The sequence below is a fragment of the uncultured Aliivibrio sp. genome, assembly GCF_946479765.1.
Lineage (GTDB): Bacteria > Pseudomonadota > Gammaproteobacteria > Enterobacterales > Vibrionaceae > Aliivibrio.
In genome coordinates this window covers 1-57671 of the sequence record NZ_CAMLHO010000015.1, presented here as the reverse complement: position 1 = coordinate 57671, position 57671 = coordinate 1, and the positions used below count along the sequence as shown (strand labels likewise).

General features: G+C 39.5%; 52 protein-coding genes and 2 pseudogenes (1 of these 54 running past the window's edge). 14 read left to right on the top strand and 40 right to left on the bottom strand.

Annotation, left to right across the window (positions count from 1 at the left end; translation table 11 throughout):
• Positions 1-88 carry the 3' portion of a hypothetical protein gene (locus Q1K78_RS07875; RefSeq protein WP_300176434.1) on the top strand. 83 nt of this gene lie to the left of the window's left edge, so 88 of the gene's 171 nt are visible here — the last part of the coding sequence; its start codon lies off the left edge, out of view; it ends in the stop codon at positions 86-88.
• Positions 89-116: 28 nt separating this feature from the next.
• Here the strand turns inward: Q1K78_RS07875 and Q1K78_RS07870 are convergent, their stop codons facing one another.
• Positions 117-2003, bottom strand: coding sequence for a methyl-accepting chemotaxis protein (locus Q1K78_RS07870; RefSeq protein ID WP_300176431.1), 1887 nt, complete (start codon positions 2001-2003; stop codon positions 117-119).
• 225 nt (positions 2004-2228) lie between these two features.
• Here Q1K78_RS07870 and Q1K78_RS07865 point away from each other — a divergent pair.
• A pseudogene (locus Q1K78_RS07865) lies at positions 2229-2336 on the top strand (EamA family transporter); the annotation flags it as partial.
• Positions 2337-2429: 93 nt separating this feature from the next.
• The gene (locus Q1K78_RS07860; RefSeq protein ID WP_300176428.1) at positions 2430-3512 is read left to right on the top strand and encodes an AI-2E family transporter; all 1083 of its coding nucleotides are present in this window, start codon (positions 2430-2432) and stop codon (positions 3510-3512) included.
• A 77-nt stretch (positions 3513-3589) separates the two neighbouring features.
• Here Q1K78_RS07860 and Q1K78_RS07855 read toward each other — a convergent pair whose 3' ends face one another.
• Positions 3590-4447, bottom strand: coding sequence for a PA4780 family RIO1-like protein kinase (locus tag Q1K78_RS07855; RefSeq protein ID WP_300176424.1), 858 nt, complete (start codon positions 4445-4447; stop codon positions 3590-3592).
• 314 nt (positions 4448-4761) lie between these two features.
• Here Q1K78_RS07855 and pepE point away from each other — a divergent pair, with 314 nt between their 5' ends.
• Entirely contained in the window at positions 4762-5499 is a 738-nt protein-coding gene (gene pepE / locus Q1K78_RS07850) for a dipeptidase PepE (RefSeq protein WP_012552222.1), read from the top strand.
• Between the two features lie 68 nt (positions 5500-5567).
• On the opposite strand, the gene Q1K78_RS07845 is transcribed toward pepE, so the two are convergent.
• Positions 5568-6674, bottom strand: a complete 1107-nt coding sequence (locus Q1K78_RS07845) for an FAD-dependent oxidoreductase (protein ID WP_300176416.1) — start codon at positions 6672-6674, stop codon at positions 5568-5570.
• 12 nt (positions 6675-6686) lie between these two features.
• Complete coding sequence (locus Q1K78_RS07840) at positions 6687-7358, bottom strand: cupin domain-containing protein (protein WP_300176413.1); 672 nt, start codon at positions 7356-7358, stop codon at positions 6687-6689.
• A gap of 128 nt (positions 7359-7486) precedes the next feature.
• Between Q1K78_RS07840 and Q1K78_RS07835 the strand changes: the two genes are divergently transcribed.
• Complete coding sequence (locus tag Q1K78_RS07835; RefSeq protein ID WP_300176411.1) at positions 7487-8383, top strand: LysR substrate-binding domain-containing protein; 897 nt, start codon at positions 7487-7489, stop codon at positions 8381-8383.
• 149 nt (positions 8384-8532) lie between these two features.
• Here Q1K78_RS07835 and Q1K78_RS07830 read toward each other — a convergent pair whose 3' ends face one another.
• From Q1K78_RS07830 to Q1K78_RS07765, 14 genes are all read right to left on the bottom strand, one after another.
• Positions 8533-9006, bottom strand: a complete 474-nt coding sequence (locus Q1K78_RS07830; protein WP_065609880.1) for a MarR family transcriptional regulator — start codon at positions 9004-9006, stop codon at positions 8533-8535.
• Positions 9007-9272: 266 nt separating this feature from the next.
• Positions 9273-10460 (bottom strand): choline ABC transporter ATP-binding protein, encoded by a 1188-nt coding sequence (gene choV / locus Q1K78_RS07825; protein ID WP_300176406.1) that lies wholly within the window; start codon positions 10458-10460, stop codon positions 9273-9275.
• A 2-nt stretch (positions 10461-10462) separates the two neighbouring features.
• Positions 10463-11305: a choline ABC transporter permease subunit gene (choW, locus tag Q1K78_RS07820; protein WP_045104423.1), complete on the bottom strand. Its 843-nt coding sequence runs from the start codon at positions 11303-11305 to the stop codon at positions 10463-10465.
• A gap of 45 nt (positions 11306-11350) precedes the next feature.
• Positions 11351-12292: a choline ABC transporter substrate-binding protein gene (locus Q1K78_RS07815; protein ID WP_300176398.1), complete on the bottom strand. Its 942-nt coding sequence runs from the start codon at positions 12290-12292 to the stop codon at positions 11351-11353.
• A 77-nt stretch (positions 12293-12369) separates the two neighbouring features.
• Positions 12370-14070, bottom strand: a complete 1701-nt coding sequence (betA, locus tag Q1K78_RS07810; protein WP_300176395.1) for a choline dehydrogenase — start codon at positions 14068-14070, stop codon at positions 12370-12372.
• Between the two features lie 59 nt (positions 14071-14129).
• The gene (betB, locus tag Q1K78_RS07805) at positions 14130-15590 is read right to left on the bottom strand and encodes a betaine-aldehyde dehydrogenase (protein ID WP_300176392.1); all 1461 of its coding nucleotides are present in this window, start codon (positions 15588-15590) and stop codon (positions 14130-14132) included.
• 23 nt (positions 15591-15613) lie between these two features.
• Positions 15614-16222, bottom strand: coding sequence for a transcriptional regulator BetI (gene betI / locus Q1K78_RS07800; RefSeq protein WP_300176389.1), 609 nt, complete (start codon positions 16220-16222; stop codon positions 15614-15616).
• A 249-nt stretch (positions 16223-16471) separates the two neighbouring features.
• The gene (locus Q1K78_RS07795; protein ID WP_300176386.1) at positions 16472-17167 is read right to left on the bottom strand and encodes a response regulator transcription factor; all 696 of its coding nucleotides are present in this window, start codon (positions 17165-17167) and stop codon (positions 16472-16474) included.
• Positions 17168-17262: 95 nt separating this feature from the next.
• Complete coding sequence (locus Q1K78_RS07790) at positions 17263-18144, bottom strand: hypothetical protein (RefSeq protein ID WP_300176384.1); 882 nt, start codon at positions 18142-18144, stop codon at positions 17263-17265.
• Positions 18134-20518, bottom strand: a complete 2385-nt coding sequence (locus Q1K78_RS07785; protein ID WP_300176529.1) for a fimbria/pilus outer membrane usher protein — start codon at positions 20516-20518, stop codon at positions 18134-18136. The genes Q1K78_RS07790 and Q1K78_RS07785 overlap by 11 nt, the downstream gene beginning before the upstream one ends.
• A 91-nt stretch (positions 20519-20609) precedes the next feature.
• On the bottom strand, positions 20610-21296 hold the full coding sequence (locus Q1K78_RS07780; RefSeq protein WP_300176381.1) for a molecular chaperone: 687 nt from the start codon (positions 21294-21296) through the stop codon (positions 20610-20612).
• A gap of 2 nt (positions 21297-21298) precedes the next feature.
• Positions 21299-22024, bottom strand: a complete 726-nt coding sequence (locus tag Q1K78_RS07775; RefSeq protein ID WP_300176378.1) for a molecular chaperone — start codon at positions 22022-22024, stop codon at positions 21299-21301.
• A gap of 80 nt (positions 22025-22104) precedes the next feature.
• The gene (locus tag Q1K78_RS07770) at positions 22105-22608 is read right to left on the bottom strand and encodes a hypothetical protein (protein WP_300176375.1); all 504 of its coding nucleotides are present in this window, start codon (positions 22606-22608) and stop codon (positions 22105-22107) included.
• Between the two features lie 77 nt (positions 22609-22685).
• Positions 22686-23195 carry a hypothetical protein gene (locus Q1K78_RS07765; RefSeq protein WP_366899674.1) on the bottom strand — a complete coding sequence of 170 codons (510 nt, stop codon included), beginning with the start codon at positions 23193-23195 and terminating at the stop codon, positions 22686-22688.
• Between the two features lie 575 nt (positions 23196-23770).
• Between Q1K78_RS07765 and Q1K78_RS07760 the strand changes: the two genes are divergently transcribed.
• Positions 23771-25633, top strand: a complete 1863-nt coding sequence (locus tag Q1K78_RS07760; protein WP_300176369.1) for a PhoX family phosphatase — start codon at positions 23771-23773, stop codon at positions 25631-25633.
• Between the two features lie 83 nt (positions 25634-25716).
• On the opposite strand, the gene Q1K78_RS07755 is transcribed toward Q1K78_RS07760, so the two are convergent.
• From Q1K78_RS07755 to hdfR, 3 genes are all read right to left on the bottom strand, one after another.
• Positions 25717-26109, bottom strand: a complete 393-nt coding sequence (locus tag Q1K78_RS07755; protein ID WP_300176367.1) for a hypothetical protein — start codon at positions 26107-26109, stop codon at positions 25717-25719.
• Between the two features lie 121 nt (positions 26110-26230).
• Positions 26231-27580, bottom strand: a complete 1350-nt coding sequence (locus Q1K78_RS07750) for a magnesium transporter (protein ID WP_300176365.1) — start codon at positions 27578-27580, stop codon at positions 26231-26233.
• A 163-nt stretch (positions 27581-27743) separates the two neighbouring features.
• A complete protein-coding gene (gene hdfR / locus Q1K78_RS07745) occupies positions 27744-28604 on the bottom strand; it encodes an HTH-type transcriptional regulator HdfR (protein ID WP_300176363.1) in 861 nt (286 codons plus the stop codon).
• 130 nt (positions 28605-28734) lie between these two features.
• Between hdfR and Q1K78_RS07740 the strand changes: the two genes are divergently transcribed.
• Positions 28735-29061: a DUF413 domain-containing protein gene (locus tag Q1K78_RS07740; RefSeq protein WP_300176360.1), complete on the top strand. Its 327-nt coding sequence runs from the start codon at positions 28735-28737 to the stop codon at positions 29059-29061.
• An 84-nt stretch (positions 29062-29145) separates the two neighbouring features.
• Here Q1K78_RS07740 and tesA read toward each other — a convergent pair whose 3' ends face one another.
• Positions 29146-29763: a multifunctional acyl-CoA thioesterase I/protease I/lysophospholipase L1 gene (gene tesA / locus Q1K78_RS07735; RefSeq protein ID WP_300176357.1), complete on the bottom strand. Its 618-nt coding sequence runs from the start codon at positions 29761-29763 to the stop codon at positions 29146-29148.
• A gap of 159 nt (positions 29764-29922) precedes the next feature.
• On the opposite strand from tesA, the gene Q1K78_RS07730 reads away from it, so the two are divergent.
• The 6 genes from Q1K78_RS07730 to Q1K78_RS07705 all read left to right on the top strand — a co-directional run bounded on the left by Q1K78_RS07730 (position 29923) and on the right by Q1K78_RS07705 (position 36268).
• Complete coding sequence (locus Q1K78_RS07730; protein ID WP_122032236.1) at positions 29923-30600, top strand: ABC transporter ATP-binding protein; 678 nt, start codon at positions 29923-29925, stop codon at positions 30598-30600.
• Between the two features lies 1 nt (position 30601).
• Positions 30602-33079 carry an FtsX-like permease family protein gene (locus tag Q1K78_RS07725; RefSeq protein ID WP_300176353.1) on the top strand — a complete coding sequence of 826 codons (2478 nt, stop codon included), beginning with the start codon at positions 30602-30604 and terminating at the stop codon, positions 33077-33079.
• A gap of 391 nt (positions 33080-33470) precedes the next feature.
• Complete coding sequence (locus tag Q1K78_RS07720) at positions 33471-33842, top strand: NirD/YgiW/YdeI family stress tolerance protein (RefSeq protein WP_300176351.1); 372 nt, start codon at positions 33471-33473, stop codon at positions 33840-33842.
• A 94-nt stretch (positions 33843-33936) separates the two neighbouring features.
• The gene (locus Q1K78_RS07715; protein WP_300176349.1) at positions 33937-34374 is read left to right on the top strand and encodes a cytochrome b562; all 438 of its coding nucleotides are present in this window, start codon (positions 33937-33939) and stop codon (positions 34372-34374) included.
• Positions 34375-34606: 232 nt separating this feature from the next.
• On the top strand, positions 34607-35317 hold the full coding sequence (locus tag Q1K78_RS07710) for an SDR family NAD(P)-dependent oxidoreductase (RefSeq protein ID WP_300176346.1): 711 nt from the start codon (positions 34607-34609) through the stop codon (positions 35315-35317).
• A gap of 69 nt (positions 35318-35386) precedes the next feature.
• Complete coding sequence (locus Q1K78_RS07705) at positions 35387-36268, top strand: LysR family transcriptional regulator (protein ID WP_300176343.1); 882 nt, start codon at positions 35387-35389, stop codon at positions 36266-36268.
• A 119-nt stretch (positions 36269-36387) separates the two neighbouring features.
• Here Q1K78_RS07705 and Q1K78_RS07700 read toward each other — a convergent pair whose 3' ends face one another.
• The 18 genes from Q1K78_RS07700 to Q1K78_RS07615 form a co-directional block, all read right to left on the bottom strand.
• On the bottom strand, positions 36388-36615 hold the full coding sequence (locus tag Q1K78_RS07700) for a glutaredoxin family protein (protein ID WP_300176340.1): 228 nt from the start codon (positions 36613-36615) through the stop codon (positions 36388-36390).
• A 41-nt stretch (positions 36616-36656) separates the two neighbouring features.
• Entirely contained in the window at positions 36657-37205 is a 549-nt protein-coding gene (locus Q1K78_RS07695) for a DUF1415 domain-containing protein (RefSeq protein ID WP_300176338.1), read from the bottom strand.
• A gap of 96 nt (positions 37206-37301) precedes the next feature.
• Positions 37302-39194, bottom strand: a complete 1893-nt coding sequence (locus Q1K78_RS07690; protein WP_300176336.1) for an EAL domain-containing protein — start codon at positions 39192-39194, stop codon at positions 37302-37304.
• Positions 39195-39355: 161 nt separating this feature from the next.
• Positions 39356-40000: a sugar transferase gene (locus Q1K78_RS07685; RefSeq protein WP_300176333.1), complete on the bottom strand. Its 645-nt coding sequence runs from the start codon at positions 39998-40000 to the stop codon at positions 39356-39358.
• 14 nt (positions 40001-40014) lie between these two features.
• Entirely contained in the window at positions 40015-41196 is a 1182-nt protein-coding gene (locus Q1K78_RS07680; RefSeq protein WP_300176330.1) for a glycosyltransferase family 2 protein, read from the bottom strand.
• On the bottom strand, positions 41193-42281 hold the full coding sequence (locus Q1K78_RS07675) for a glycosyltransferase (RefSeq protein ID WP_300176328.1): 1089 nt from the start codon (positions 42279-42281) through the stop codon (positions 41193-41195). The genes Q1K78_RS07680 and Q1K78_RS07675 overlap by 4 nt, the downstream gene beginning before the upstream one ends.
• Before the next feature lie 122 nt (positions 42282-42403).
• The gene (locus tag Q1K78_RS07670) at positions 42404-43903 is read right to left on the bottom strand and encodes a chain-length determining protein (protein WP_300176325.1); all 1500 of its coding nucleotides are present in this window, start codon (positions 43901-43903) and stop codon (positions 42404-42406) included.
• Complete coding sequence (locus Q1K78_RS07665; protein ID WP_300176322.1) at positions 43900-45045, bottom strand: glycosyltransferase; 1146 nt, start codon at positions 45043-45045, stop codon at positions 43900-43902. Before Q1K78_RS07665 ends, Q1K78_RS07670 begins: the two co-directional genes overlap by 4 nt.
• On the bottom strand, positions 45035-45790 hold the full coding sequence (locus Q1K78_RS07660) for an acyltransferase (RefSeq protein WP_300176319.1): 756 nt from the start codon (positions 45788-45790) through the stop codon (positions 45035-45037). The genes Q1K78_RS07665 and Q1K78_RS07660 overlap by 11 nt, the downstream gene beginning before the upstream one ends.
• A 146-nt stretch (positions 45791-45936) precedes the next feature.
• Positions 45937-47331 (bottom strand): O-antigen ligase family protein, encoded by a 1395-nt coding sequence (locus Q1K78_RS07655; protein WP_300176314.1) that lies wholly within the window; start codon positions 47329-47331, stop codon positions 45937-45939.
• Between the two features lie 283 nt (positions 47332-47614).
• The gene (locus tag Q1K78_RS07650; protein WP_300176312.1) at positions 47615-48643 is read right to left on the bottom strand and encodes a glycosyltransferase family 4 protein; all 1029 of its coding nucleotides are present in this window, start codon (positions 48641-48643) and stop codon (positions 47615-47617) included.
• Positions 48624-50108 (bottom strand): sigma-54 dependent transcriptional regulator, encoded by a 1485-nt coding sequence (locus Q1K78_RS07645; RefSeq protein ID WP_300176309.1) that lies wholly within the window; start codon positions 50106-50108, stop codon positions 48624-48626. Before Q1K78_RS07645 ends, Q1K78_RS07650 begins: the two co-directional genes overlap by 20 nt.
• 58 nt (positions 50109-50166) lie before the next feature.
• A complete protein-coding gene (locus Q1K78_RS07640) occupies positions 50167-50550 on the bottom strand; it encodes an Hpt domain-containing protein (RefSeq protein ID WP_300176306.1) in 384 nt (127 codons plus the stop codon).
• A gap of 25 nt (positions 50551-50575) precedes the next feature.
• Positions 50576-52105, bottom strand: coding sequence for a SpoIIE family protein phosphatase (locus Q1K78_RS07635; RefSeq protein WP_300176303.1), 1530 nt, complete (start codon positions 52103-52105; stop codon positions 50576-50578).
• On the bottom strand, positions 52105-52812 hold the full coding sequence (locus Q1K78_RS07630) for a CpsD/CapB family tyrosine-protein kinase (protein WP_300176299.1): 708 nt from the start codon (positions 52810-52812) through the stop codon (positions 52105-52107). The genes Q1K78_RS07635 and Q1K78_RS07630 overlap by 1 nt, the downstream gene beginning before the upstream one ends.
• On the bottom strand, positions 52812-54923 hold the full coding sequence (locus Q1K78_RS07625) for an SLBB domain-containing protein (RefSeq protein WP_300176296.1): 2112 nt from the start codon (positions 54921-54923) through the stop codon (positions 52812-52814). Before Q1K78_RS07625 ends, Q1K78_RS07630 begins: the two co-directional genes overlap by 1 nt.
• Before the next feature lie 14 nt (positions 54924-54937).
• The gene (locus Q1K78_RS07620; protein WP_300176293.1) at positions 54938-55765 is read right to left on the bottom strand and encodes an OmpA family protein; all 828 of its coding nucleotides are present in this window, start codon (positions 55763-55765) and stop codon (positions 54938-54940) included.
• A gap of 46 nt (positions 55766-55811) precedes the next feature.
• On the bottom strand, positions 55812-56129 hold the full coding sequence (locus Q1K78_RS07615) for an STAS domain-containing protein (protein ID WP_300176290.1): 318 nt from the start codon (positions 56127-56129) through the stop codon (positions 55812-55814).
• Between the two features lie 397 nt (positions 56130-56526).
• Here Q1K78_RS07615 and Q1K78_RS07610 point away from each other — a divergent pair.
• Positions 56527-57618: pseudogene (locus tag Q1K78_RS07610) on the top strand (LruC domain-containing protein); the annotation flags it as partial.
• Positions 57619-57671 lie beyond the last annotated feature (53 nt).

The window sequence follows — 57671 nt, the reverse complement described above, 5'->3', positions numbered from 1 at the left end:
TCCTGAGTGTGAAGAATCGCTACGTTATCTGATAGATGAAGGGACGTATTTAGGCCCTCAACATAAAACGGTAGAAGTGGTGAGTTAAACATCACTCCTACCATTTAGGGCGGTTATTATGAAAGCTTAAAGGTAGCGACTTTTTCACTTAAATTAGCGGCTTGCTCTTTGAGAGAATGGGATTGAGCTAAACTATCAGTTGAATCGATAACAAGTAGGTCTGTGACATCTTTAATGGATGTGACATTTTGAGTTATCTCGCCAGTTACGTGGGTTTGCTCTTCAGCGGCTGTCGCAATTTGAGTCGCCATGTCGCTGATTAAAGTCACTGATGAGCTAATTTCTTCTAGTGCCAGTGCTGCTCTATCTGCATCTTCTACTGAACTATTTGCCAACTTAGAGCTACTTTGCATTAAGTTAACTGCGCGACTTGTCGTTTGTTGAAGGATATCAATCGTCGATTTAATCTCTTCTGTTGAAGTATGAGTGCGTTGTGATAATACTCGAACTTCGTCAGCAACAACGGCAAAGCCACGCCCTTGCTCTCCTGCTCGTGCGGCTTCAATCGCGGCATTCAGTGCTAATAAATTCGTTTGTTCAGCGATACCTTGAATCGTTGCCAATACAGTATTGATCTCTTGAGAGTGCTGCTGAAGCTCACTGATTACCATGCTTGCTTCATTGACTTCATTTGCTAGGTTATTGATTGATGCTTTTGTTTCAATAACAAGAGAGCGACCTTTGTGAGTACTGCTTGATGAGTTTTGAGCAGCTTCTGCGGTTTGCTCAGCATGAGAGGCTATTTCACGAGTGGCTGATGCCATTTCAGTTACCGCAGTGGCAACCATTGTGATTTCTTGTTGTTGAAGATTAAGTTCTTTAACTGAATTGTTTGCTCGGTTAGTACTTTGCTCTGAACCTTCTGTTAATTGTTGAGATTGTAGACGAACATGCTGAATAAGCTGTTGTAAGCTTTCAACAAAAATATTGAAGTTGTTGGCAAGCTCACCAACTTCGTCTTTATTTTCAACATGAATTCGTTGCGTTAAATCACCACTGCCATTGGCTATTTGAGCTAGCGCTTGAGATACATTATTCAGTGGACGAAATAGAATATTACATAGTAGGTTGAATAATAACGTACAAATAATGACAACAATTGTTGTTACCAGCATCTGACCTGATATGGCATCAAATAGAGGGGCAACTAGCGAATCATAATTAATTATGCTCACTGTAATTAAACTTGTGTCATCAATTTTTTGAGCATATATAATGTATTTCTCACCATCTAATTCAATAGATATGTCAGAGTTACTATTTGTTGCCTGTTGAATCGTTGAAAAATCTAAGCCTAAAGTAGAGACTGATTTATTTAATAGCTTTGTATTTGGATGAGTAAAAATATTGCCTTTATTATTCGCAATAAACATAAACCCTTCACCAGGAATAATGACTTTTTTCATGCTGTTTAGGATATCGGTGATCTCAACATCGGCGCCAAGAACCACTTGCTGACCATGAAGATTTAACGCTTTTCCTAAAGAAACAACATTTGCCCCTGTTGCTGCGGCAACGGTTGGATTATCCATAAATACTTTTGAAGGTGCGGCAACAGCGTTTGTGTACCAACCCCATTTTCTTGGATCATCATTACCAGGTGGAAGGATCACACTATTTGCATTAGCTTGAGAACCATCCGGGTAAGCAAGGAATACATTATCAAATTTTGCAGAATCACGAACTTGTTTTAAATGAACAGCAATGGCATCAGCATTTGCTTCTTGAGGCAGTGAGGTTAATGCGCGTTCTTTAGATAAAATCCAATCGGTCACGTATTGATTGTACGAAGCTGTCGTACTTTCTAAACGTTGTGTTACTTCAGTATCTAAACGCCCTAAAGAGGCATTAAATGATAGGGCTTCAACTAATACTCCTCCGAGTATAATTGCAGCACTAGCTGATATAGCTAGTTTGTTTTTAAGTGATAAATTTTTTAACATGTGAGTTCCATCTTTTTAGTTACGTAGTGATGATTTGGTGAATAGTGATATTCAAACTTTGTAATAATAAATTTAAGATCCAAAATGAATCATGTCATAAATATTACATTGAAGATAATAATAGGAATGAAATAAGTATTTGACTTGTATATCTATCAAGCATTCTCCGTGCCATTTATATTATGAATATAATTTTTATTTAAATGGTAAAGTAGCGCTGCTGCTTTTTTTATTGCAATGGCATTAGCGCTATGGGGTAAGTACGCAGTCAGTGATGAAGATGCTATAGTGATGACAAGCAGTGCAGCTGTTGATCTATTGCTAACAGGCATGAATGCTGGTGGTTTACCAAAGAGAAGAATTGATTTTTTGATTTTTGTACACCTAAATAAGTAAAACTCTCCCTTTTTGTAACAAGGAACGTTCATGAAACTAGATCATAATTTTTCTAATCAAGCGATTGATGCCTTTATCAAAATTAGTGCCATTTCGGTTCTGGTTTTATGGTGCTTGTCTATATTAAAACCTTTCCTCTTATTGATGGTATGGGGCGGTATTATCGCTACCGCCTTATACCCAATAGTGGCCTTTTTTAATAGAAAAACCAGACTGAGTGAGAGTAAGATCAGTATTATTTTAACCATTATCGGTGTTTTACTGTTATTGGTTCCATTGGTTGCTCTATCTACAGGGATTTACACGAGTGGAACTGAATTGTTTTTAGGCTATCAAGATGGAACGATAGCGATCCCTAAGCCAAAAGCAAGTATGCAAGACTGGCCGATTATTGGAAACGAAGTCTATTCCTTTATGTCATTAGCCTCGTCAAATCTTGAAAGCCTGTTATTTAAATACAGTGCTGAAGTGAAAGTCGTTGCCAGTAAAGCGGCTTCAATTGTCGGTTCGTTGGGCGGTGGTTTTATTCAATTTATTGTATCGACTATTATTGCCGGTGTTTTTATGTCTCATGCAGCGAAGTGCGAGCAAGCCTTTATTTTAGTTTCAAACCGCTTAACTGGATCTCATGGTGAAGCGTTAACGAAACTGTCGACTAAAACAATAAGAAGCGTGGTTCAAGGGGTAATAGGGGTTGCCGTCATACAGACCACATTAGCAGGGTTAGGTATGGCTGTGATTGGTATTCCTACGCCAGCGTTGGGTTTGTTGATTTTCTTAGTGCTTGTATTTGCGATTATTCAACTGCCGCCAATTTTAATACTGCTACCTGTTATTTTTTATGTGTTCAGTGTTGATACGACAGCGCCTGCGGTTCTGTTCTCAATTTGGTGTGTGTTGGTAAGCAGCAGCGATGCATTTTTAAAACCGATATTATTAAGCCGAGGCTCTCATATACCTATGATCGTTATTTTGCTAGGCGCTTTAGGTGGTATGGCGATGTCAGGTATTGTTGGTTTATTTGTAGGGGCAGTGATACTGAGTTTAACGTATCAGTTATTTACCGTTTGGTTAAATAATGAAGCTGAAGAAAATGTAGAACAGGATGCTTAAAGTTTTTTTGGGAGGGAATGATATTGGCAGATAATCCATCATCTGCCAATAAAAGCATTGAGTATGTAGCTTATCAGTTAATCGAACTCTTGATCTTCAAGTTGACGCTCTTTACGTAAGCGAGCTTCTTCCATCACAGCGTTAATTTCAGCCATTAATCCATCAACATCGGCATCTTCGCCATCATCAATAAATACGCCTGTTAGTACTGTATGCGGCGTTAATTCACCAACTTCATATAGAGCCCACATTTCTTTGGCATATTCAGTACCAAGCAGCTCAGGAGCATATTGGCCATAGTATGTGGTCATATTGTTGACATCACGCTCTAACATCCATTTAGCGTTATTATTTGCTGATGCATCAACGGCTTGAGGTAAATCGATAATGACAGGGCCAAGATGATCAACTAACACGTTAAATTCAGATAAATCACCGTGTATGATGCCGACGCATAGCATACGAGTGACGTATTGGATCATTAAATCGTGATCGCGTAATGCTTGTTCTTTACTTAATGAAATATCGTTAAGACGAGGGGCTACAGAGCCTTCATCATCAGTGACGAGTTCCATCAATAATACACCATCAAAACAACCATAAGGTTGTGGTACTCGAACTCCAGCAGCTGACAGTTTATACAGTGCATCAATTTCAGCGTTTTGCCATACTTTCTCTTGTTCGTCTCGGCCGAATTTTGAGCCTTTCTCCATCGCACGTGCTCGACGGCTATTTTTTACTTTTCGGCCTTCGCGATAGGCAACGGCTTGTTTAAAGCTACGTTGCTCAATTTCTTTATAAACTTTGGCACATTTAATATCGTCGCCACTACGGACGATGTAGACATCCGCTTCTTTGCCACTCATTAATTGGGTTTGAACTTCATCTATTAAACCATCTTCAACTAATGGCAGTAATCTGTTTGGTATTTTCATTGCACCTTCAATATGAGTGTAGGTAACGTCGCAAAGTGTGACGTGATTTTTTATAATACGTAATATAAAGGGCATTATGCCTATATTCTGCTTTGTCACAAGTTTTGGTGATAAGTTATTTTCTGTCTTGTATGTGATGAAGCCGAGATTTCTTTTAATTTAGGCTTAATTTATAGACTACAGATACGATCTAACACAAGTTTTAACGCTGTTATTTCTGATATGGTTTTTACATCTTTCGTAATTCTATCACTTATTTTACTTGAATTGGATAGAAGTAAACAGTGATGTTAAATAGACATAAGGCAGTACCAATGGATATTTTATTATTAAGTAACGGCAAAATTTCTGGTAACAACTACGTAATGGAATTTGCGAGTGAAGCAATTGTTGAGCAAATTCAACGTACTAAAGCAAAGAATTTAGTACTTATCCCTTACGCGGTAATTCGTTCTAGCCACGATGACCGTGTTGCTTTGGTTCAACAGACGTTTGATCACTTAGGTCTAGATTGTAAAGTAACGGGTCTGCACCGTTCAGAAGACCCTGTAAAAACGATTCAAGAAGCCGATGGGATTTTGGTGAGTGGCGGTAATACATGGGTATTAAATAAAACATTGCATGATTTAGGGCTTGTTGGTCCAATAAGAAAAGCCGTATTGGATAAGGGTATCCCATACATTGGTTGGAGTGCGGGCACAAACATTGGTTGCCCAACGATCCGTACGACGAATGATATGCCAATTATCACAGGGGCGATTCTTCCTTCGCTAAACTTAGTGCCATTTCAAATTAATCCGCACTATTTAGAAGCGTCTGTTGAAGGGCACTTTGGTGAAACGCGTGATGAACGTATTCAAGAATTTTTAGAAATCAATAAACACGAACCGGTTGTTGGGATCCCTGAAGGCACATGGCTGCATATTCTTGACGGTAAGTTAAGCTACCATACTGCCAATGAGAAATCGTTGAAGTTATTCTCGTATGGTAAAGATCCTGTGTATTACAGTGCAGAAGATGATGTTCAATTCTTAATGGAACACAGCTGTTAATTTATGTTTGTCGTAAAGCGATAGATTAAGAGGAGGCCAAGTTACTCGATAACTTGGCCTTTTTATTTTTAATCTAGATTGAGTTCTGCAATAACCACATCAGCGGCCTCTAATGCGCCTTCTAAATAGCCCCCATTATCTTGCGCTGCCTCTGTTCCTGCAAAGTACCAATGTAAGTTGCTTAAGGCCTTAGTTGATGAAGATAAGCCATAACGAGGATGAGCTGTCGGTGCTTGATGATCGTCAAGGGTGGCAGTATGAATTTCTTGGCTCCAATCAATTAGCTTTATATCAATCGGGTGACTGGCTTTCTCACCAAAAATTCGAGTCAATTGTTCTACTGCGGCTTGTTTTATTATTGCCTCTCCTGCTTTCTTACGAGTTGCAGCATCGACACCGACAAAGCCAAATAAAGCGCCAACGCCATCAAACGTACTGGCATCATGGATTTCGACTAATGGCCCTATGCGGCTGCTGGCAGAGCCTGATAATCCCTCTTCTCTCCAGAAAGGCGTGTCATAAATAGCAAAAAACTTTGCGTGTGCCGCCATCCATGTTGTTGTAGAGCTAAAATGTTGCGTTGTTTCTGTCGGCAAGCTTGGTGTGAAAGCAACACGGTCAGCTAAGAGGCGTAACGGCATGGCAAAAATCACATGAGCCGTTTCAATCGTCTCTGGTTGACTGTTGTGCATCAAAATAACAGAAGAGTGATTGTTTTCTTGAGATCTCACATGAGTCACCGTGCTATTTAGTTGCACTCGATGAGAAGGTAAAGAGGCGAGTAGCGCATCAACAACACTTTGCATACCGCCCGCAATTCTCATGGAGGTAGGAGATTGCTCAAACCCAGAGTCATAACGTATTGGTGCGCTGTTTTGTTGGTTCTCGAGTAAATAATCGCCTTGAGAGTACTGTGGGAAAATAGGCAACATTAAGTCATCGATAAGTTGCGTAATACGTGGATGCATTTGTGGCCAAAACCAAGATGGCCCCATGTCAACGCTATCTAACGGAGATAATATCGTTGATGAAGATAAAATAGGCGACGATAAAATTCTGCCTCCAATGCGATCTCTCGCTTCAATGACTCGATACTCTTTTCCCATTTTTTCAAGTTGATGTGCCATGTATAATCCACTTAAACCGGCACCAACAATCAGATACTCTGTTTTCATTTTATCTCTCGCTTATGCTTGAATTTGGTGTAAGTGGTGGCCTGTTTTTATCCAGACTGTACAGTCGTTCTGCCCGATGGTTGCTTGCAATGAGTCGCCAATAGGCAAGCGAAGCCAGTCAAATTTTTCATAGCTGATGTTCTCATAGGTAAATGATCCATCAATGACCAGTATTTCTATTCCACCTTGGTTTTCAAGTTCAATGGTCTGATTGGCTTGCCATTGCTCAAGGCGAACTACCTCATGTTTAAAGGTGTGTAATAGTTGAAATTGAACCCCATGACGTGTCGAGTCGTTGTTAAAAGGCTGAGTTTGGGTATCAATATGAACGGGTGTGTTGTCACCGTCTTGGTATTGCCCTAGCTTGACTAAAATCATGCAGCCATCTTTCACAACCGGAGCGTGTGACGTTCCTACTGGGTTGCGCATGTAAGTACCAACAGGGTAGTTACCATGCTCGTCTGCAAAAATCCCTTCTAATACTAAAAACTCTTCGCCGCCAGTATGAACATGAGAAGAAAAATAACTGTCAGATTCATAACGTACTAAAGAGGTAGCTGTTGCGATCTCACCACCATCACGCTCTAACATCTTACGAGTCACCTCTTTAATAGGGGATGGGATCCATGTTGATGCCGTGAAAAAAGCATTCGCTTGTAGTGATAAGTCAGTATGTAGTTTCATGATAAACCTGCGTGAATGGCGAATAATTAAATCTATTGTGTTATTTTTTTCTAGGTGTAACAAACCAGAACTCCTATACTTTCGCTAAAGATTTTCTTTAATGTTAAGAGTTGAGGTTAAGGTTAGAAATGAAAATAAATCATCTAAATGGCTTGAAAGCGTTTGAAGCCTCTGCTCGTCACTTGAGCTTTTCTTTAGCGGCAAAAGAATTGAATGTCACGCCTGCTGCCATTGGCCAACAAGTGAAGTTGTTAGAAGAATGGTTAGGGATCCCTTTGTTTGAAAGGCGTTCCTCTGGGGTGTCACGGTTAGTATTAACCAAAGAAGCCTTGCTGGGGTTACCTGAAATCACTCGTGGTTTTGAGCATTTATCTCAAGGGTTAGCTTTATTAAAGCCAGCAGAAGTGAATACTATTTTAACCGTGGCGGTCAGCCCTGCGTTTGCCGCGAAATGGTTATTAATGCGCATTGATGACTTCCAAACATTACATCCTGAATGGGATCTGAGATTAGATACCAATATTAGAACCGTTGATTACCTTGCTGAGAGCATTGATATTGGTGTTCGCTATGGTAAAGGGGAGTGGGAAGGGCTAGATAAAATCTTGTTAATGACCGAGTCTGTTTTTCCGGTTTGTTCTCCTGAGCTGTTAAAGAAAGGATTGAATAGCGTGGGTTCATTGGTTGATTTTCCATTACTGCATGATCTTTCTTTACCTAAAGAGAGTGGTTTTCCTTCGTGGGGTGGTTGGTTTGAACAGAATGAAATTTACAATGTAAATACAGATAAAGGATTGAAAATAAATAATTCAGCCTCTGTTATACAGGCGGCGATAAGTGGACAAGGGGTGGCATTAGGCCGAAGTGTGTTGGTACAAGAGGATCTGGATGGGGGGCGTTTAGTACAGCCTTTTCCTGAATTGCAATGTAATATCGAATTAGCTTATTACATCGTTTGGAAACCGAGTGCAGTGTCTAATGAAAAGGTTGCGGTATTTAAGCGTTGGTTATTAAGTCAAGTTTGATATCAAAAATCAAATTAAGACAAAACAAATATCCCCAAAGTACAAGTGAGTAAGGGTGTATCTCTATTTTCTACGCAACAAAAAAGCCTCTTTAATTAGAGGCTTTTTTATTTTAACTGAACGTTATCTCGATAATCGGAATGAGAACGTTAGATCTTTGCAATACTTTCAAGTTGTAATACAGGGGCTGCATCAATGTCTTCTGCGTTCATCATTGAAGATACACGCTGCATTGAAGACAGTATAAGGCTTTGTTCCCACGATTCTAAATTATGGTACTTGTTCACAAAGTTATCTTGTAAAGACAGTGGGGCTTTACTAAGTAACTCTTCCCCTTTTTCAGTCAAATTAGCATGTACTTTTCGTCTATCAGATTCGCTACGGATACGTTGAACGTAACCATTATGCTCTAAGCGATCGATAATAGTCGTGGTGGTTGCTTGGCTTACGTTTGTATGTTTTGACAGTTCTTTGATCGTTACATTATGCATGCTTTGAATCGCACGCATTAAAATAAGTTGAGGACCTGTTAATCCATATTCTTTACTCAGTTTTTTCGATTGTAAATCGATAGCTCGAATTATCTGACGAATAGCGACCAAAACTTCTTCATGTTTATCCACGTAACAGACCTTTGTATAAATGTAAAATTGATGGTTTACAACGTTGTTGATTTCCGCATTGTACTGATGTTCGTACTATTCTCAATCTTTTCTCGTATTGCTTGCTTATCCATTGTTGTTTTTTTTCTCAATTGAGGTCTAACAACACGATACCATTACTTTAAGATAGTTGATTTGTGCGAGATATTCAGGAGAAGTGACATTATTCAGGTGTTTTTTAAAACTTAGAGAGTAAAAGGTGAGAATACTCACCCTTTACTTCGGTATTACGCGGCGCTATGTAATGTAAAGTCACCAATCAGTGCGCTATAGAATTCACTGTTATCTAAAATGCCAACTAATTGACTATGTTCAACCAGTAAAATTGGGTGATTACTGAGTTGTTTTAGTTTTATCGCATCGCGCATACCAATTTCTGGGCTTGCGATAACCAATGTTGAATGATTGATTAAAGACAGATCTGTCGTTGATTCATCCCATTGAATTAAAGTGAGCGTTGGCTGACCTTCAATGTTCAATTTACCTTGGTGTTGATTTACCCAAAGATTTTTAGCATCACAAATCTTCCAACAGTCATTTTCTTGCTTAAGCGAATCGAGAGGCTGCATTAATGAGCGGCCTTTTAATACATTCAATGGATTTGTGTGAGCCACAAAATCTTTCACGTATTCTGTTTTCGGGTTAAGCACGATGTCTTCTGGTTTACCGTGCTGAATTAATTTACCCGATTCCATGATAGCAATGTTATTGCCAATTTTTAACGCTTCATCTAAATCATGGCTAACAAATAAAATGGTTTTATTTAGCTTTGTTTGTAATAGAAGAAGTTCATCTTGAAGCTGAGATCGAATAAGAGGGTCAAGTGCCGAAAATGGTTCATCCATTAATAGAATGTCGGTATCCATCGTAAACGCTCGGGCTAAACCAACCCGTTGTTGCATACCGCCTGAAAGTTCATGAGGGTATTTCATTTCCCATTCAGCAAGGCCAACCATTTCAATTTGTTCACGTGCTCTTGCTCGGCGTTCATTTTTTGCGATGCCTTGCATTTCTAAACCAAAAGCGACGTTATCAAGCACAGTAAGCCATGGCATTAATGCAAAGTTTTGGAAAACCATCGAAACACGTTGAGTACGTAAATGGCGTAAGGTTTCTTCATCACACAGAGCGACATCGACAAGTTTGTCGCCATTCTTAATCATGAGCTCACCGCGGCTTACTTCGTTTAATCCGTTAACGGCGCGAAGCAGACTTGATTTACCTGAACCGGATAATCCCATTAGAACGCAAATCTCGCCTTCTTTAACTGAAAGAGAGACATTATCAACACCGACAACTTGGCCTATCTCGTCGATAATCTCTTGGCGAGTTTTCCCTTGGTCTAATAATTCCAACGCTTGTTTAGTTTTTTTTCCAAACACCACATCGAGGTTTTTAATAGTAATTGCATCCATGGTTATACTTCCTTCTGATTCGGTGCTTTACATAAGCGGTCAAGAATAATAGCGACAAGAACAATGGCTAATCCTGCTTCAAAACCTTGTGAGATATTAACGGTGTTAAGCGCTCGAACCACGGGTTTACCTAAGCCGTCGGCCCCTACGAGTGCCGCGATAACAACCATCGATAATGACAACATAATACACTGGGTAATGCCGGCCATTATGCTCGGTAGGGCGGCGGGTAATTCGACTTTGAGTAATAATTTCATGCGGCTTGCACCAAACGCTTTGCCTGCTTCAATTAACTCTCCCGGCACTTTTGTAACACCAAGATACGTAAGACGAATAGGGGCGGCGATAGCAAAAATAATGGTAGAAATTAAGCCCGGAACAATGCCTAAACCAAACAACACTAACGTTGGAATTAAGTACACGAACGTGGGTACGGTTTGCATTAAATCAAGGATTGGTCTTAGTACGGTATAGAGCCAAGGTCGGTGTGCGGCCATTATCCCAATCGGTACGCCAATTAATACGGAAATCGTTGTCGCTGCAAAAACAAGGACAAAGGTTTCCAGCATTTCTTGCCAATAGCCAAGGTTTAGAATAGTGAGTAATGCGACGACGACAAAAATCACTAATGATGGTTTTCTGTGTAAATACCACGCAATAGCAGCGGTCATAAGAATAGGAAGCGCAGGTGGCATCCATTTAAATACATCGACTAAAAATAGGATAATAGTTTCTAGAAAAAATGAAATGGCATCAAAAAAACCAGCGGCATTGATAGTTAACCAGTCAACGCCTGTTTCCATCCATTGCCCAACAGGGATTTTGTGCTCAGTAATAAAATTCACAATATTTCCTTAAATGACTGGTGGGCCGAAACCCACCATTATTGATTAAGCTTTAACTTGTTTTAGGTATTCAGTAACTGATTTATTTGCGGCGTCACCTTGCAGTGATTTCACATTCTCAAGCCATGCTTTTACTTGTTGTGGATTTTTGTTTAACCACTGTTGAGCCGCTTTCTCTGGCGTCATTTTTTGATTTAGAATGTTTTCCATCAATTCATTCTCCATCTCAAGACTGAACGCTAGATTTTGTAATAACTGTCCAACATTTTTACATTCAGAAAGGTAATTCGATCGAACGTTGGTATACACGCTTGCGCCGCCATAGTTGGCACCAAAGAAGTCATCGCCACCTGATAGATATTCCATTTCAACATTGCTGTTCATTGGGTGTGGAGCCCAGCCTAAATAGACTATCCATTGACTGCGACGAACGGCGCGTGATACTTGAGAAACCATACCTGCTTCACTTGATTCAACAACACTGAAGTCTTTAAGACCAAACGCGTCAGTATCAATCATGGATTGGATAATGCGGTTGCCATCGTTACCCGGTTCGATTCCGTAGATACGGTCTTTGAACTTGTCGGCATTTTTAGCTAAATCTGCAAAGCTTGTAACGCCTGCGTCGTACACATATTTTGGTACGGCAAGTGTGTATTTAGCGCCTTCTAAATTGGCACGAACGGTTTCTACTGTGCCCGCTTCACGGTATTTAGCGATATCCCCTTCCATGGTTGGCATCCAGTTACCTAAGAAGACATCAATGTCGCCATTTGCCATTGAAGAGTAAGTGACGGGAACAGAAAGAAGATCGGTTTTAGTTTTATAGCCCATGCCTTTAAGTAGTTCAGAGGTTACAGCGGTTGTTGCGGTGATGTCTGTCCAACCGACATCTGCAAAACGAACGGTTTCACATTGATTTGCATATACGTTAAAAGCGAATGAGCTGATCGCTAATGTGGCAAGTGTCTTTTTTGTAAGTGACATAATAATTCCTTGTAATGATTCCTTTCGCCATTGGGTATAACGGCGCTGCTGACTGTATTTTTTGTGTTTCTTATTATTTAAGAAAGCGTGTTTGCTTCTCTTATTGGTGCGTTTATTCGTTGTTTCTCTTCCCATTCTGGTGCTATCCAAACGGGGGCGTGCTCCCCTGTGAGCATAGGGTTGCCAAGAATGAAATCGGCGGCACGTTCTGCAACCATAATGGTGGGTGCATTTAAGTTTCCGTTCGGAATGGTTGGGAATGCAGAAGAATCGACAACGCGTAAATTCGTAATTCCACGTACGCGGCACTGTTCATCGAGTACAGCCATTGGGTCTTCTTTATTGCCCATTTTGCAGCCACAAGAAGGGTGGTAAGCACTTTCTACATTTTGCTTAACCCATTCATCAATCGCCTCGTCAGACGTGACCTCAATACCCGGTTGAATTTCTTCACCACGGAATGCATCCATTGAGGGTTGAGAGAGAATTTCACGAGTAAGGCGAATGCAATCGCGCCAATCTTGACGGTCACCTTCGGTTGATATGTAGTTAAAAATGATATTTGGCTTCGCGTGTGGATCAGAAGAGGTAATTGACACGGTTCCGCGGCTTTCTGGTTTATTTGGACCAACATGAACTTGAAATCCATGGCCATCAAATGCGGCTTGTCCGTCATAACGCATCGCCGCAGGTAGGAAGTGGTATTGAAGATTGGGCCATTTCAAACCTTTGCGAGAGCGAATAAAAGCACACGATTCAAAGTGGTTTGTTGCGCCTAACCCTTTGCGAGTTAATATCCATTCGGTGCCTATTAAGCCTTTACTTACCAAGCCCAGTTTACTGTTAAGCGTAATAGGTTCTTTACAATGATATTGGAAGTAAATCTCAAGGTGATCTTGCAGGTTTTCACCAACGCCGGAAAGCGGATGTTTAACTTCTACACCTGCGTTTTCTAAGACGGCTTTTGGACCTATGCCTGACAGTTGAAGTAATTGAACTGAGCCAATTGAACCTGCACTTGAAATGACTTCTTTATTCGCATGCACATTGATAATTTTTCCTGATTTTTCAAACTCAATACCGATGGCTTTCTTGTCTTCAAGTAGAATTTTTCTTGCGACAATGCTTTTCATTAGCGTTAAGTTAGGACGCTTTAAAGCACGACGAAGATACGCGTTTGAGGTAGAGGCTCTAACGCCTTTATCTACCGTCATGTGCATTGGGCCAAAACCTTCTTGTTGATACCCGTTGTAGTCTGATGTTTCTGGGTATCCTGCGTCTTTACCTGCATTGATGAAGGCTTGATATAGAGGATTAAGTGTCATGTCATTGCCATTACACGTACCTAAAGGGCCTTCGCCTCCGCGATATTGATCAGCACCTTTACTCCATGTTTCTGCTTTACGAAAGTAAGGTAAGCAGGCTTGGTAGTTCCAGCCTGTCGCGCCATTCTCTTCCCATTCGTCATAATCACAGGCGTGTCCACGAACATAAACCATGCCGTTGATCGATGAGCTTCCACCAAGTACTTTACCGCGAGGGCAGTGCAATTGACGTCCATCGAGTCCTGATTCTTGTTGGGTCTCGAACTGCCATGCGTACTTTTCAGAGTTCATAGGGTAAGAAAGAGCCGTCGGCATTTGGATAAAAATACTCTTATCCGTACCGCCTGCTTCTAATAATAAAACGCTGTGTTGACCGCTCTCTGTTAGCCTATCCGCTAACACACAGCCGGCCGAACCCGCGCCGACGATAATATAATCGTAGCGTTGTTCCATGTCTGTATTCTCCGTGACGTCTAGCGCGTAGGGCTAGACGTTTTTATTGGAAGGGCAAATTAAGCGTAAGGGCTAGCGAAATCACCAAGCTCTATTAATATGCTTTTGGTTTGCGTGTAATGCAGTAGCGTTTCAGGGCCGTTTTCACGTCCAACACCCGAATGTTTATAACCGCCTACTGGCATTTCTGCAGGAGAGTCTCCCCACGTGTTTACCCAACAAATCCCCGCTTGCATTTGATGAATAACTCGGTGAGCTCGTGATAAGTTTTGAGTGAAAATACCGGCAGCAAGCCCATATTTAGTGTCGTTTGCGCGGCGAATAACCTCGTCTTCGTTTGTGAATTTAAGGACAGACATAACAGGGCCAAAGATCTCTTGTTGAACGTGTGGCATATCGTCTTCGCAATTTACAAAGACGGTAGGAAGCACAAAGTTACCGTTTTCTAATCCTTTGTCGGTCACTTGATAGCCGCCAGTAAGCAGGGTTGCACCTGACTGTTTGGCTTGCTCAATGGCCTCTAATACTTTTGCTAAATGCGCTTTTGAAATGAGCGCACCGACTTGGGTTTCGATGTCCATTGGGTCACCGACAATCAGTTTTTCAGTACGAACTTTAAGCTGGCTAATGAACTCGTCATAAAGGCTTTCATGAACAAAAACACGAGTACCATTAGTACAAACTTCACCTTGAGTGTAGAAGTTTGCCACCATCGCTGCGGATACGGCATCATCCAATTTTGCGTCATCAAAGACGACCATTGGTGATTTTCCGCCAAGCTCCATTGTGACTGATTTTAGTGTTTTTGCACTGTCAGTCATGACTGCTTTGCCTGTTCCTGTTTCACCTGTGAAAGATACTTTTGCGATATCAGGGTGTGCAGTCAGCATTTGACCAACACGATAATCACCTTGAACGACGTTGAACACGCCATCTGGCAATCCCGCTTCAGTAAATATTTCGGCCAGTTTCAGTGCCGTTAAGGGCGTTTCTTCTGACGGTTTGAAGATCATCGCATTACCCGCCGCTAATGCCGGTGCTGATTTCCACATGGCGATCTGGATAGGGTAGTTCCACGCACCGATGCCAGCACAAATACCAAGTGGCTCACGACGAGTGTAAAAAAATTGGCTTTCACCCAGTGGTTGTTGGTTACCTTGCATTGCAGGAACCAACCCAGCGAAATATTCAATCACATCCGCACCAGACGCTACATCAACTTCTACTGCTTCTTGAAGTGGTTTACCGGTATCCATAACCTCAAGCATTGCAAGGTCATTGTTTCGTTCTCTAAGTATTTTTACGGCGTTGAGAAGAATACGGCTGCGTTCAATGGCGGTCATGGCAGACCATACCGCGAAACCACGCTTTGCCGATTCAATAGCAAGCTCAAGATCGGCTTGAGAGGCTTGGCCTAGCTGTGCAATGGGTTCGCCATTAGCAGGATTAATGCTAGTGAAGCTTTCTCCAGACGTTGCCTGAATAGACTGACCATCGATGTATAACGAATTCATTTCCATTTTAATCTCTGACTTAATAATTATTATGAGTGGTTTTTATTTTTTGAATAAAATGAGAGTTGTTTTTCAAGGTAATCGTTAATGACGGTACGTGCTTTATTTGCGTCAATGCCTTCAGGGTTCAATGTGCCTCTTAGCCATATACCATCAATTAAAGACGCTATCCCGTGAGCAACGAGATCAGCTTGCTGATAATTAAACATTTTTTTTAATTCAATTTTCAAATGAGACAGCAGTCGTTTTTCATTTACACGCTGTAAACGCTTTAATTGAGCGTTATGCATCGAGTAAGACCAGAACGCGAGCCACGTTTTAGCGACTTCGTTTTCTGCTTGATAGCCTTCAAAATTACCATTGATAATGGCATTGATGCGTAGTTGATGAGCGTCAACAGGTAAGGATTTTAATTGAGATGTAATGGTATTGGAGAGTTGGCGAAGGATCTCACGCATGGTTTCTTCAAGTAGTCCGTGCTTACCGCCGAAATAGTGATTTATGATCCCTGTTGATACACCAGCCTCTTTACTAATTAAAGCAATGCTCGCTGCGTGTAGACCGACACGACCAATAACGGTCATTGTCGCTTTGACGAGTTGTGGTTTTCGTATGTCAGGCATCCCTACCTTGGGCATTTGCTGTCCTTTTATTTTTTATTGAACGTTCAATTAATTATAAAATGACAGATATTTAGTTAGAGTTCAAACTATTATTTTGTTGGGGTTTTGCTTTTTTGTGCTGATTGTTTATTTTAATTGCGTTAAAACAGTTAGTTACCTCTGGTTGTTCATTTGTTAATTATTATGTCGGAAATATTAATATTTGAACTATAACTATTTGAGGTATAATTATTTTGAGTGATGTGAACAATAATTTTTTTATAGTCATGCTTTAAATTTTACATCTGGTTGTATAATAGGTCCTAAGCTATTGATAAAATTTGCTTTCTTTATTGCTTCTTTTCGGTTAGTAACGTTGATTTTTTTATAGATGTTATATACGTGCGTTTTTACCGTACTTTCTGAAATAAATAGGTCGCTTGATATTTCTAAATTTGAATCTCCTCTAATGACTCGTTTAAATATTTGAATCTCTCTTTTGGTTAGGCCGGACAGTATTGCCTCCGACTTGACAGTATACGAGCGTGCATTGGATAAAATATGTGACATTAATTTTCTCGGTAGCCACAAATCGTCGTCACATACCGCTTTCAAACAACGTGTAAGGTGCTCAATAGGTGCATTTTGATAAATTATCCCTTTTAAATTAAATACATTGAATAATTGCATTACAGCAATACTTTGTCCTGTAATATCTTCAGGGACATCATAAATCACCCATTTACTTGGCTCTAGTTTTGATATGGTGATGTTGATATCTTTGATATCGCTCAAGAGTAAGTAGTTAATGAGAACGACATCAAATTTTTTATGATTACGTGAGTGCTCAATACCAAAAATACATTCTCTATTGAAAGAAAAATCACTGTATTTTTCTATTTCTCGTTGTATAAACTGGTTGTTAATGCAGTTGTCACCAATTAGGAGTATGTGTTTTAAATTATTTTTATGGTCATACATAACTTATTCCGAAACTGATAGTTCATATTTTGATTATATCATGTTGTATTTTATATAATTACGTTACATATCTTAAGATTTATACAATTGTATATTTAGGGCTGCTGTGAAAGTCGAGGTTCAATAGAAATTTGTAATGTATCATTATATTGTCCTCCCGGTTTGTTCTCTGTTTTACCAATGATAAAACTCAAAGGAATGGGTTGACCAATCGTAGCAGCGAGACGTTGAACGCGTGCATCCAGTTGTGTAATATTTACTCTATCATTATCGAGGGTAAGTTGATATGGAATATCCCATTTAGTGTCGTTAGATTCATGGCGTAGCTTTCCTTGATGAGATGATTCCAAAACGATGGTATAAGCTGTATTGCTTTGAACCCATAGATTAGGTGCAGAACGAATCACCTTGTTTGAATATAATGTTCCTAGATCAAGGTCATAATGTTGTTGGGTTAACCCATAAAAGTGAATTTTTGCAGCGGGTGGGACGTTAACAGAAATAGGTAGTGAGCTAGGGCTGATTTCTATTTGTTTGTTATCTGAAGCATAAGAAGGTGAGACTTCTAAAAGCCCTCGATACGTTCCTGATACTAACCATTGCTTGCTCGGGAAACGCATTTGTATTATTGCGGAAGGTTGACTGTCGGTTAATGATAGGTGCCATTGATTAGCCACAGGCATACCAACGAGACCACTCCAATCAAAGTTAAGTTTGTCTTGGTTTGACCCTTTTAGCGATCGACTGGTATCGTTAAGTTGCAAAACTAGATTCAACTTGCAAGGTTTTCCGATTATATTCGCTTCTATACGGTAAGTATTTATCGTCGCGAAAGTTCCTGCGCTGAAAACGTCATATTGTGATTGGGATGAGGTGGGTTGAATAGTTAACGCACTAGCTTCGCATCCAAATGCAGAAGGAGCATGGCTTATGGCGATGAGGCTCAATGCTCCCCAAAGAACTTGTTTATTCCACATACAAATCTCCTAGTCTTATCAAGTTGTCACTGCGTTCACTTAGAGTAATGATGACTGACTCTTGTTCTTTAGTGTCGAGTACTAACTGGTACTTACCTAGCTTTAATCCAGAGATTGCAAATATGCCGTTACGATTGGAAAAGAAGTCAATCGGTAACTGTTTTTCTTCACCAAGGTAATGTGCCGCTCCCGCGACAAGTGAAATAGGGTTGTTACTTTTACTATCGAACAGCTTGCCAATAACGGTTAATACAGCATCGGAGCCTATCTGTAGTTGGAAGCCCTGTTTATAGCCAGGCTTAACCCAAAAAGCACCATCACCTAAGTCATATCCAGGTGGTAAGTTCTCAACCTCGTAACTGACTACTTGACCATTATAAGCGACAAGGTCCGGAACCATGACATTTGCATTTCCTTTAAGGTAAACACGTGCGTACTCACCATCTTTTGTTGGGTCGATAGCCACGTCATTTTTTGCGAGGCTTTCGTGCTTGCTAACAATAGCAAACGCTTCGCGCACCGGTCTGCCTATCGTCACAGATGAACCAGCAAAAGCAAGGGCACTACTTATAGTCACGTCAGTACTGTGATTTCGTTTTTCACCACTAATGTCTTCAAGCCGTGAAGCGTGGGTTGCATTTAATTCATAACGGTTTGCCGTGTAGTTAATACCAGCATCCATATCGGCATCCGTTTCTTCGTTAGTAATTACACTCGCAAATCCCGATATCCCCCCTGTGTTACCAATATTATTCTGATAGCTGTAATCTAAGGCGGCTTCATTGAGCTCAGTGGTGTAACGACCGACGACACGAGTTTGTCGGCTAAGAGGCAAACTTATGGTGACTGTGGTACTAATGTCATCGTCTTCGGTTGCGTTATGCCGATAGTTAACGCGTACACTCCAGGTGGCGGGAGTATTAAACAGTCCGTCCGATAAACTCGGGCTAATCAGCCAATAATCGTTATCTTTGTCTACTCCTGCGCGATAATTGAAGGTCATGGCGGCACGTAAAGATTGACAAAGGTAAATGGAACTGAATGCAGATACATAATGGGTGGTTAAGTTGATATCGATATCGGAAGCATCAAACCCTGAAACCCCAGTAAAATTGTTGGCCAGATATTCATAACTCACACTTAGTTGTGGGGACAGCGTGTTCGTATTGGAAAACTCCGCATCGAACGCAAATTTGTAAGCGTCGCCAGTTCCAAATGTAGGGTGTTCGCTACGCGAAGCATTGAGTTCAGTGACGCCCCATGTAGAAGCAAGTAACGCGGTGGCACCATATTGGTAAAGATCTTCACGGTTTTGGAAGTTGGTACCTAACGTTAACCAAGGGCTAATACCTACATCAAAATAACCATGAAAAATACGCTCGTCGGTTAGGTATTCTAGTTGTCCATTTTGTAATTCGGAAGGCGCTCCATACATGATGCTATATTCAAACTCACCGCTATTGAGCAAGTTGTTACCGGTTGCAATAGAAAACTCGATGCGTTCTTCATTCCCTGAGCGGTCGGTGATGACAAGTACAATATCATTGCTACCTTGCGCTAGGGGGATGTCACTAAGGTTATAGCTACCAGCGCCTAGCGTTAATCGTTGGACTACAATCCCATCTATATAGACATCGACATTTGAGGATCTTTGAAGTGTGAATGATTGATTGGCTCGTGGTCGTGCATTTCTGGTTGGAATGAGTGTAAAATCTCGAGTTAAGCCAATACCAAGTATGTCGGAGCTGTCTTGAAAAGATTTCCCACTGTTGTACATATCGCCGAGGACAAGTCGTGTGCCTTGTTCTGCAAAGTCAATATTAAGACGAGATCCTTCTCTTACGTATTGCGAATCTTGTGATGAACTGTTTTCTAAATAGGATTCGTATTCAAAGTTTAGAAAACTAACGTTAAGTGCTGAGTCGAATTGACCGCGATAGCGATCCTGTCTTGACGAAGACTGATCGACATATTGGCTCTCATTGGCAGAAAGGGCAACGTTAACGTATCCACTTAACAAACTTGGATCAGCATAGTTATAAAAATCATCGGCGCCGTTCATAGACAGTTGCTGGGTTAAGCTAAATTTGGGCGGTACCGTCACTACACATTCTAATGACGAAAAATCGAAACTCAGACCCAGTCCTACGCTCTCAAAATCTTGCTGTGACAGCACCTCATCGTCTGTAGTGTCATTGAGTTTATCAATACCTTCTTGAGTTACGACGGACGAAAGGAGAGAGAGCGTGCTTTCCTTCGGTAACAAAATTTCGTTGTTTGCGGTAATGATAATATCCGCCTCACCCAGTATCGTGTCACTTATCCTTAACAAAGAGGTAAGTTGAATATCTCGTCCTGTCGAGTTCAAGACCATTTCTTGACCCCAAGCCGCAGGGATTAAGGCGGCACAATAAAAAAATACTAATACCAAGACATACAAAACTTGCCACATCTTGTGATAGGTTTCAGTTTTCATACCCATGGTAAGTGCCCACTGGTAAGTAATTTAAAGAAGAAGGCAAAGTAATAATGGAGCGTGGTGGAATAAACTGCTCACCTAAAGCCTCATGTACTTGTTGGTTATGAGATTCGAGCCCCGTAAAATGAAGTAACGATGTATAGGTAAATCGCGATCCTGAATTAGTGAGTGTTAGTTTGCCTTGTTCATCTATGTGCAATTTCACGTCAGGCTCTAACGAGGATGAGTGAATGTGCAACAACGCATTGTAGTGAACTTGTAGCTTGATACCGGTCGTTAGACTGGTGGGCTTATTCATTTTTGCGTTGTTTTGGCCAATATTCACGGTACTGAAACGAACGAAGTAACTATGGGAGGTTTCGAGAGTTTGGTTTCCCAACCACTGTATACGGAATACTTGGCGTTCACCAGGTGCCAACATTGCAGCTGGTGGAAACACAAAAATCTCTTCATTCGATAGATCTGATGTTTGGAACGTGCCATCAGATAAGAATTTCAAACGACGGATGTTAGCTTCAAGTGGAAGATCCTGTGTTGAGTTGTTAGTCACAACCAGTTGCGATGTTGTCCTGTGATCTGTGTTGAGCTCGATGACGGTTGGAAACAGTGTAACGCCAAACGTTTGCGCACACAGAGAGCAATAAATGAGCCCACCCAAGATATAACGTCTCATTGCTATTGATCCTGCTCTATTTCAATCGATAGGGTGTTCACGTCATAATTTTTAAGAGGCTGCATTTCGAAAAATCGAGTGGAGTAGGGAAGGACTAAAGTACCCGGAATACGTTTAGCGATTTCAATGCCTTTTAAATAGGTTGAATTTTTACCATCAGAGATCTTCCATGTTGTATTGGTTAATCGACCATAACTATTACCACTGTTAAGCACTTCAAGAACCCATTTGTTGTTTTTGTTATTTTGTTCGATACTTTTAATTTCTAGCTCAGAAACCGTGTTCTGAGGTCGCACGTTGATAAGCGTATTAAATTGAAGTAAAAGACTTACTTGCCCTTGATTACTGCTCGCTCTTTGAACTTTTACTTGCTTAACTGCAACACGAAAAGCTTTTGATTCTGTGATGGAAGGATCGCCTAAATATCGCACCATAATCGATTGCGATCGTCCAGGCTCAATAATTGCGGTCATCGGAATCACCAATAGCTCGTCATCTGCAGGCGTAGTGGTCTCTTTTCCATATTTGTCCATTGTCATAAATACTGGAGACAATTCAACCGTGAGTGGTTCGGTAGAAGAATTTTCAACCCTCATGGTCATTTGAGCTCTTTTGCCAAGCGGTGTCATTTCCATAGACATCGGTTCGACTTTGAACGCATGAGCGGACAAACAAGTGAATGACAATAGGAAAAGAACGATCCATTTATGCATGATCCATTTATACATAGCGAGAGCTCCAAATTAAACTTAAGTAATTAATAAGATTAAGTCGGAGGCTAAATAATAGCCCCCGACTTATTTAACCTCTAATTTGAGGTGATATTTACGGTTAATGTATCTGAGTAGCCACCTGCCCATGGGGAGGTTTCTGTCGTAATAATCTCAATAGATGCGGCGAAACCTGTCGCTAATGCGCTAGAACCGGCATAAGAATTACTGACTGAAACGTCATTTTGACCTGGGCCCCCTGGTGCATTAAGCGTGAAAGCAGCGAAGCTTGCATCTGAAGGTGTAAATGTTGCATCGTAGGTAAGAGCGTAGTCTTCGCTATCGTCTGACTCTAGACCCCCTTCAGCACTTGTCAGTGTCACTGTTGCGCCATCGACGTCATTACACTTCATGTTAAGACCACTAACTGAAAGGTCTTGAATTTGAGATACGTCACCAAAGTCCATCAGTTGTGTTGAAAGACCGGTAACTTCACATATAGGTGAAACAAAACCAACTAACTGGACATCACCAGGAGCGGCTTGAACTTGAGCACCAAAAATAGCGGTGACTGTTGCTACGTAGAGTGTTAGCTTTTTCATTAGAAATTCCTTTATCTTAAATGATTGGCTCGAATACTTCTGAGCGTATGCAATTCTGCAAATGCATTGCAGAGTTTTCACTTTGTCGCGCTATGGATCGAAGGGTAAACTTCAATCTCAATAACGTCTTGATAATAACCTGCGAAATGCAAGCCATTTTCGAGTGCTACCTTAAGGCTCCCTTGTTGGGAGAAAGGAATAACACCAGAACTGTCTATCATTACTGATGATATAAGTTGGCTGCTGTGCCGACTTTCATAAAGACGAAGATCATCTATTTGTAATGACAAGTTGTAACTCTCAATAATATCAACACCTTGTTGTTGATATTTTAGACCACCATATTTGGAGTTAATCGTTATACCTAACGGGCGGTTACAATACACATTAAAAGGCAATGATTGCACCTTATGGCGCTCCGTAAATTTCATGATGTTGCCAGAAGAAAAATTTATTTCGCATCGATCTTTTATCTGACCGTTAATTCCTAACGTTAAAGTATTAGCGCTAGCATAAAATGAAAGTGACAGACTAAAAATTAACGTGGAGGCGATGAAGTTATGAATAAACCAACATACTCTAACCATAATGACATCTCTCGCAAATTGAATGTAACTGGTTACTTAACTATTAAAATTATAAGAGTTAAAAAAAATGGCGAAGTACTAAAAAAAGTTGATTATTAGAAAAAGTATGAGATTTAGTATGAATTTAATGTCAGGGTTCGAGATTAAATTTTAGATAATAATTTTATATTCAATTAGATACATGTTTTTTGTCTAAGTACCAGTTTGACTGAGTATTTTTATTGAATTGATAAAGTTGGAATTATGGTCTACGCGTTTGTTAAACATAGGAAGTTGTGATGATCTTTTCCTCCGTATCGCTATCAGTGTGACAGTTATTAATAATATAAATACGACTCTAAAACGTACGTTTAGACACTGAATGATGCGAGGTGAAATAGTAATAGTGGATAGTGATTAATATAAGCATCGAATTATTTATCATCACTTATGAATGGCTGTTTTAATTTAGGAGGTAATGAAATAGCAATAAAAGCGACATAAATCTTCAATATTACTGTCATAAATTCTCTTTAGTCTGCTTCTTATTATATAAAACGGTCGTATAAAAATAACAATTTCAAAAGGGAAGTATGATGAGCAAATTTGTAGAGAAAGAATCAGATTTTAGCAACATGGTGAATGCTCGTTTATCTCGTCGAGGTTTTTTAATGGGAACCGCGGCGGCAGGTGCAGGCGCTTTTTTAGCGCTAAATCCAGTAGCGAAAGCCATCGCAGGTAGCATGGATAATTCATTATTAAATTTTGAGGCAATTACCACTTCTACCAGTGATTCTATTCTTCTTCCTAAAGGTTATAGCTCTAGTACGTTGATGTCGTGGGGAGATCCAATCTTTGCTAACGCACCTCAATTTAACCCTAACGGTAAGCAAGACTCAAAAGCACAAGCTCTGCAATTTGGTGATAATACCGATGGTATGAGTGTATTCCCTTTATCAAAAGATCGCGCCATTCTTGCGGTCAATAATGAATACACCAATTATGAGTACTTGTTTGCGCATCAAGGCAAAGCAATGACGGCAGATGATGTTGTCAAAGCACAAGCTGCGGTAGGAATTACCATTGTTGAAATCGTAAGAAAGAACGGTCAATGGACGATGGATCCAACAGGTAAAGCAAACCGCCGTATTACCGCAAATACAGAAATGGAAGTGACTGGCCCTGCAGCTGGGCACGATTTATTGAAAACCAAAGCAGACTCAACAGGCAAAAAAGTATTGGGGACTTTCAATAACTGCGCAAATGGAGAAACGCCTTGGGGCACCTATTTAACCTGTGAAGAAAATTTTGATTCCTTTTTTGGTTCAGAAACAAACGTAAAAGTAAGCGCAGACGACAAACGTTACGGTATTGATGCTGAGCAAAGTAAATACCAATGGCATAACTTTGATGACCGTTTTGATGTCGCTAAAAATCCGAATGAACCAAATCGCTTTGGCTGGGTGGTTGAAATTGATCCGAATGATCCAACATCAACGCCATTAAAACGTACTGCGCTAGGTCGATTTAAACATGAAAATGCCGCATTAGTGGTGAATGATGATGGTCATGTCGTGGTGTATCTTGGTGATGATGAACGTGGCGAGCATTTGTATAAGTTCGTATCAAAAGACATATACCAAGAAGGTAATAACGCTGCCAATCGTAACCTTCTTGAAGAAGGCACCTTGTACGTTGCTAAATTTGCAATGAAAGACGATAAGTTAGAAGGCGATGGCCAGTGGCTAGAACTCACTTATGGTAAGAATGGATTAACCAAAGAAAACGGATTTAATAGCCAAGCTGAAGTGATGATTTTTGCTCGTCGAGCAGCAACACAAGTGGGCGCAACCACAATGGACAGGCCTGAATGGGTTGCCATTCATCCAGATAAAAAACACGTTTTCTGTACATTAACTAATAATAAATATCGTGGGGTAAAAGAAGGTCAAGATGTCGATGGCGTTAATCCACGAGCTGAAAACCATTATGGTCAAATTGTTCGTTGGGTACCAACTAATGCAAATCATGTGAGTGATACATTCCAATGGGATTTGTACCTAATAGCAGGGAATCCAACGGTTCATAAAGGCAATTTGTACGCTGGCAGTGACAACATCAATAAAGACAATATGTTTAATAGTCCTGATGGTATTGGTTTTGATAAAGCAGGACGTCTATGGATTCAAACCGATGGTAATTACTCAAACAAAGGAGACTTTGCAGGACAGGGTAATAATCAAATGTTGTGTGGTGATCCTGAAACAGGCGAAGTGCGTCGTTTCTTAACTGGGCCAATTGGTTGTGAAATTACCGGACTCACTTTTTCTGAAGATCAAAAAACCATGTTTGTTGGTGTGCAGCATCCATCTGGACACTTTCCTCAAGGGGGAGATAGCAAACCACGCTCAACTATTGTGATGGTGACTAAAGATAATGGTGGTGTGATCGGCAGTTAGGATCGCTATATTTAGATATAAAAAAGTGGCCTCATTACGAGGCCACTTTAATTGAAAGTGTTGAAGTGATAGTTATTAAGTGTCTACTTCTTTTCTTCTTCTACAGTCCAATGGATAACGACTTCTTTTTTACCCCATTGTCTTGCTTTATCAACATCTTCACCCATGTAAATATCAATCTTCTTTTTCCAGCGCTTATTCATTTTATCTAGTACTAGATAGGTGCCATCAAGTCCTTCGATTGTTACTTCTTGATTATGAGTAAGGCCCATATCGATAAGATCTCTTGATACCGCAATTGATTTCATGCCTGGTTTCAATATATCGCCCCAAGCTGCAAGATTTGGTGTGTCATCGGTTTCACCAACACTTGATGTGTATGCGCTTGCGGTTACTTTTAGAGATTGTTCACCTCCTCCACAGCCAAAAAGTGATGTCATAGTGAGTGCTGCAAGAAGATAAAAACGAATTTTCATTATTGTTTTCCTTTGAATAGAAGGGGTTGATACATAATAAATGTATCCGTACATAATACCTTTTTCTTCGGTTGATGCTTTGCTAAATATTGAGACAATCTATTATTTAATAAACTAAGCACTACATCATCACCAAGCTTGCGGTGCCCAAGAAAGCGAAGAAGCCAACAACATCAGTGACAGTAGTTAAGATTACGGAGCCAGCCAATGCAGGGTCTAATTTAAACTTATCCAAGGTGATCGGAATAAGAACACCAAATAGAGCTGCGGTAATGATATTAACTATGATAGCGAGTGAAATGGTTGCCCCTAAAGCAAAGGATTGGAACCATGCACCAGCAAGACCACCGATGATTAATGACCATAACAAACCGTTGATTGAGCCAATCCCCAATTCATTCTTTAATAATGCAAAACGGTTACCAGGAGTGATTTGATTGAGAGCCATTGCACGAACCATTAAGGTTAATGTTTGGCTGCCAGCAATACCGCCCATAGAGGCCACGATTGGCATTAATACTGCCAGTGCAACGACTTGGGTGATGACATCTTCAAATAACCCAATGGTTACAGACGCTAATATTGCAGTCAAAAGATTAATACCAAGCCAAACGCCACGTTTTTTTGAACTCTTAAGGATAGGAGAGAAAAGATCGTCGCCCTCATCCATACCTGTACCCGCCATTAAACGAGTTTCGTAAATTTCACGTTGGGTATTAATCGCAAATTGCCAATCAAGTTGCCCAATTAAAACGTTATCGTCGTCGATAATCGCCACACTGGGTACGGCTGAGTGTTCAACGGCTTCAATACTTTCATTGAGAGGTTGGTGCACATTAAGAACTAAGCAATCTTCTAATTTCAATGTGTTGATTTTAACTGAATCGTCAGCAGTTAAAATATCCGTGTATTGCACAATACCGTGAAACTTATGCGCTCGGTTAATTAAGTGCATATATTGATGTGATTGAAATAAATTTGTTTTTAACAGTTTTTTAGCTCGCCCAACACTGACATTAAAAGGCAGTGTTGCGATTTTTCTATCCGCCCAGTGACCAACTTCGTCATCTTCATACTGCTTTGCATCATCATATAAGTCGAGCTCATCACGGTTGATGAGTTGCAAAGCAAGACTGAAAATATCGTCAGGGAGAGATTCTGCCCACTCAATTAATGATAAGTTATCCAGTTTAGCTAAGGTGAAGTTTAACTCTGCTTCTGACAGCTCTTCTAGAATGGCAACACGAGCATCAGCTCGCATTTCAGTTAATACTTCAATGTGCATTTCTAATGGCAAATGTCGCCATAATTGCACACGATCATCAACTGGAAAAGATTCTAAAATACGCGCAATAGAACCGGTATCTAACCCGTTTTCTACAAATTCACCCAATAAGCTTATTTGTTGCTGTTGGTCGTCGGCATTGAATAGCGTTTCGAGTTGGAATGATAAATCTTGATGTTCGTTCAATGTCGTACTCCGTGGATGGAAGCAGGATTTAAAAGTAATGCGTGATTATAGTAACTAGAAAGCGTTTATTAAACCCTTTAATATAATGATTTACCTAAGTGACAGATAAAATTAAGGACTAAGTAGAGCCCTCAAGTTTGTTTCTACACTTAATCTGAACAAGTTAAACGCTTTTCGTGACCATGTTTGGGTCAATTGCCGTAATTTGTTCGATAAGTTCAGCTTTGTCGCTTTTTTCTTGCCACACTAAATACAATGCTTGTTCCATTACAGGGGCATCTTCAACGACATAGAGTTCTTTATTCTCAACGCTTTGATTAATCACAGGAGCGGGTAAATAACCAACGCTTGGATGAGTCATTAAATAATCTAACGCCATGCGAGAAGAGTGGCTGTACAAAATAGGCGTTTTTTGTAATTCACTAATTTTACTGTGTTGAATTGCAAAGCGAGCCCCCCAATCCAAATAGACTAATGGCAAAGTGTGAATGCTGCTCATTGTGCAATTTTTGACTTGTGAAACTAATTGCAGTTGATAATCTCGTATTTTAAAGACACGAATGCCATCAATCTTTGGCGGTTCACTGGTAATAAAAAGATCGACACTTTTATCTAGCAATGACTTCGCAAGATCTTGTCGTGGGATTGATTCTAACCGTAATGCTAATCCTGAAACAGTATCATAAATACCGTTGATCCAATCAGAAATACCATCAAATTCCCAAATTAAAGCACTCGCTCCAATGGTGATTTGTGAATTATATTCTTCCGTTAGAGCTACATCTTGTTTGGCTCGTCCCCAGGTTTGCAAAATAGCTTCGGCATAAGGAAGTAATCGCTCACCGGCAGCAGTTAATTGCACATTATGTCGTTGACGAGTAAATAAAGAATTGCCTAATTGCGATTCTAATTGGCGAACACGAAAGCTCACTGCCGATTGGGTGAGAAATAAATGCTCTGCAGCACGCCCAAAATGACGCGTTTTTGTGACTTCTAAGAAGGTTTTAAGCAGATCAGTATCCAATGTTATTATCTCTTTGGTGTCGGTATTGCTAACAATAAAATATTTTAATTGAAAGCGCTAATATTTTTTGTTGTACAAAGGGGGCAAGCTGAATTACATATATGTTTTTTGTGGTTACAACGAAGCATAAATGAGAATAACGACGAAATTTTATGACGATAAAAACTTCAAGAGAGGTTTTAGTCGCAGTGGTTTTACTATCCGTGAAGCGACAATTTTAGAAACATACGGTCGAACTATGCAATCTTTGCTAAATGGAACCATAATGCCTGAGTCTGACGCAGAGCATCGGTTTGTTGCGCAAGTTGAGCATCAACCAGTAGAGATTTCAGAGTTTGCCGTATGTTGGTTGAAGTACCAAGATAAGATTAACTTTAAACCTAAATTCTTCACCTTGTGTGGAACTCAGCGTTCGCAAGACAGCTCTGAGGAGAGTTATTCATCAGACGATGATTAAACTTACGACATAGTAATGATACATAGAACCCCAATAGTTGGATTGCCAATTATTGGGGTTTTTTATTGGATTTATTCTTTACGCTTATTTTAAGTAGGGGGCTAACTCTTTTGCCATAAACTCGGCAATCCAAGGTTGCGCTTCTAGTTTTGGATGCAATCCATCTTTCATTATCCATTCTGGCTTTACGATCACCTCTTCTAAGAAAAAAGGCAGTAAAGGGATGTCATGCTTCTCACTTAATTTTGGATAGAGTGATCCAAACGCTTGGCTGTAACGTTTTCCATAATTAGGTGGTACTTGAATTTGCATTAGCAAGGGGTGAGCGTTAGCCATTTTAATTTGCGTAAACATCATTTCTAAATTGGCGTTAATTTTTTGTGGTGGAAAGCCTCGTAATCCATCGTTTGCTCCTAATTCAATTAAGACATAATTAGGTTGATGCTGCTCAAGTAGGGTAGGTAATCGATCTAATCCATTACCTGTTGTATCACCAGAAATACTGCCATTAACTACCTCTGTTATTTTGCCTAGTTTTTCTAGTTGTAGAGGCAGCAATGAAGGCCAGCTTTGATCAATAGGCATGTTATAGCCAGCGCTTAAGCTATCACCGAGGATCAATAGCGTTTGGCTATTGGCTTGTTTAAGAATAAATAATTGGCTACTTAATAGCACTAAAAAAAGAGTGAGGAATTTACGCATGTTCAACCTTTAGATAATCGAGTCTCAATAGAATAACAGAAATAGGGATACCAACGAATAAGCATTAGTTAAAGAAGTGTAAAGGAAATTGCAGTTCTTATCGTGCTTGGGTATACAATATGCGGAATAGCATGAAAATAATAGCAAAGGGAAATGACAATGACAGCGGCCATAAAAGTGAGCTCAGTAGGAAAATCAGTACTTTCTAACGAGGCTGAATTAACCATTTTAAAAGACATCTCTTTTGAGGTTCAATCAGGGCAAAGCGTCGCGATTGTAGGAACCTCTGGTGCCGGTAAATCAACCTTAATGACCTTGCTTGCAGGATTAGATATTCCAACCTCTGGTGATATTGAATTATTAGGGCAAAGCCTATCTCAGCTTGATGATGAAGCTCGTGCTCAAATACGCAGTGAATCGATTGGTTTTGTGTTTCAAAGCTTCTTACTTATCCCTTCTTTAACCGCACTTGAAAATGTCACCTTGCCTGCGATTTTACGTGGTGAAGGTGAAGATATTGCAAAAGCAAAACAGTTGTTAGATTCAGTTGGCCTTGCAGGGCGAGAAACACATCTTCCTTCTCAACTTTCAGGTGGAGAGCAACAACGCGTAGCATTAGCGCGAGCGTTCATGACTCAGCCTCGCATTCTTTTTGCAGATGAACCAACAGGTAATTTAGATCAATCCACTGCGGAACATATTATTGAACTCTTATTTGAGATGAACCAAAAACACGGCACTACATTGGTTCTTATTACTCATGATCCCAAATTGGCAGAGCGATGTGAGCGAACACTTACCATCAATGCAGGGCAGATCCACGAAGAGGTGAAGTGAAATGAAGGAAAAATCATTAACGACAACATCTTCTCGAAATAGAAAGTCTTTAGGAAACAATCGAGCGTCTGGTAACAAAATGATATTACGCTGGAGTTGGCGTGAGATCTGGCAAGGACAGCTGTGGCCTGTAATGGCAGCATTAACCTTGATTGTTGCTTGTGTTGTCGCCTTGTCTGCGTTGGCGATTCGAGTAGAAAAAGTCATGACAGATCAAGGTCGCTCCATGATGGCGGCGGATCTGGTGTTTAGTTCAGCCAATCCAACCCCTGAACTGATTTTGCAACAAGCGCATGATCAAAATTTAGTGTTATCTTCTCAAGTGCGCTTTCAAACCATGGCATTCAGTGATTCAGGAATGCAGTTGGTGAGTGTGAAATCGGTAGAAAGTAATTACCCACTTCGCGGTGAGCTCTTATTAAACGGGGCTGATAACCAAATCCATAACCAAGTTAAACCAGGAGAAGTGTGGATCGCGGATCGCCTTTTATCGTTATTGGAACTCAATATTGGTGATGTTATTGCCATTGGTGATGCTGAACTGCCAATCAGTGGCGTGATTGAATCGGAACCTGAGTTAGCGTTTAACCCATTTCGTACCATGCCAAGTGTGTTTATTCATCAGGCAGATTTAGATAAAACAGGCGCTATTCAATTGGGCAGCCGCGTTAAATATCGCACCTTATTTAAAGGTAATGATAAGGCAATCTCTCTATTGCAAAGTGATTATGAGTTGCAAGCAGGAGAGCGTTGGATAAGCGAAGAGACTCAAGGTCGCACCGCTGATCTAATGCAAAAAGCCAAACAGTATTTGTCACTGACTATCTTGATGGTGATATTAATGGCATCCGTCACCTTAGTATTAACGTGTCAGCATTATGCGACCAGTCGTGCTAATACTGTTGCCATGTTAAAAAGCATGGGCGCAAGCAAGCAGTGGTTGAAACGTTGGTTATTAAGCCAAGTGGGTTTGATGTTCTTTACTGGTGTGGTGGCAGGTTCGTTAATTGGTCTGGGATTAGAGTTATTACTGCGTATTCCACTGGCAGGTATTTTACCAGAAGACTTACCAAGTTACGGTTGGCAGCCATTTGTGTTTGGCTCGGTTGTGGCGCTGTTTATCGGTTTACCCGCTTTAGGCATCCCACTATTGCGTTTATTAGACACTCCTGCGATAGCGGTACTTCAATCTCAAATCACCGCATCGTCTAAAAAAGGCTTGTGGTTAATTGCGGTACCAGTGGTGGCTTTCTTATTTATGTACGGCAATAACAGCCTAGTCTGGATGGTATCAGTTGGTTTAGTGGTGCTGTTTGTCTTACTTTCTGGTATTAGCTATGGCTTAGTGCATCTGTTTGGGCGCTTTAAATGGGGTGCGGCGATGACCCTAGCGCTTAGTCGCATTAAACGTTCTCCAAAAAACAGCATGATGCAATTAGCCGCATTGTCGGGTTCATTAATGTTAGTTGCCGTGATCTGGTTAGTGAGAACCGATTTACTAGGGGATTGGCAACAAACGCTTCCACCTGATGCTCCGAATGTATTTGCGATGAATATTGCGCCTTATGAGCAACAAGAATACTTACAAGCATTAGATAATGAAAAGCTAGATAGATCGGATGGTTATCCAATTATTCGTGGTCGTTTAACTGAAATTAACGGGGAAAGCACTAAAGAGAAAATGAAAGGCGAAGGACAAGGCTCAGATGCACTACGTCGTGAGATTAACTTTACGTGGCGTGATGAGTTGCCGGTTCATAATCAAGTCACAGCAGGGGCATGGACGAAAGAAAATGGAGTCTCTGTTGAGCAAAATGTGGCGAATGATTTGGATATTCAAATTGGCGATACGTTGAGTTTTTCGGTAAACAGCCAACTCTTTTCTGCTGAGGTAAATTCTATTCGTGTTGTGGATTGGCAGAGCATGAAACCGAACTTCTATTTTATCTTCACGCCCGATGTGATTGCGGATTTACCTGCCACTTGGTTAGTGAGCTTTAAAGTCGATGACAACGAAAATACGCTATTGAATCAACTGGCTCGTGATTACCCCACGGTAAGCTTATTGGACTTTAGGACCATGGGTGGCAAAATCCAAGCGATGCTTGCTCAAATTACGTGGTCACTGAGTGTTTTAGCTGGTTTAGGCGTGGTGAGTGGCGTGTTGTTGATATTCACTTTACTGCGTTTAAGTCTGTATCAGCGTCAACGTGAAATTACCCTTTATCGAACTCTTGGAGCAAGCCGTCAGCGTATTAGCCAGACATTATGGAGTGAATATGGGGTCATGGCATTAGCAGCAGGTTTTGTGGCGGTGATGGGGGCAGAAGCAATCGTATTTAGCTTAGTGAAATGGGGCTTTAAGCTTGAGCCCACATTGCACATAGGTATGTGGATTGTGTTGCCATTACTCGCCATGATGATTGTATTTATGAGTCTGGTCAGTGTGATAAAACAGTTACTAAAACCATTGAAATAAGCATTTATATTCGTTAATTTAATAATACGATTGAAGGAAGAAGATATATATATTCTTCCTTCAATTGACGATTCAATATGATTTTTTAGATTCAATTATTATATTCTTTTAATCAAAGATACATAAGATAGCAAGTTAAATTTATGGCATGGAGTGCTTATATATCAATAGGTTAATTATTGGTTTCAAACGTTGCCAAGATGTTTTATGAGGAAAGTATAAAAATAATCTAGTGATTGATATAATTAAAAACTAAGAGTAGTCTGAAAAATAGACTTAATTGAACTACTATATATTTATAACTTTTTTTGGTCTTGATAATAAAATCAAGTTACAAATGTTAATGTGGTTTTATTTACTATTTATATAATGACACTTAAGGCATTTATTTATGAAAAAGAGAACTATTTTATTCACACTGTTATTAGCATGTTCATCAACGCTTGCATTTGCTAACGATCAGCCTACTAATTATCAGGATGAATTTTCAAAGCCGATGGATGGAGTCAATACGGTAGCCTCTGTATTGAGCGCCAGTGCTGTTATTGACGATACTCCGATCCTATTAACCGGTTACTTAATTGAACCTTTAGGTAAAGAAGTTTACTTGTTTAAAGATGAGACGGGGTCATTAAATGTAAAAATTGATGGTGACAAAATGTCTGGCTTACAAGTAAAACCAAACGATAAAGTGACGATTAAAGGTGAGATAAATAAAGAAGATAATTACCTTATTTATGTAGATAGCATTACTGTTAACTGATCCGTATTCATCGTTATGGATTGAAACATATTAATTCTGTGAGTATGAGAAGCAATACATTACACTGCCTATCTTGCTTATTTAAAGGATTACTATGAAAGCTATATTTTTAACATTAGCCCTGACTTTTTCTGCGGGCGTTGCGGCAAATACAACGACTGAGTCAACGGATATGATTGATGACCAATCAATGGTTGTTAACGCGCCTGTAGATATGAAAGCCGTCATGAAAGAGATGAGATTAGAATATAAGCTAGGCGAGCGAGCGACGTCTCTTGAGGATATGAATCAAGTTGTGACTAAACTAGAATCTCTTATTGATCAGTTAAAGCAGGGCGAATACACCCCAGAAAAACAGGCCATGTATCAAGAAGGTTTTAATAAGTTATCGGCTTCTGTTGCGTTGGTTAAAGCAGAGTTGGATGCGGGTGATTTAGAGAAAGCACAAGCTGTACTTGAGCAAGTTGACGAACTACGAGTTGAATACCACAAAAAACGTAATCCAAGTATTTGGAGTAAGATCTTTGGATAGTAAAGCGGTCTAGTGAGTAAAAAAATGGAGCTAATCAGCTCCATTTTTGTTTTTAATTAACTGTTATATATCTTATCGAAATTCTTCTGATTCAAGTTAACCACAAAGCTTAGCTTTCTATTCCAATCATTGCTTTTTAAGCAACTATGCTTTGTTTTTTACTGTATTCTAACCTTTGATGACAAAGTCTATTCTTTAAACCTTAAATTACTTATGAAATTAAAGGCTAAGAATGAATACTATTAAGACTGCTACCGTTGCTTCATGTTTTTCTGTGACAGCTAAAATTATAATTAAAGACCTAATAGCATCGGGTACTAAAATTGTGGCTTTTGGCCGTAAAGGTGATGAAGAGCGTGCAAAAGAGATGGAAGATCAATATGGAGATAAAATAACAGTACTTCTTGGTGACTTATCAAATGAAGCTGAAAGTAAAGATCTTGTTACACAAGCTTCTGATATCTTAGGGAAAATTGAAGCTCACTATCATTGCACTGGTGTTTATACATGGGGACACTGGAAAGACATTGATGTTAAAGACGTGGATTTATTATTCAATGCTAATTTTACAACCGCTTTTGTGTTTGGTCGTGAAATTTTTAACGCAATGGAAAAAAGTGGTGGCGGCTCGATTATGTTCGTTTCAGCTCGTGACACAATCCGCAATATTTCAGCAGGTTTCGGTCCTTATATGGCGTCTAAACTTGCTTTGAATGGCCTTGTGGAAAGTATGGCAGCAGAAGGCGTCGCTTCTAATATCAAAATTAATGCTATTCTACCTACTATTATTAATACAGAAGTCAATCGAAGAGCGATGCCAGGCGCAGATTATTCAACATGGGTAGATCCGGCAGAGATGGCCGAGTTAATGATTGAATTGACGCAATCATCAAAAACAAATTTAAGTGGTTCTCTCATTGCTTTTAATGGAAAAATGCAATAGTTCAATAGTTCAATAGTTCAATAGTTCAATATTTTGAGATCATTGCTAGAAGTATAAGTCAGGTGAATTATGATTAAGCGTTTACAATATTTTAATACAGTCGTTGAGACAAAAAACATGTCGGAAACTAGCCGTATTTTTGATGTGCAGCCTTCCTCGATCTCGCGTCAACTTACCGTACTAGAAAATGATCTTGGAGTGAGATTAATCAAGCGTAACAGCCGGAGTATCTCATTGACAGAAGCAGGATATCAATTTTACAGATATTCTAAGCAAATAATCGTAGAGCTAGATGAAGCGAAACGTGTCGTTAATGATTTACAAGAAATGCCACGTGGTATGTTAAATATCAGTGCAACTGTAGGCTTTGGTGAAGCGATAATTATCCCTTTACTTCCTAAGTTCAAAGCTAAATATCCTGAAGTAGATTTGAGGGTTGAGCTGACCGAGAGAGTTTTGGATCTAGTTGAAGAAAATGTAGATGTAGCTATTAGAAGTGGTAGTTTGTCTGATTCCTCCATGATTGCTACTAAGTTATCTATAAATGATTTTGTATTGTGTGCTAGTCCGACTTATTTAAAAGTAAATGGCAGTCCATTAAGATTAGAGGATTTGTCTAATCACCTTTGTATTAAATACGGTTATGCTGGTTGGGGTAATTGGTTTTTAAAAGGTGATAAACTTGAAAGCATTGAAATTGAAAATTCAATAGAAATCAATACAGTTAATGGTCAAAAACAACTGGTGCTGAATCATGGAGGGTTAGCTCTAATTCCATTTTGGGCAGTAAAAGGGGAATTAGATCGTGGGGAACTTGTTAAAGTAATGAGTGATTATAGCTTTTGCCCTAATGGAAAAGAGACTGCAGTCTATGCTATTTTTTTAAGGAGAGAACTTATTTCACCTAAAATTAGAGTGTTTCTAGATTTTTTAAAGGATCAACTAGGTTGAAGGACCTAAATAAAGCGTCACAAAAAGCGTAATCCAAGTATTTGGAGTAAGATCTTTGGATAGTAAAGCGATCTAGTGAGTAAAAAAATGGAGCTAATCAGCTCCATTTTTGTTTTTAATTAACTGTTATATATCTTATCGAAATTCTTCTGATTCCAACCAACCATCACTTGATCACCAATCTTAAGAACAGGGATAGAACGAGCGCCCATGGCTTGTAACTCCTTGCGTCCTCGTTGCATTTTTGCGTTGGTCAATCGATACGCAATTTTTTTAGAATCAAGGTAACGCTGTGCATCTTTGCAATGTGGGCATTTGTCAGCGACATATAAAACAATACGTTTCATTATTATCTCTCAGTTAAATCTAGTGATACTGGTAGCGTAACTTATACAAACAGGTACGGGAATAGCTTACGACGCTCTTCAGGAGTTAACGCTTCTACTCGGGCAATATTTATATCAGGAATTGCTTCAGGGTTTGGATAGTGTTTCAGTATTTTTGCCATACTTTCTTCACGAATAAGATGCAGTACAGGATAAGGAGAACGGTTTGTTAAGTTCTCATCGTCTTCTGGCTCAGCACCGCCAAAGCAATAATTTGGATGGAAAGTTGCAATTTGGAATGTGCCTTCCCATTCTTGTTGCTTGATAAGAGCATCAATCCAATCTAAGAAGAAATTGTAATCCATGAAATCTTGCAGCATGTTTGGAATAGCAACTAATGTTGTTTCTAACTCTTCTGCTGTTTTTGAATTTAGGTTCATTAATTCTTGCAACACATCTTCGAGCAGAACTTCTTCCGTTGTCGCTTCTGATACAAAAACTTTGATTTGTTTATTACGGTTAGGTTTTGCTGCAAATGGGCAAAGATTAAGGCCGATCACCACATCTTCCAACCATTGTTGAACTTCTTGCTCTATTTTTTGAATATTCATGCTGACTTCATTTTTATGTACAATATTTTTGGCAAGAATAACAGATTATCGTTGAGTTTAGAAACTACCAACACATGAATAAACTCAGATAGCTATCTACATGAATTGAAAATAAGGAGTCCCAATAGATGATTGATTGAATAAACCTTCTTCGAATTCATTTGCTGTGATTGGTTTTGAGTAAAGATACCCTTGGATAAGGTCAACCCCTTCACTTGTTACAAAGCGTTCTTGATTTTTATTTTCAACCCCTTCAACAACTACCTTGAGTTGCAATTTTTTGGCGATATTTATCATGGCACATACAATATTTTGGTCCTCGACATTATGCTCTACATTATCAATGAAACTTTTATCGATTTTTAAGGAGTCAAATGGGTATTTTTTCAAATATTGAAAAGAAGCATAACCGGTTCCAAAGTCATCAAGTGCAATAGATATTCCCATCTCATGTAATTGAGTAAGGGTGCTGATGGCTAATTCTTCATCTGCAATTAATCCACTTTCTGTTACCTCAAGTTCTAAATTTTTAGCTGGAAGATTATAGATATCCAATAATTGTTGAATATGTTGTACAAGAGATGGATCTTTTAATTGAACTGCGGATAGATTGACGGCAGTGACAAAATTTGGCGAATGTAAGATCCATTCTGATGTTTGTTGAATGGCACTTCTTAATGCAAAATTACCAAGCTCATAAATAAGTCCATTTCGTTCAGCTAACTGAATCAAAACGTCATTAGAAATAGTAGCTAGATGAGGATGATTCCAACGTAATAGGACTTCACAGCCTAACCATTGTTTAGTGTAAGGACATACTTTAGGTTGGTAGTTTAAAAAGAGGTCATTATTACGGACCGCTTCTAATAAATAGCCTTCAATTTTGTGTTCTGATAGGCTTGATTTAACAGGTAACGAACGCTCTGAAATCGTGAATGTTTTACCATGATTTTGACACTCTACAACGGTGTTATACGCACATTGCAGCAATTCTGTACGGGATGCTTGATTGTTAGAGTGCACGGCACCAATATAACTTTGCAGGTGGATAAACTCTTCGTTATTTGAAAAACGAGTTTGTCCAATTTCAGAGAGGTGCTGACATAGTTTAGGTAGTTTTTCTTTATCTGTATGAATGACTAATAAAATGTCAGAAGAGTCTAATCGACCTGTGACAGAGGTGTCAGTGACTTTGGATAATTTAGATCGATATTTAGTTAAGATAAGATTAAATACCGAGTGTCCGTGTTCTTGTTGTATTTTTCGACTATTAGCGAAATGAATATGCAATAAAACAAAATTCTTGTTAGTGCAGATTAATTTATCTATGTGTCGATATAGTGCTGTCGTATTTAAAAAACCAGTACCAATATCATGACTTTTATGATATTCCACTTTTTGCTCTGCTGCTCGACGACAATCTATTTCATTCGCTAATTTGGTATTTATTTTATTAATATCATTGGTTTTACTGGCTATTTCTTGTTGTAGTTTTAGGTGGTTTTTTAATAATTCAGTATGTTGAAATAGAGTATTCAGTTGGGCTTCTATAGATTGTTGGTATGTAGCTAATAAACGTTGGTAAGCCGGGTTAAAAGCATTTTCTTTACTATCGAGAATGCACACGGTTCCAAAAGGCGTGTTATCCGGCCAAAAAAGAGGCAAGCCACAATAAGCAATCATATTAAGATTGGTATCTGGGCTATTTTCCCACTCGGGGTTTTTAAGTGCATTAGGTACTAATAATTGATGGCGATGTTTAACGACATGCTCACAATATAAATTTTGATGAATGCGTTCAATATTTCCTTCGATGTAAGGATTCGCCAATGAGTCATTAGATGAAAATACCTCAATCGTTTCATGATGAATACGCATCACAAGAGCGACAGGTACCTCAGTAAGATCAGCAAGAACATTAAGCATATTCTGCCAATCTTGTTTTATCTTATCAGGAATAACAATCGAAGATGTGAGGGACTTCTGCATGTTTAGGCACCTAGTAACTAATAATTACATTAATAATATGCTGTTCATAATAACAGGTAAGAATGAAAAACAGGCGTATCATTTTTAATACTTACGGGTCTTGTCTCATATAAACTAACGTATTGTATTACCTTCATTTACTGTGCTTATTATTATTATTATTATTGCCCACGTGCAAAAATCATTACCTTTACGGTCATTAATAAAATAGTGACATCGGATTTTATCCAACTAGAAATAGATCTAAGAGAAAGAGCATAGCTGTGATCAAATCCTACTTTAGAACGCACATCTTCAATGCAAGTGTCATAACCTTGGTTGACTTGAGCAAGGCCAGTTATTCCTGGAAGCACCCCATAAGTACGTTCGCTAAAATAAGGTATTTCGCGATCTAATTTACTATAAAAGGTAGGTCGCTCAGGCCTTGGGCCCACTAGAGACATATCACCATTCAGTACATTAAAAAATTGTGGCAGTTCATCTAAACGAGTTTTTCTTAAGAAGCGGCCGACGAGAGTTACTCGACTATCGCCGTCGGTTGCTAGTGTTGCCCCTGTTGCTGCTTCGGCATCTTGCACCATGCTTCTGAATTTAATCATCTCAAAGACATGTATTTGGTCAGGCATCGCTCTCCCTACTCGCAGTTGACGATAAAAAATAGGGCCTGTTGAATTGAGTTTTATCGCAAGAGCAATAAAAGGAAACAGCGGCAGTGTGAGTATTAATCCAATAATAGATAAGCACACATCAAAGGTACGTTTAGCGCGAATAATTGGTTTATTAATTGTGTAGTAAGAATCCATCATAATAGTGTCCCTTATTATTTATGTACTCGAGTCCATGACATCGGTTTATTGAATAGATAGGTAAGGCCACCGATAAAATTAGCGGTATGTCCTGTGATGAGATAGGTAATGGTTTGGCAATATTTATTTGAAAATAAAGTAGGAAAAATAAAGCCAAACAAACCAATGCTGTAACCTAATGTTTGCCCAATAAAGGCGACCAGAAAAATTGGGTTTGAAAGAAGCAGTATGGACCCAATATACGCAATGATCATAAAATATGGCATTGTAAATCTAAGCCCTTTACCGGAGAAAAAAGTAAATGCAGTTCCTCTGTATTTTGGACTAAATAAAGGGGCTAAACGTAGCAATTGTTGAAGATTACCCGCAGATATTCGTAAGCGGCGTGCAAAATCATCTTTTTGGATAACTCGTTCTAATTCGAGTGCTCGCATTCTAGGATCATAAATAGCTTGATAGCCTTGCTCTACGATTTTCATTGGTAAGATAAAGTCATCGTTAATGATGTCGTTATCTAATGGGATAAATAATTCATTTCTAAAAAGATAAAATGCGCCATGCGAACCTAAACTGGACCCAATCATGGCTTCTTGTTGTTTAATGGTAGTCTGGTATTCCCAATATTTTTTCTCGCCAATTGAGCTTGGCGTTAACAGATGATAAGTTGGGTTTACCACTCCTACCTCTGGGTTATTAAAGTGCTTTGCCGCAATTAACAATGCATCGTAGGAAAGTAGGGCTGATACATCACTTAACGCGATAATATCGCTGTCATATTGAGGGATTAATTGATTAAGTAGAGAGACTTTCCCCTGATTTTCTTCAAACACATGAACTTCAATGTGTACATCAGAGCAAACGGCTTCTTGAATGGTGTCATACGCAATATTAACGGTATCATCACTGCACCCATCGCAAGCAATAATGATAGACAGTTTTTGCGATGGATAATCCAGACAGGATAGGTTACGGATCTTATCCGCTATCCATTCTTGTTCATTATAAGCCGGAATGATCATTGTAATGGTTGGCAGAGCACGATCTTTTTTTGATTGATGAAACCCTCTTGGAGTGAATGGCATATTTTGTTGTGGGTAACGAGTAGCCAACAAACGTAATAGCATCGGATACAATGCGTGATGGTAGACTACCGCAATAATACTAAAGGTGGTTATGATGATAAGAAAAATGTTCATATAGTCACTCCCGAAAAGTATAAATGTTCATAAGCGGTTGCCATAGATTTTGCGTGATTGTTTTTTAGAATGAAGTCTCTTGGGTTGCCAACGTTGGATTGTTGGGTAATCGAATTAATGGCTGCTGTCAGCATAATAGGACGGTTACTATTGACCAATTGACTATAGATTGGACAGAGTGTTTCGGCGACACCTCCTACATTATTTGCAATACAAGGGATCCCACAGGCTTGAGCTTCTAGAGTTGAGAGAGGAAATCCTTCGTTATTTGATGGCAAGCAAAATACATCTAACGCTTGATAGAAGGTTGGCATGTGATCAATATGACCAAGAAAGTGAACTCTATCTTCTAACTTATATTGATGAACTAATGCGTGTAAATGCGATTTTCTTGAACCAGAACCAGCCAGTAGCAAATGGTATTTTTTATTTAGAAAGCGAAAGGCTTCTATAAGGTTAGGTTGCCCTTTCACGGTCTCTAACCTTGCGGCATTTCCAACCACAATCGCGCCTCTAGGTAATACTATGCCTAATGAATGTCTTGCTTGCGCCTTATTACCTACCGTAAATTTATTAGGGTCTATTCCATTTTTAATCGTGTAGATAGGGTATTGATTATATATACGAGCTAATGATTTTTTTACGAAATTAGCATCTGCAACTAATGTTGGCTTGGATAAGGTAAGGATGGATTGCTGTAAATAGCGATGTTTTTTGCTATTTAAGTGCCAAGCATCATGTTCAGTATGTACATGCGTTATTTTACGATTTAGTAAGGCAGTGAGGCCTGAATAAATTAACGGACCAATATGGTGAGAGTGAAGTACATCCACATGGTATTGCTTAGATATTGAAAGTAATTGTTTAACCACAGCAATGGAAAAACCGGGTGATTTATTTAAGCAAATTACACGGTCTTGGTAGCGAGCCAATCTTGGCCAATGATCTAATGTATCTTTGAGTGTCCCTTCTAGACTCACAACCATTGTTTTGTGGTTTGGATTAGAAAACTCCAACATATCTAACACCATGGTTTCTAATCCACCAGGAGAAAGGTGTTGGACAACATGAATAATGTTTTTCATAGCAAGCTCCTTTTTATTATTTATTTAATAATTGCAGGGTTTGTGCCAGTTATATTGTCCTTTATATTCAATGGTTTATATTTAAAAAGTGAATATTTGCAAATTGAGAATGAATATAACAATTAATTTGAAAATGGATGTGACGTATAACAGTGATCAGGAGTGGGTTGCTTACTTTGTGGTTGGCGAAAGTATTTAATTGGTTGTGGTGGAATTCGGCTTAATACGGGAGCTTCACTCAGCAGTACTATTTCATCTTTTCGACGAATCGTGGTGTCGCATAATTCTGCGATCACGGCTAAACCAGCTCCTAAACCAATCCCTCCAAATATCCCTGCAATAATAAAAAGAAGGTTTGGTAAGTTTGATGGACTATTGGGTTTATAGGGTCTATCAATGATTTTTACTCGCTTTTCTTGTTCAAATATACCAAGAGAATGAGTTAACTTTGCCATTTCAAAACGCTCGACTAAGTCATCATATAATCCACGTTTTAAAACTAAATCTCGTTGTAATTGATACAGTTCCTTTTCATTGTTACCAAAGTTAGATGCTTGAATTTCAAGATCTTTTATCATGGTTTCTAGAACCAAAGCCTCTTCTGTTAATGCATCGACTTTACTGGTTGCTTTTTGTAATTCTTCCAATTGTGATAATAGAATTGGAGGCGCTTTAGATAAATTGTCAACACTATTACTGCTTGCTATATCCCAAAGTTGTTCACTGCTTATTCCGGGTTGTGTTTGAGAAAGTAAGCGAGTTCGTTCTTCTTCTAATCGATTTAGGTTTCTTAATTTACCTTGTACTTTACTGTGCTGCGGTGTGTATTTAGCTTGAAGTAAGGTTAACTCCCCACGAATACGAATTATCTGTTCTTCTAATTTCCCAATTACTGGATTAGTTTTTGAAAGCTGTAGGTCAATTGACCCTAAGCGTTTTTTTGCGCCAGCAAGTTCTGCTTGGCGTTCATAGAGGCGCTGTTTGAGCTTAGTTAAACGAGCTAAACTGGTAATTTGCATTTCTGGTAAGGTGGTATCACTACGACTTTTAAATTCCGCCAGTTTTTCCTCAGCGAGATCTAACTCTTGGCGACGATGTTTTATGTTATCTGATAAAAATTGGCTTGAGTCTTTCATTGATGAACGTTCTGGTGCCAGTAGTTGCTCAGTAAAATGACGGCTGACAGCGTCTAAAGTGTCTTTCATTCCTTCAGGGCTGCTTGAACGGTAATCAATCCGAATTAAATCTTTACCAGCCATAGTGACCGATAAATTATTAGAGAGTTCAGCAATGGCATTATCTATCGCTTGTGGCGCCATCGAATCATGCGTGTAACCTCTTTCTTCGGCAACTAGGCCTAAAATATGTCGGCTATGCAGCAATGTTTGTAGTGAACTTAACCGTTCTTTTAGCATGGTAGATACGGCTAAATCCTCAAGAAATGGATTCATTTTTGCTGTCTCTTGGATCAACATACTGGTGTGAGAATCGTAATATTTTGGTGCTAATTTTCCAATGGTAAATCCTATGACAGGCACTAATAAAATAGGGATTACAATTAGATAACGTCGACGCCACGCTGATTCTAAGATAATTAAAAAACGCTGACTTAGTGTGATCATAATTCCTCCAACCATGCGTCAAGCTGTTTTGCTTTGGCTTGCCATGTGTGAGATTTAATCAAATTGAACTGTTGTTGCCTCTGCTGAGTGCTCTCTGATTTATTCAGAGTTAACCAATGTTGCTGAATGGTATTTAAACTTGTATTAAATTCATTTATTGAATTTACAGTGTGAATCACTGATTTATAAGGAGCAAGCGCAGGAAAATCGGTACTGATAATAGGCGTTCCGGTCGCCAAATATTCTAAGAGCTTTAAAGGGTTACACGAGCGAATTTGGTCGTTATCAATAAAAGGTAATAAGCTCGCTTGCCAGTGTTGACTATAACGAGGCAATTGGTGATGAGGCTTAGGGCCAAGAAAGTGTACATTGTTTCTTTCAAGAATAGGCTGATAGGGCAATTCATTTTGACCAATGAAGACAAAGTGCCAATCTGGATTAGTTTCAATCACTTGGTTAAGTAAGTCGTAATCTAGCCATTTAGATAAACTGCCGTAAAAACCAGCGATAGGTCGGCCGTCATTAGGTAAATCCTTCGCTCTAAAAATAGGTTGATTAAATAGCGTAAAATCAACGCCATGGGGTAAGAACTTCACTTTTTCTTGAGGGAATTTCTCACATAATATTGGACTGGCTGCCAAAATTAAATCTGATTTTTGTATTAGTTTTTTCTCGTGCTCAAGTACGACACCATGATCAACCCCCGCTAGTGCGCCAAAATCATCACCGCAGTAATAAATGACATTTGCTTCTTCTAAACTGCCACAAATGTCAGCTACGGTCGGTAAAGAAGTCCATAGAATAGGGTGCTGCAGTTTTGCTTTTTTTATTATTGGTTTCAGCTGTTTTACGATTAACTGTTTTGCTACCCATCGAAAAAATCTTCCTTTAGGCGCGGGAATTGTTTTGAGATTAATCGTTTGAAAAGGCGCAGATTGCAGGGCTTCCTTAGTATTGATTTTTTTCTGAGTCAGTTTGTGCCATGCACGTTTTATGTCATGCAATGACCAATTAGGTTGACGCAACCCTATTGAGTTAATCCAAATAACTTTTCTAGTCAGTGATAATTGTTTAATTAAATGTTGAGTACTTGACGGTAAACCACCCCAATCTTCGCCAAAAACGATAAGATCATGCTTCATAATACATTTCCTCTTTGATGGTTTCTGAGTGGTTGATAGCTAATGGTTTGATGATTTTTGCTGGGTTTCCGCCTGCTAATACAAATGGCGGTAAGCTTTTGGTTACGACACTACCTGAAGCGACAATGGTTCCTTCGCCGACGGTGACATTACCAATGATGCTAACGCGAGAGCCAAGCCATACGTCTTTCTCCAAAATTATGTTACCTACTTGGCTATCTAAATCGGCTTTGCCTAATGCACGCTCTGTTGGGTCAATTGGATGTCCTGGATAACCGCACAAAAAACCTTGTCCAGCAATACGTACATTGTCACCAATAACAATGCGGTTACCGACAGCAATGGTGGTTTGCCAACAAATATCGACATTGTTTCCGACGGTCAGGGTTGGGTTCTCGGAATTAGTTCGTCCGCTGAAGGTGGTTTGTCCTGAGATCCGACAATCATCTCCAATGGTCATTGTTAATGGGCCACTAAAAAAAGGCAGTCCGCCATATAATAAAATGCGTTTTCCATATGCATCTAAACGTCCTTTAAAGGCGGGAACATAAAAAACAAGATGCGTGAATGCTTGCCATTGAGTGGTAATGGTTTTATGCAGCCCATAAAAAAGAGCATTAATAGGGCGAGGTGTAGGTAGTTCGAAAAAGCGAATCGATTTCGCGATTTGAAATAGACGAGAAGCAAGTGGGCTTTTCCCCTCTTTTAGCCATTGTTTTAATCGATAAACAGATAATGTACTCATAGTGGCATTCCTTTTTTGGTTGCTTATATAATAAGTACTTCATGGATTGTGCCAGTTATTTTTCATTTGTTTATCAATGGGATAGCTTTTATATTTTTAGGGGGTATTTATTTTCTCATTTTGAGACTCGATTTGAATAGGAGAAATCATGAGTTTGATTCATTGATCTTAGCTAATGCTATCTCACTGGTTTTATTAACCGCAACGACCAATGCCGCTAGAATGTAAATCGGCCAGTTGAACCCTTGAGTTAAAAAAGTACCAGAAACAATGGTGCCAATTAATCCTGCGAATACCGCTTGAGCACAGGTATATATGGCAGGATCAATTCTATCTTGTACCGCTTTTACTGCTTGTAGTGTTTTATTCGCATTTTTTATTAATACAGCAATTAAGCTAATAAAAATAATTAACCCAAGAAAACCAGTTTCTGCCAGTACACCAAACCATGTACTGTGAACGGCATGGTTTAATCCATCCCAATGAGGACTGTAATAGAAATAATTAGCAAAAAAGTTATCTAAACCAACCCCTGTAAATGGGTGACTTATTGCCATTTTAACCGCGGCTTCCCATGCGTATAATCGTCCCATTGATGAGGCATCAATACCAGCCTCTGCTGCGCCTCCTGATGATCGATCTGAAATTCCTGCAACAATAAATAAAATCCCTCCGGCGATAACGGCGATAGAGATAAGGAGTGCTTTAGATTTGATTCGTTGTAAGCCATAAATACCGAAAACAGCGACCATCCCTAATAGCCCGCCTCGGCTTTGGGTTGCGATTACAGCCCAAAAAAGAATAGGGATAGCGATAAATCCGAGCAGACGTTGATGCCAAGGCAATTGATGAGTCACTAATAACCCGACGGCAAATGAAGTAGGGAACATAAGAACTAGCGCAAGATCGTTAGGGTCCCCCAACATTGAGCCAAATTCTCGTCCAATCGTGACACGAGTTCCTTCCACTAAACCAATGCCTCCTAACTTATTTTGAATGGCGACGATTCCGACAAGAACTCCAGCAATGGTGATCGCCTTTAAAGTGAATGAGAGCTGTTGAGGGCTTCGGACTAATACCGCAATAGCAAATGTCATCAGGATTATTTTCCAATAAATACCTTTGAAATATTCAATAGCAATAGGTCGATTACTAGCAAAGACAATTCCTATAATTATCAAAATCATAAAGCAGGTAAGTAACGTAAATTCTTTACACCAAAACAATTTTATTTGTTTGGTTATACCGACTTGCCAACTCAATGCCGCCAAAGATCCAAGAGACAATAACAGTGGGATTTTAAGGTTGTAAATTTGCGGGAAGACCTCATGAATGCGGAAAAAAGAGAAGATCACAAACAGTAATACCATCAGAAAAGGGCGATTAAGAGTATAAAGCACAGCAAGAGGTAAAATACCTAGCACGATAATTAAAGCGGGGTGAGGAAATAAGCGCCATAAAACCCCTGCAAACAGTGAGCAGATAATTGCAGTAAACCATTGCAGTGATTTTGATTGGAATGGTGCATCATTCATCATCATAACTTGCCTCTTTGTTGGTTACCTTTCTTGTGCTGAAATAGGGTGATTAATGCTTTTGATTAGATTGATTAAGCAGACTTCAGCGCTTCGGCTCCAGTTATCACCATAATAGACGAGCAGTAAGGTTACTTTTTGATATAAGAGATAAAGCAAAGGGAGTGCCAGATTGTTAAGGTGTTTATCTGATTGATTCTATTATCAATATTTTTTCTTTGAGGGCGATTTATCAAAATGAGAATAGGTTTTTTCAATTTGAGAGAAAGGAGCGTGAAGATGAATGCTGCTATATTTTATAGGCTGCCACTATTGTTGGTATGACAGCGTCTGTAGAAAAATTGGCTTGGATGGTTTGTTGTGCAGCTTGTTGAATTTTCGTTTTTTGAGAAGAGGGAAGCGTAAACCAATGAGTTAATGTGTCGGATAACTGCTTAGGTTCAACTATCCAGCCATTCTTTTGGTGTTCAATTAGTTTATGAAGATTGCCAACAGGTGTCGATATTACTGGAATGCCTCTTCCCATCGCTTCTAGTGCCGTCATGGGTAAGCCTTCATAGCGAGAGCAAATAATTAATAACCCAATGTCTCGCCAAATGGTGTCCATAGAATCTTGGTGGCCATGAAAAACGACATTGCGTAGATCTCGGTTATTCAATTCTTGTTCCATTGGACCAGAACCATAAATATGAAATTTGTGCTCTGGATGCTGCTGGGCTAGTTGAATAAAGCGATCTGGGGCTTTTTCATGGCTTAAACGGCCAACAAAAGCGATTTGTTGCCCTTGATGCTGAGTAAGGCCTTGGGTGTTGATAAAGTTATTTAGTATCGTTGTTTTACTCGGTACACGTTGGCCTATTTGCTCACTGACTGAAAAACGATAGTGGCTTAATGGGGCGCTCCATCTATCTAGAAAATCATATATTGCCAGTTTACCTTGGCTTACTTCTCCTGCATGAAAAGTAGTAATAAAGCGTATTTTTTGATGCGATGTGAGCAAAGATAAGCGCAATAAACGTGAGTAAAGTCCGGCTTTATAACCGTGAGAGTGAATAACCGTGGGAGAGTGGTGACGTGTATAGCGAAATAAATCACGCAATGATCCATTTAAAAAACGATAAGAAATATTGGTATTATTCAGCAAATGGATCAGCGGGTGAGGCTGCTCGTATTGACGCAGAAAAATCACTCGCACAGTATGATTGAATGATTTTAATCCCTGTGCGAGTTGTAAAATGTGAGTTTCTATTCCCCCCACATCTCGACTGTCTAATAGTAGCCAAACCTCGTTCTTGTCTTTAGGAGTCTGATTCTTCATACGCTTCCCACGCCTGTTTTTTGCGGTATAAAGTTGATGGACTGAGTTCAAGTAAGACCGCCGCATTTAAAACATTGCCATTACATTGGTCAATGGCGTTTTGAATGACTTCTCTTTCTATATCAGCCATTGGACGAATTGCACTGGTATTGATGTCCAGAGGTACAGCAGCGTCTTGATGGCTAGGTTGAGATTCCGTGGTGTTATCTTGATGAGGTTGAATCGACACTTCTTTTTGAAGCGGTTGAGCTTTAGTCTGCGGTTTCGCTTGTAGTTTAGGTGTTGGTGTTAAAAAGGGTTGGTTTAATGGCGGTGGTAAATGCTCTATCGCCACATGGGTTTCATTGTGAAGAACCACTACGTTTCTGATGATATTTTGCAGCTGACGTACATTGCCTGGCCATGGGTAGTTGCATAGGATTAGTTCGACATCTCGTGTCATCGCTTTGAATTTCTTCTTGTCTTCTTTAGCGTATTTTTTTAGGAAGAAGGAAGCTATATCAATAATGTCAGTACCACGATCACGCAGTGGTGGCATTTGAATGGGAACAACATGGACACGATAGTATAAATCTTCTCTAAAACGGCCTTCGTTCACTTCAGTAAGAGGATCACGGTTGGTGGCACAGATAATACGAATATCGGTACTGAGTTCTTTACTGCCACCTAATGGCGTAAAGCGGCCTGTTTGTAAAAAACGCAGTAATTTTTTCTGCATTTCTAATTCCATTTCACACAATTCATCTAAAAAGAGCGTGCCGCCATTAGCCATCATGGCTGCCCCTTTTCGATCAGTCGTTGCGCCAGTAAATGCGCCTTTCACATGACCAAAAATTTCACTTTCCATCAAATCTCGTGGGATTGCGCCACAGTTAATGGCAACAAAGGCTTTATTATTTCGTTGGCTTTGATAATGAATGGCTTCGGCGCACACTTCTTTACCTGTCCCGCTTTCCCCGTAAATAAATACACTAGCAGTCGTTGGTGCAACGGCATCAATGGTTTTGTATACCGCTTGCATCGGTAAGCTAGAGCCAATAAACCCTTGGTATTTTTTACGGTTGAAGGTGTTTTGTAGATCTTCAACCAGATCTTCAAGTTTGGCTCGTTTAAGGTGATTACGGATAGATATTTTAAATCGGTCTGCTTGGATTGGTTTTTCAATAAAATCATCCGCACCACTTTGTAATAAATCGACGGCAATGTTGATGGTGCCATGAGCTGTCGCGACAATAACGGCGGTGGGAAGTTGATTTTCTTTCATCCATGCCAATACATCCTGTCCTGACATGTCGGGTAATTTTAAATCAAGAACGACCAATTGTGGTGGGTTCTTTTCCATGAAGGCTTTCGCTTGCTCGCCCGTGGTGACATGGAAGAATTCATACGGTTCATCTTTAACGTATTGTTTGTAAAGAATGGCTAAAGAGGTGGAATCTTCAACTAATAATACTTTTTGTAGCATAAGCAACATCCTGTTTTACCTAGCGATCATTAATATTTATTGTACTGATTTTTTTAGTTTAGTTTGTGAAGCCGAGTGCGTTTCGTTGTTCTAGTGCTAAAAATGACGCTTCAGCGAGAGCGGGTAATGAAAGAGATTTTGTTAATGCGTCATCAAATTCGTGTTGAAGGCAATGTTGTTCTATTTGGCGAGCAAGCGTAGCTAAAGCACTATTACCTAATGTGAGAGAGGTACTTCCTAACGTATGAGCCTCAAACTCTAACGCATAGAGATCATTAGTATGGGTTGCTTTTGTAATAGTTTCTACTCTCGCTTTAGATTCGATAATATAAAAACTGATTAATTCAGGCATCACACTGGCGTCAGTATCTTTAATTATTTGCTGAAGAATCGCCTCATCAACCAATATGGAGGTTGGGTGGTTATTGTTGTCTTCTTTCATAATGACCTCTCTATAAAATACTATGCTATTGGGTGTTTCGTTCTATTAACAGTAACAATGCATCGTCGTTGGGTGGTGTCCCTGCTAAGTTATCAAAGCATTTCATAACTAGAGTTAATGCCTCTTCTATTGGATGCTCTAATGTTGATAATAAGGTTTCTTTTATCCTTAACTCTAAGGTTTCTCTTTCTGAAACGGTGTTGCCCGATTCAAATAGCCCATCCGTAAATAAAGCTAATCGTTCGCCTTTTTTTAATGTCAGGCTTTGCTCTTGGTACTCTGTGATTGGTAGCAAACCGGGTAAGGTTCCTTGAACATCAACGATTTCAATTCCTTTTGATGAAAGATGGAGAGGGGCAGGATGACCTGCACTACTGATTTTTATCGTATCATCAGAAACAAAACTTAAACAACAACTTGTTAACATGGTTTGTGATAACAAGTGGTCTTTAAATGCATTATTTGAGAGGTGAGATAACAATTGTGCCGGCTGGGTGATATCTGCATTTTGCATTAACCCTCGAACATACCCAGCATATGCATAAGCGAAAAACTTAGCGCTCTCATCATGGCCCATCACATCAGCAAGTAATAACAGTGAGTTGTCTTTCTCGGTGCGTGACAATAAAAAGTCACCACCACCATGGCCCGTATTACGTTGTTGTGTTGCTATTTTCCAATGTTTTGAATCCAGTTCCGTATTGGGTAAAAGAGTGTGAGTTATTTTTTGATTCACCTGTTGAGAGAGTGATTTGTAGACTTGATCAAATCGCGCTAATACACGATGAATTGAATTAAGTAATGGCTGTTTTTGAATCGGTTTTTCTAGGTAATCATCAATGCCTAATTGAGTCGCATTATTTACTGTGTGGTGGTCTTGTAAGCGTGATAAAAAAATAAAAGGCGTACAGAAGGTGTCGGATTGTTCTAGTTTTTCTCTTAGCTCTAGACCGCCCATTTCTGGCATCTGAATGTCTGAGATGATTAAATCAACGGATTCACTGTTTAAAAATTGCAGTGCGTCTTTACCGTTATTTTTGGTGGTAACGGTAAATTCAGGTGTGAGATAGGCTTGGTAGAGGGTTCGTAGTATAGAGTCATCCTCAACGATCAATATATGGTGCGTTTTTTGGAATGCTGCGCGCTCCCATTTCATAGTGAAAACGTTATTCACACTGGTTGAAACATAATTTATTTCATCGGTTTGTGCTTGAATAATATCAATGCCTCGTCCTCCACATTTTAAGGTGAAATCACTGACATCTTCATTGCTATGCTGCGTTGTGGGGTCCCACTGCTCACCATTATCACTGATATCTAACTGCCAGTGCTTTGGCGTTTTTCGTAAGGAAAGAGTAATGGTGTCGCTAGGATATTCAGGATGTAGGACCAAGTTGGTACTCCACTCTGAAAAACAGAGTAAACATTGATGCTTAAAGGTTTGTTGAATATCCAAACGGTCGACTATTTTAGACAGTGATTGACGCAGCACTCTCACAGAATCAAGAGAGGTAGGTTGCGTATCTTCGAAAAGTAAAATGGAATTAGTCATCATTACACCACGGTTGATAAGAATCGATTATTTTGGACGATAGAAATTAGCTTAGTAGATAATCTCTTGGGTAAAAAACGGAATCTTTCGATTTCTCTGCAAATTTCATTTTTTAAACCCGGCTGATATTTATCATTAAAGACATGACCGATGAGGTTCGCTTGGTTTTTCTTTAATGATTCTATCACAATGGTCAATTCGGTTTGTAGGGTTTGGCCTGACAATATGACCATGATGGTGCCATCACACGCGCCAGCAATTGTTTGAGCTGGAATATTATCAACACTGAGTTGAGATAATGCTGAGGCATCAATGATCACTTTATCAAACTCGGTAAGCCATTGTGAAATTTGATTTTTAAGATATTTAGGCTGGCGAAGTTCCATTATATTGGCTTTGTTGGTTGGTGCTGGAAGCCCTGATAGCACCACGTTATCTTGCAGAGTGAGGGCGAGATAGTGTGGTGTCGTTTCTTTCTCTTCTTTTGGACCTGTAATAAATGACAAAGCCGTTAAACTTGGATTCTGTAAGTTAAGATCCACCAATAAAGTGCGATAACCCGCCAATAAATGTCGCTCAGTTAAGGCTTGGGCTAACGAGGTTACGCCTTCACCTGAATTGGTTGAGGTGATACACAATGAACGGCACTCTTGTTGTTCTAATTGCAAAAATACGTGCTCAATTTCCATATTGCATGCGGGTATTTTCATTATAAGGCTCCTATTAAGGCGATGGTTGCCACGATTTGGAACACGTCTTTCATCACAACACGAACTTGCTCCATGACACTTTCGTCTTTATTTGGAATGTAAATGGTGTCTCCGGCTCTTAAAACGGGAATGCTTCTGAAATCAGCGGTGCGGCTAAATTTAACAAGGTCAAAGGTTCGAGCTTGGCCTTTATCTAATGAATGATTTACGACACTGATTTTTTCAAGATAAGCGACATCGCTTGGGCCTCCCGCTTCTGCCAATAAATCTAATAAAGTCATTGAATCATTGAAGCGATAACGACCGGGTTTATTGATAGCGCCAAGTACACGAATAGTGGTTTCTTTACTTTCATCAACCCATGCTCTGTTTTTCTCTGGAACATAAATGGTGTCCCCTGTTTTTACGATAGGCAGTAATGACTCGTCACCTGTTTCAAAATAAAGTGCTAAGTTTAATTTACTGACTTTTGAGTAGCTTTTGTCGCGGTGAGTAACTCGAATGTTATGAATATCGGCATCTAATGTAGGGCCATCAGCCGCTGAAAGAATATCTAAAAAGTGCATTTCATTAGTGAAACGGTAGCGCCCCGCGGCATTTACTTGACCAAATACATAGATAGAGCTATCTGAGCTTTGGCGAACCCATTGTGCTTTGTTGTCTGATGGATCTTGCGGTAAATCATGCACTCGAATCGTTGCGCCAGCTCTAATGGTTGGCAGTGCTGAATCGGATTTTCCTTTTGAAATAAATGAATCCAAATTAAAGGTATACACTTGGTTGTTACCGTCACGATCAGGCGTTACGATCTCAATTCTTGTCGTATCTCCTCGTAAAGTAGGACCACCAACGTGTGCCAGTAAATCTAAGAATGACATTTCATCAGACCATTCGATACGGCCAGGATGTTGAACTTCACCGATTACTCTTACTGCGCGACTTGGTGCTATTTTTAACCATGATTTCTCATTCATGTCTGTTTTTTCAGGAACAAAAATAGCATCACCAGCCGCAATCGCAGGTGGACGTTGATAATTAGTGCCTTCGGTATAGCCAGATAAATCGAAATTGATAACTGCGCCATTGGCTTTAATGATCCGTATTTGGCGAGATTCAGCAAATCGAGTTGGACCACCTGCATTGGCTAAGATATCCATAAAGGTTGCGCCTTTTTTTCCTTCAAATGCCCCAGGTTTTGCTACCTCACCCATGACATAGACCATGTTTGAGCCTGATTTAATCTCTTCTTCTTGTTTAGGAACAAAGATGGTTGAACCCACTTCAAGTGGTGGTAATAAGTTGTCATCACCGGTATCTAAATAACGCTTTAGATTGAATAGCGCAGGTTTGTTTTTTGAGATTACTCGAATTTGTTCAACGCCTGCATAACGGGTTACCCCACCTGCGCGCATTAATACATCGACAAGATTGGTCCCTTTTTTATAAGAGAAAGTACCCGGCGCGTTCACTTCACCAAAGACTTTAATTGCTTTTTTACCATCGGCTGCATCACCAGCTTGAGACAGTTTTGATGGGTCAAATTCTTGTTCGATGTTACCTACCATTGGAGATGCAGGAATAAATAGGGTATCTAATGATTGAAGCTCAGGAAGTAAAGATTGATCACCCGAGTCTAAAAAGGCTTTGTAATTAAAGGTAGTCACTTTGTCTGAACGGCGAAGTTGCAAACGGTTTAACTGAGCCCCAGAACGTAAACCGCCTGCTGCATAAAGTGCCAGTTGTACGGAATCGCCATCTGACAGAGTATATTCCCCTGGTTGCTTTACGTAACCCTGAATATTAACGATTAATTGACGTTTACTTATAAATACTTGAAGATTTCGTAAGTCTTGCAATATTCTTTTCAAGCTTAATGTTACGCTAGATACCATTTGTGCTTCTGTTTTTCCTGATACAAATAGAGGCCCGACTTCAGGTAATATTACACGTCCTTGCTTATCTACTTGGAAGTCTCTATTTAAAGAATCTTCACCTGGTAGCATGATGGTGATTACGTCACCAACACGAACGGTATTATCTTTATTTTTTGAATGCACCACTGAGATAGAAGAGAACAAAATGGTGATGAGTAGAATATAAAAAATACGCATGATCTTGTCCTCTGTTATTGCCCAAGTTCTAAGGGTTGGTCGAGTTCTAATAACTCAATGGTAACTCGGCGGTTAGTTAATCTTACATGGGGCTCTGTTCCTTCAAAATAAGGGTCATTAGAACCGACGGCATCAACATGAATTCTATTTTGAGCAAGGCCAAATATACTTAAATAACGTTTTACTTGTTTCGCTCTTTCTAATGCAAGCTCTTGATTGCCATCTTCTTCGCCAACTGAATCTGCGTGACCTGTAACAAGAAGTTTAAAATCTTGATGTTTATTAAGTAACTGAGAAGCTTCAGATAAATTAACCACATACTTAGGATTCAATTCAGCTGAGTTAAAAGCAAATTGGTTGTCTCGGTTTAAGAGATCATAAATTTTTTGTGCTAACTCAATGTCTGAATTTCCTGAGTTTGAATCTGAGGGTGGTGCGCACGTTTCTTGGCGTTTTACGTAATCTAACTGTCGTTCTAAACGCTTTAATAGGTTCCGTTGAATGACTAAATCATTCGCGGCATCCAGTTGTAAGCCTCCTTCTAATTCACGAGCTATTCGAGCTTCATTTTGTTTGGCTTGATGAACGGTAGCAGGAAAACACCATTCCGCTTTTTCTAATATGAGAATATCAAGATGACGAGCGGCTAGTTCCCAATCAAAACGTAAGCCATGTTCAGGACCTAATGGTTGATCTGGCATTACAGGAGAGAATGCCGCTTGAGGATAATTTTCCGCTTCACCACCTTCACCGGGTTCGGCAAATGAAGTACAGCCTGAAATAGAAAGAAATCCAAAGCTTAGAATGAGCAATTTTTGTTTGTTCATGATGCAGCTCTCCATGAGATTACTGTCGATTTATGTCCATTTTTACAGTAATTAATAACGGTTAATGAGTTGTGCTATTTACTGGAATGGCATTTTCAATACGCAGTAACTTAAGCAATTCTAATGGTTGACCATGAGCATTTTGAATTTGCATGGTGCGTTTTTTTTCAATTAATCGTTTATATAGATACACAATGGCACCAATACCCGAAGAATCTAAAAAAGCCACTTGTGCTAGGTCGATATGAACTTGAGAGTGTTCTTGTTCAATCACTTCATCAATAGTCGGTTGGATATCTCGACAACCTACCGCATCCATATCACCTTGAACTGATAGAACAAGTGTATTTGTGTCTGATTCAAATTGATGTAATTCCATAATAAGCTCCTGATGGTTTATCTATATTGTGTTGATAGATTTAATAGAGCAGTAAGCGTGCCAATAAATATAACTGTTATATTTCATGTTCTTATGTGTTTTTGTCAATTTGATAATGAGGTCGTTAATACGAATTCTCAATTTGCAATGCAGTTTGAATCATAGGAAAAACAGAGAGGATAAGGAGAGGGGATAATTGAATATAAAGAGGAGAGATATTTTATTTTTAGTGTGATGGTCTAATGTATATAAATGGTTTTTATTCGGATGCAAAGTGATTTTCATTATAGTAAGGATGAATTTGTTATTTATTTTTTTGTTATAAAACATGCGGTTAAAATTGGCATGGCTTTTGAATGATCAGTATATAGAGCATCATAACGAGAAGGAACAAGCTATGTATCTATTTATTCGGTTATTTATTTTAATGTCCTTATTATTAAGCTCAAAAGTATTTGCGGTTGCTTTTGATTCTTGCCCAAGTAAGGCATATTTATTTCAAGGTAAACCTGTTTCAGTTTATGGCATTAACTTAGTTACTGGGACAAACAGTTTATTACAAAATAATACAGGGCTGTCTTCAAATATAAATGGGGTTGGTTTTAATGAAACCGACCGATATATATATGGGTATGACACTACAAATTACACTATTGTTCGATTAGGGCAAAATTTCCAAGCCACAACGCTTAATGTCAATGGGCTTCCTTCTGATAAAACATTTTATGTAGGGGATGTTTATCAACATCATTATTACGTTTATAGAACAGGGACAGGTTTTTATAAAATCGACCTTTCCCCTTTAGATAGCAATGTTAATGCAACACTAACAGCGCAGCGTATTACATCTACTGCGTCAGTGAGTTTAACGGATTTTGCGTTTCATCCAAGTAATAACCATTTATATGGGGTAGATAATGGCAGTGGTGGTTTGTATGAGTTTGATATCTCGACTGGAGCAGCAACTTATGTTGGTGATACGGGAGAAACGGGGACGTTTGGCGCGATGTATTTCGATGTAGATGGCAATCTTTATCTTTCTCGTAACCAAGATGGCCAAGTGTATCGTGTCAATTTATCTTCTCAAGCAATCATTGATTCAGGTGTTGTGCCTGCGATTAAATTCGCTGATGGTCCTTTTTCTAGCCAAAACGATGGGGCGAGATGTGCGAACGCACCTTTGATTGATACCGATGAACCTGCAACGATTGATTTTGGTGATGCACCAGACAGTTATGGTTCGACGTTAGCTTCTAATGGTGCTCGTCATGCTCTTGATGGAATAACTTGGTTAGGAAGTAGTGTCGATGGTGATTACTATGCGGCGCAATCTCCTGATTCGGATGATTCAATTACCAGTGATGATGAAGATGGTGTTGGCTTTGTTACGGCATTAGAGCCGGGTTTAGATACCGTTATTGCTGTGACTGCTTCGACAGCAGGAAACTTATCTGTGTGGGTTGATTGGAATGATGATGGTGACTTTGCAGGGTCCACGCATGAGTTGCTAAAATGTTAAATGCAGCTAAGTGCCAAATAATA

Bases quoted from the DNA above. Each gene is read 5' to 3' on its own strand.
- Q1K78_RS07675 (WP_300176328.1), bottom strand. From the start codon at position 42,281: ATGAAAAACATTATTCATGTTGTCCAACACCTTTCTCCTGGTGGATTA.
- Q1K78_RS07650 (WP_300176312.1), bottom strand. From the start codon at position 48,643: ATGAAGAATCAGACTCCTAAAGACAAGAACGAGGTTTGGCTACTATTA.
- Q1K78_RS07755 (WP_300176367.1), bottom strand. From the start codon at position 26,109: ATGAAAATTCGTTTTTATCTTCTTGCAGCACTCACTATGACATCACTT.
- Q1K78_RS07690 (WP_300176336.1), bottom strand. From the start codon at position 39,194: ATGCAGAAGTCCCTCACATCTTCGATTGTTATTCCTGATAAGATAAAA.
- Q1K78_RS07625 (WP_300176296.1), bottom strand. From the start codon at position 54,923: ATGCGTATTTTTTATATTCTACTCATCACCATTTTGTTCTCTTCTATC.
- Q1K78_RS07775 (WP_300176378.1), bottom strand. From the start codon at position 22,024: ATGTATAAATGGATCATGCATAAATGGATCGTTCTTTTCCTATTGTCA.
- tesA (WP_300176357.1), bottom strand. From the start codon at position 29,763: ATGCGTAAATTCCTCACTCTTTTTTTAGTGCTATTAAGTAGCCAATTA.
- Q1K78_RS07645 (WP_300176309.1), bottom strand. From the start codon at position 50,108: ATGCTACAAAAAGTATTATTAGTTGAAGATTCCACCTCTTTAGCCATT.
- Q1K78_RS07765 (WP_366899674.1), bottom strand. From the start codon at position 23,195: ATGGTTAGAGTATGTTGGTTTATTCATAACTTCATCGCCTCCACGTTA.
- Q1K78_RS07620 (WP_300176293.1), bottom strand. From the start codon at position 55,765: ATGGAGAGCTGCATCATGAACAAACAAAAATTGCTCATTCTAAGCTTT.
- Q1K78_RS07670 (WP_300176325.1), bottom strand. From the start codon at position 43,903: ATGATCACACTAAGTCAGCGTTTTTTAATTATCTTAGAATCAGCGTGG.
- Q1K78_RS07860 (WP_300176428.1), top strand. From the start codon at position 2,430: ATGAAACTAGATCATAATTTTTCTAATCAAGCGATTGATGCCTTTATC.
- Q1K78_RS07680 (WP_300176330.1), bottom strand. From the start codon at position 41,196: ATGAACATTTTTCTTATCATCATAACCACCTTTAGTATTATTGCGGTA.
- Q1K78_RS07705 (WP_300176343.1), top strand. From the start codon at position 35,387: ATGATTAAGCGTTTACAATATTTTAATACAGTCGTTGAGACAAAAAAC.
- Q1K78_RS07615 (WP_300176290.1), bottom strand. From the start codon at position 56,129: ATGGAATTACATCAATTTGAATCAGACACAAATACACTTGTTCTATCA.
- Q1K78_RS07760 (WP_300176369.1), top strand. From the start codon at position 23,771: ATGAGCAAATTTGTAGAGAAAGAATCAGATTTTAGCAACATGGTGAAT.
- Q1K78_RS07785 (WP_300176529.1), bottom strand. From the start codon at position 20,518: ATGGTCTTGAACTCGACAGGACGAGATATTCAACTTACCTCTTTGTTA.
- betA (WP_300176395.1), bottom strand. From the start codon at position 14,070: ATGGAACAACGCTACGATTATATTATCGTCGGCGCGGGTTCGGCCGGC.
- Q1K78_RS07845 (WP_300176416.1), bottom strand. From the start codon at position 6,674: ATGAAAACAGAGTATCTGATTGTTGGTGCCGGTTTAAGTGGATTATAC.
- Q1K78_RS07855 (WP_300176424.1), bottom strand. From the start codon at position 4,447: ATGAAAATACCAAACAGATTACTGCCATTAGTTGAAGATGGTTTAATA.
- Q1K78_RS07695 (WP_300176338.1), bottom strand. From the start codon at position 37,205: ATGAATATTCAAAAAATAGAGCAAGAAGTTCAACAATGGTTGGAAGAT.
- Q1K78_RS07715 (WP_300176349.1), top strand. From the start codon at position 33,937: ATGAAAGCTATATTTTTAACATTAGCCCTGACTTTTTCTGCGGGCGTT.
- betI (WP_300176389.1), bottom strand. From the start codon at position 16,222: ATGCCCAAGGTAGGGATGCCTGACATACGAAAACCACAACTCGTCAAA.
- Q1K78_RS07710 (WP_300176346.1), top strand. From the start codon at position 34,607: ATGAATACTATTAAGACTGCTACCGTTGCTTCATGTTTTTCTGTGACA.
- Q1K78_RS07740 (WP_300176360.1), top strand. From the start codon at position 28,735: ATGAGAATAACGACGAAATTTTATGACGATAAAAACTTCAAGAGAGGT.
- Q1K78_RS07790 (WP_300176384.1), bottom strand. From the start codon at position 18,144: ATGTGGAATAAACAAGTTCTTTGGGGAGCATTGAGCCTCATCGCCATA.
- betB (WP_300176392.1), bottom strand. From the start codon at position 15,590: ATGGAAATGAATTCGTTATACATCGATGGTCAGTCTATTCAGGCAACG.
- Q1K78_RS07730 (WP_122032236.1), top strand. From the start codon at position 29,923: ATGACAGCGGCCATAAAAGTGAGCTCAGTAGGAAAATCAGTACTTTCT.
- pepE (WP_012552222.1), top strand. From the start codon at position 4,762: ATGGATATTTTATTATTAAGTAACGGCAAAATTTCTGGTAACAACTAC.
- Q1K78_RS07770 (WP_300176375.1), bottom strand. From the start codon at position 22,608: ATGAAAAAGCTAACACTCTACGTAGCAACAGTCACCGCTATTTTTGGT.
- Q1K78_RS07665 (WP_300176322.1), bottom strand. From the start codon at position 45,045: ATGAAGCATGATCTTATCGTTTTTGGCGAAGATTGGGGTGGTTTACCG.
- Q1K78_RS07630 (WP_300176299.1), bottom strand. From the start codon at position 52,812: ATGAAAATACCCGCATGCAATATGGAAATTGAGCACGTATTTTTGCAA.
- choV (WP_300176406.1), bottom strand. From the start codon at position 10,460: ATGGATGCAATTACTATTAAAAACCTCGATGTGGTGTTTGGAAAAAAA.
- Q1K78_RS07815 (WP_300176398.1), bottom strand. From the start codon at position 12,292: ATGTCACTTACAAAAAAGACACTTGCCACATTAGCGATCAGCTCATTC.
- Q1K78_RS07635 (WP_300176303.1), bottom strand. From the start codon at position 52,105: ATGATGACTAATTCCATTTTACTTTTCGAAGATACGCAACCTACCTCT.
- Q1K78_RS07840 (WP_300176413.1), bottom strand. From the start codon at position 7,358: ATGAAACTACATACTGACTTATCACTACAAGCGAATGCTTTTTTCACG.
- Q1K78_RS07720 (WP_300176351.1), top strand. From the start codon at position 33,471: ATGAAAAAGAGAACTATTTTATTCACACTGTTATTAGCATGTTCATCA.
- Q1K78_RS07870 (WP_300176431.1), bottom strand. From the start codon at position 2,003: ATGTTAAAAAATTTATCACTTAAAAACAAACTAGCTATATCAGCTAGT.
- Q1K78_RS07835 (WP_300176411.1), top strand. From the start codon at position 7,487: ATGAAAATAAATCATCTAAATGGCTTGAAAGCGTTTGAAGCCTCTGCT.
- Q1K78_RS07640 (WP_300176306.1), bottom strand. From the start codon at position 50,550: ATGAAAGAAGACAACAATAACCACCCAACCTCCATATTGGTTGATGAG.
- Q1K78_RS07795 (WP_300176386.1), bottom strand. From the start codon at position 17,167: ATGTATGACCATAAAAATAATTTAAAACACATACTCCTAATTGGTGAC.
- Q1K78_RS07725 (WP_300176353.1), top strand. From the start codon at position 30,602: ATGAAGGAAAAATCATTAACGACAACATCTTCTCGAAATAGAAAGTCT.
- Q1K78_RS07655 (WP_300176314.1), bottom strand. From the start codon at position 47,331: ATGATGATGAATGATGCACCATTCCAATCAAAATCACTGCAATGGTTT.
- Q1K78_RS07685 (WP_300176333.1), bottom strand. From the start codon at position 40,000: ATGATGGATTCTTACTACACAATTAATAAACCAATTATTCGCGCTAAA.
- Q1K78_RS07700 (WP_300176340.1), bottom strand. From the start codon at position 36,615: ATGAAACGTATTGTTTTATATGTCGCTGACAAATGCCCACATTGCAAA.
- Q1K78_RS07780 (WP_300176381.1), bottom strand. From the start codon at position 21,296: ATGAGACGTTATATCTTGGGTGGGCTCATTTATTGCTCTCTGTGTGCG.
- Q1K78_RS07660 (WP_300176319.1), bottom strand. From the start codon at position 45,790: ATGAGTACATTATCTGTTTATCGATTAAAACAATGGCTAAAAGAGGGG.